Source organism: Psychrobacillus sp. NPDC096389 (assembly GCF_044762855.1).
In the GTDB taxonomy this organism is placed as follows: domain Bacteria; phylum Bacillota; class Bacilli; order Bacillales_A; family Planococcaceae; genus Psychrobacillus.
Window position 1 is genome coordinate 1 of sequence record NZ_JBIWFB010000006.1, and the last position, 57,671, is coordinate 57,671.

General features: G+C 37.5%; 59 protein-coding genes and 2 riboswitches (1 of these 61 running past the window's edge). Of the genes, 40 read left to right on the top strand and 19 right to left on the bottom strand.

Features of this window, described 5'->3' with window-relative positions; genetic code table 11:
* Positions 1-677 precede the first annotated feature (677 nt).
* The 5 genes from ACIQ38_RS14865 (at position 678) to ACIQ38_RS14885 (ending at position 6,557) form a co-directional block, all read left to right on the top strand.
* Positions 678-1,355: a response regulator transcription factor gene (locus tag ACIQ38_RS14865; protein ID WP_402824477.1), complete on the top strand. Its 678-nt coding sequence runs from the start codon at positions 678-680 to the stop codon at positions 1,353-1,355.
* On the top strand, positions 1,352-2,719 hold the full coding sequence (locus ACIQ38_RS14870; protein WP_402824480.1) for a sensor histidine kinase: 1,368 nt from the start codon (positions 1,352-1,354) through the stop codon (positions 2,717-2,719). The genes ACIQ38_RS14865 and ACIQ38_RS14870 overlap by 4 nt, the downstream gene beginning before the upstream one ends.
* A gap of 74 nt (positions 2,720-2,793) precedes the next feature.
* Positions 2,794-4,758: an MMPL family transporter gene (locus tag ACIQ38_RS14875; RefSeq protein ID WP_402824483.1), complete on the top strand. Its 1,965-nt coding sequence runs from the start codon at positions 2,794-2,796 to the stop codon at positions 4,756-4,758.
* Positions 4,759-4,760: 2 nt separating this feature from the next.
* Positions 4,761-5,162, top strand: coding sequence for a hypothetical protein (locus ACIQ38_RS14880; protein ID WP_400791071.1), 402 nt, complete (start codon positions 4,761-4,763; stop codon positions 5,160-5,162).
* Between the two features lie 102 nt (positions 5,163-5,264).
* Positions 5,265-6,557, top strand: coding sequence for an alpha/beta hydrolase (locus tag ACIQ38_RS14885; protein WP_402824488.1), 1,293 nt, complete (start codon positions 5,265-5,267; stop codon positions 6,555-6,557).
* Between the two features lie 60 nt (positions 6,558-6,617).
* Here the strand turns inward: ACIQ38_RS14885 and ACIQ38_RS14890 are convergent, their stop codons facing one another.
* Positions 6,618-7,520 (bottom strand): EamA family transporter, encoded by a 903-nt coding sequence (locus ACIQ38_RS14890; protein ID WP_402824491.1) that lies wholly within the window; start codon positions 7,518-7,520, stop codon positions 6,618-6,620.
* Positions 7,521-7,532: 12 nt separating this feature from the next.
* Positions 7,533-8,105 (bottom strand): GNAT family N-acetyltransferase, encoded by a 573-nt coding sequence (locus ACIQ38_RS14895; RefSeq protein ID WP_402824494.1) that lies wholly within the window; start codon positions 8,103-8,105, stop codon positions 7,533-7,535.
* 175 nt (positions 8,106-8,280) lie between these two features.
* On the opposite strand from ACIQ38_RS14895, the gene ACIQ38_RS14900 reads away from it, so the two are divergent.
* The 7 genes from ACIQ38_RS14900 to ACIQ38_RS14930 all read left to right on the top strand — a co-directional run bounded on the left by ACIQ38_RS14900 (position 8,281) and on the right by ACIQ38_RS14930 (position 12,776).
* Complete coding sequence (locus tag ACIQ38_RS14900; RefSeq protein ID WP_402824497.1) at positions 8,281-8,478, top strand: PLDc N-terminal domain-containing protein; 198 nt, start codon at positions 8,281-8,283, stop codon at positions 8,476-8,478.
* Entirely contained in the window at positions 8,475-9,380 is a 906-nt protein-coding gene (locus ACIQ38_RS14905) for an ABC transporter ATP-binding protein (protein ID WP_402824500.1), read from the top strand. Before ACIQ38_RS14900 ends, ACIQ38_RS14905 begins: the two co-directional genes overlap by 4 nt.
* Positions 9,373-10,155: an ABC transporter permease gene (locus ACIQ38_RS14910; protein WP_402824503.1), complete on the top strand. Its 783-nt coding sequence runs from the start codon at positions 9,373-9,375 to the stop codon at positions 10,153-10,155. Before ACIQ38_RS14905 ends, ACIQ38_RS14910 begins: the two co-directional genes overlap by 8 nt.
* Before the next feature lie 24 nt (positions 10,156-10,179).
* On the top strand, positions 10,180-10,884 hold the full coding sequence (locus ACIQ38_RS14915; RefSeq protein WP_402824506.1) for a CBS domain-containing protein: 705 nt from the start codon (positions 10,180-10,182) through the stop codon (positions 10,882-10,884).
* Between the two features lie 91 nt (positions 10,885-10,975).
* Positions 10,976-11,227 (top strand): hypothetical protein, encoded by a 252-nt coding sequence (locus ACIQ38_RS14920; RefSeq protein ID WP_402824509.1) that lies wholly within the window; start codon positions 10,976-10,978, stop codon positions 11,225-11,227.
* A 112-nt stretch (positions 11,228-11,339) separates the two neighbouring features.
* Positions 11,340-11,963, top strand: coding sequence for an NAD(P)-dependent oxidoreductase (locus ACIQ38_RS14925; RefSeq protein ID WP_402824512.1), 624 nt, complete (start codon positions 11,340-11,342; stop codon positions 11,961-11,963).
* A 15-nt stretch (positions 11,964-11,978) separates the two neighbouring features.
* On the top strand, positions 11,979-12,776 hold the full coding sequence (locus ACIQ38_RS14930) for a metallophosphoesterase (RefSeq protein ID WP_402824514.1): 798 nt from the start codon (positions 11,979-11,981) through the stop codon (positions 12,774-12,776).
* Positions 12,777-12,810: 34 nt separating this feature from the next.
* Here ACIQ38_RS14930 and ACIQ38_RS14935 read toward each other — a convergent pair whose 3' ends face one another.
* The 7 genes from ACIQ38_RS14935 to putP form a co-directional block, all read right to left on the bottom strand.
* Positions 12,811-12,999 (bottom strand): CsbD family protein, encoded by a 189-nt coding sequence (locus tag ACIQ38_RS14935; RefSeq protein ID WP_402824517.1) that lies wholly within the window; start codon positions 12,997-12,999, stop codon positions 12,811-12,813.
* A gap of 70 nt (positions 13,000-13,069) precedes the next feature.
* Positions 13,070-13,816, bottom strand: coding sequence for a hypothetical protein (locus tag ACIQ38_RS14940; protein WP_402824520.1), 747 nt, complete (start codon positions 13,814-13,816; stop codon positions 13,070-13,072).
* Between the two features lie 2 nt (positions 13,817-13,818).
* Complete coding sequence (locus ACIQ38_RS14945) at positions 13,819-14,346, bottom strand: RNA polymerase sigma factor (protein WP_402824523.1); 528 nt, start codon at positions 14,344-14,346, stop codon at positions 13,819-13,821.
* A gap of 106 nt (positions 14,347-14,452) precedes the next feature.
* Positions 14,453-15,052, bottom strand: a complete 600-nt coding sequence (locus ACIQ38_RS14950) for a response regulator (protein WP_402824526.1) — start codon at positions 15,050-15,052, stop codon at positions 14,453-14,455.
* Entirely contained in the window at positions 15,049-16,185 is a 1,137-nt protein-coding gene (locus ACIQ38_RS14955) for a sensor histidine kinase (protein ID WP_402824529.1), read from the bottom strand. Before ACIQ38_RS14955 ends, ACIQ38_RS14950 begins: the two co-directional genes overlap by 4 nt.
* Positions 16,186-16,259: 74 nt before the next feature.
* Positions 16,260-17,312, bottom strand: a complete 1,053-nt coding sequence (desA, locus tag ACIQ38_RS14960) for a Delta(5) desaturase DesA (RefSeq protein ID WP_402824532.1) — start codon at positions 17,310-17,312, stop codon at positions 16,260-16,262.
* A gap of 844 nt (positions 17,313-18,156) precedes the next feature.
* The gene (putP, locus tag ACIQ38_RS14965; RefSeq protein WP_402824535.1) at positions 18,157-19,644 is read right to left on the bottom strand and encodes a sodium/proline symporter PutP; all 1,488 of its coding nucleotides are present in this window, start codon (positions 19,642-19,644) and stop codon (positions 18,157-18,159) included.
* Between the two features lie 132 nt (positions 19,645-19,776).
* Between putP and ACIQ38_RS14970 the strand changes: the two genes are divergently transcribed.
* Both ACIQ38_RS14970 and ACIQ38_RS14975 read left to right on the top strand, forming a co-directional pair.
* Positions 19,777-20,943 (top strand): exonuclease SbcCD subunit D, encoded by a 1,167-nt coding sequence (locus ACIQ38_RS14970; RefSeq protein ID WP_402824538.1) that lies wholly within the window; start codon positions 19,777-19,779, stop codon positions 20,941-20,943.
* Positions 20,940-24,020 (top strand): AAA family ATPase, encoded by a 3,081-nt coding sequence (locus ACIQ38_RS14975; RefSeq protein ID WP_402824541.1) that lies wholly within the window; start codon positions 20,940-20,942, stop codon positions 24,018-24,020. Before ACIQ38_RS14970 ends, ACIQ38_RS14975 begins: the two co-directional genes overlap by 4 nt.
* 36 nt (positions 24,021-24,056) lie before the next feature.
* On the opposite strand, the gene ACIQ38_RS14980 is transcribed toward ACIQ38_RS14975, so the two are convergent.
* Positions 24,057-25,364, bottom strand: coding sequence for a M48 family metallopeptidase (locus ACIQ38_RS14980; protein WP_402824544.1), 1,308 nt, complete (start codon positions 25,362-25,364; stop codon positions 24,057-24,059).
* Positions 25,365-26,512: 1,148 nt separating this feature from the next.
* Between ACIQ38_RS14980 and ACIQ38_RS14985 the strand changes: the two genes are divergently transcribed.
* The 10 genes from ACIQ38_RS14985 (at position 26,513) to ACIQ38_RS15030 (ending at position 36,371) form a co-directional block, all read left to right on the top strand.
* Positions 26,513-27,334 (top strand): ABC transporter permease, encoded by an 822-nt coding sequence (locus ACIQ38_RS14985; RefSeq protein ID WP_402824547.1) that lies wholly within the window; start codon positions 26,513-26,515, stop codon positions 27,332-27,334.
* Positions 27,335-27,338: 4 nt separating this feature from the next.
* Complete coding sequence (locus ACIQ38_RS14990) at positions 27,339-28,118, top strand: ABC transporter ATP-binding protein (RefSeq protein WP_402824550.1); 780 nt, start codon at positions 27,339-27,341, stop codon at positions 28,116-28,118.
* Positions 28,119-28,130: 12 nt separating this feature from the next.
* Positions 28,131-29,216, top strand: a complete 1,086-nt coding sequence (locus tag ACIQ38_RS14995) for an ABC transporter substrate-binding protein (RefSeq protein WP_402824552.1) — start codon at positions 28,131-28,133, stop codon at positions 29,214-29,216.
* A 98-nt stretch (positions 29,217-29,314) separates the two neighbouring features.
* Positions 29,315-29,761, top strand: a complete 447-nt coding sequence (locus ACIQ38_RS15000; protein WP_402824555.1) for a YaiI/YqxD family protein — start codon at positions 29,315-29,317, stop codon at positions 29,759-29,761.
* Between the two features lie 88 nt (positions 29,762-29,849).
* On the top strand, positions 29,850-30,806 hold the full coding sequence (gene trhO / locus ACIQ38_RS15005) for an oxygen-dependent tRNA uridine(34) hydroxylase TrhO (protein WP_402824558.1): 957 nt from the start codon (positions 29,850-29,852) through the stop codon (positions 30,804-30,806).
* Between the two features lie 652 nt (positions 30,807-31,458).
* Positions 31,459-31,977: a CbrC family protein gene (locus tag ACIQ38_RS15010; protein ID WP_402824561.1), complete on the top strand. Its 519-nt coding sequence runs from the start codon at positions 31,459-31,461 to the stop codon at positions 31,975-31,977.
* Positions 31,978-32,016: 39 nt separating this feature from the next.
* Positions 32,017-32,874, top strand: a complete 858-nt coding sequence (locus tag ACIQ38_RS15015) for a YwqG family protein (protein WP_402824564.1) — start codon at positions 32,017-32,019, stop codon at positions 32,872-32,874.
* A 76-nt stretch (positions 32,875-32,950) separates the two neighbouring features.
* Positions 32,951-34,312 carry an SMI1/KNR4 family protein gene (locus tag ACIQ38_RS15020; RefSeq protein WP_402824567.1) on the top strand — a complete coding sequence of 454 codons (1,362 nt, stop codon included), beginning with the start codon at positions 32,951-32,953 and terminating at the stop codon, positions 34,310-34,312.
* Between the two features lie 297 nt (positions 34,313-34,609).
* Entirely contained in the window at positions 34,610-35,047 is a 438-nt protein-coding gene (locus ACIQ38_RS15025; protein WP_402824569.1) for a GNAT family N-acetyltransferase, read from the top strand.
* A 19-nt stretch (positions 35,048-35,066) separates the two neighbouring features.
* Positions 35,067-36,371 (top strand): D-serine ammonia-lyase, encoded by a 1,305-nt coding sequence (locus ACIQ38_RS15030; RefSeq protein ID WP_402824572.1) that lies wholly within the window; start codon positions 35,067-35,069, stop codon positions 36,369-36,371.
* A 97-nt stretch (positions 36,372-36,468) separates the two neighbouring features.
* Here ACIQ38_RS15030 and ACIQ38_RS15035 read toward each other — a convergent pair whose 3' ends face one another.
* Both ACIQ38_RS15035 and ACIQ38_RS15040 read right to left on the bottom strand, forming a co-directional pair.
* Positions 36,469-36,921 carry an ImmA/IrrE family metallo-endopeptidase gene (locus tag ACIQ38_RS15035; RefSeq protein ID WP_402824575.1) on the bottom strand — a complete coding sequence of 151 codons (453 nt, stop codon included), beginning with the start codon at positions 36,919-36,921 and terminating at the stop codon, positions 36,469-36,471.
* Positions 36,922-36,934: 13 nt separating this feature from the next.
* Complete coding sequence (locus tag ACIQ38_RS15040) at positions 36,935-37,276, bottom strand: helix-turn-helix domain-containing protein (protein ID WP_402824578.1); 342 nt, start codon at positions 37,274-37,276, stop codon at positions 36,935-36,937.
* A gap of 187 nt (positions 37,277-37,463) precedes the next feature.
* Here ACIQ38_RS15040 and ACIQ38_RS15045 point away from each other — a divergent pair, with 187 nt between their 5' ends.
* The 9 genes from ACIQ38_RS15045 (at position 37,464) to ACIQ38_RS15085 (ending at position 42,053) form a co-directional block, all read left to right on the top strand.
* Positions 37,464-37,661 carry an XtrA/YqaO family protein gene (locus tag ACIQ38_RS15045; protein ID WP_402824581.1) on the top strand — a complete coding sequence of 66 codons (198 nt, stop codon included), beginning with the start codon at positions 37,464-37,466 and terminating at the stop codon, positions 37,659-37,661.
* A 126-nt stretch (positions 37,662-37,787) separates the two neighbouring features.
* On the top strand, positions 37,788-38,267 hold the full coding sequence (locus tag ACIQ38_RS15050; RefSeq protein WP_402824583.1) for a sigma factor-like helix-turn-helix DNA-binding protein: 480 nt from the start codon (positions 37,788-37,790) through the stop codon (positions 38,265-38,267).
* A gap of 73 nt (positions 38,268-38,340) precedes the next feature.
* Positions 38,341-38,628 carry a hypothetical protein gene (locus ACIQ38_RS15055; RefSeq protein WP_402824585.1) on the top strand — a complete coding sequence of 96 codons (288 nt, stop codon included), beginning with the start codon at positions 38,341-38,343 and terminating at the stop codon, positions 38,626-38,628.
* 2 nt (positions 38,629-38,630) lie between these two features.
* Entirely contained in the window at positions 38,631-38,900 is a 270-nt protein-coding gene (locus ACIQ38_RS15060; RefSeq protein ID WP_402824588.1) for a phage holin, read from the top strand.
* Between the two features lie 110 nt (positions 38,901-39,010).
* Positions 39,011-39,700, top strand: a complete 690-nt coding sequence (locus tag ACIQ38_RS15065) for an N-acetylmuramoyl-L-alanine amidase (RefSeq protein WP_402824591.1) — start codon at positions 39,011-39,013, stop codon at positions 39,698-39,700.
* Between the two features lie 281 nt (positions 39,701-39,981).
* Positions 39,982-40,371: a GntR family transcriptional regulator gene (locus tag ACIQ38_RS15070; RefSeq protein WP_402824594.1), complete on the top strand. Its 390-nt coding sequence runs from the start codon at positions 39,982-39,984 to the stop codon at positions 40,369-40,371.
* Entirely contained in the window at positions 40,368-41,474 is a 1,107-nt protein-coding gene (locus ACIQ38_RS15075) for a DUF1648 domain-containing protein (RefSeq protein WP_402824597.1), read from the top strand. Before ACIQ38_RS15070 ends, ACIQ38_RS15075 begins: the two co-directional genes overlap by 4 nt.
* 28 nt (positions 41,475-41,502) lie before the next feature.
* The gene (locus ACIQ38_RS15080; protein WP_402824600.1) at positions 41,503-41,823 is read left to right on the top strand and encodes a YbjQ family protein; all 321 of its coding nucleotides are present in this window, start codon (positions 41,503-41,505) and stop codon (positions 41,821-41,823) included.
* Complete coding sequence (locus ACIQ38_RS15085; RefSeq protein WP_402824603.1) at positions 41,820-42,053, top strand: hypothetical protein; 234 nt, start codon at positions 41,820-41,822, stop codon at positions 42,051-42,053. The genes ACIQ38_RS15080 and ACIQ38_RS15085 overlap by 4 nt, the downstream gene beginning before the upstream one ends.
* 35 nt (positions 42,054-42,088) lie before the next feature.
* Here ACIQ38_RS15085 and ACIQ38_RS15090 read toward each other — a convergent pair whose 3' ends face one another.
* From ACIQ38_RS15090 to ACIQ38_RS15110, 5 genes are all read right to left on the bottom strand, one after another.
* Positions 42,089-42,304: a hypothetical protein gene (locus ACIQ38_RS15090; protein ID WP_402824606.1), complete on the bottom strand. Its 216-nt coding sequence runs from the start codon at positions 42,302-42,304 to the stop codon at positions 42,089-42,091.
* Between the two features lie 197 nt (positions 42,305-42,501).
* Positions 42,502-42,942, bottom strand: coding sequence for a peptidylprolyl isomerase (locus tag ACIQ38_RS15095; protein ID WP_093270855.1), 441 nt, complete (start codon positions 42,940-42,942; stop codon positions 42,502-42,504).
* Positions 42,943-43,129: 187 nt separating this feature from the next.
* Positions 43,130-44,371 carry a nucleoside permease gene (locus ACIQ38_RS15100; protein ID WP_402824610.1) on the bottom strand — a complete coding sequence of 414 codons (1,242 nt, stop codon included), beginning with the start codon at positions 44,369-44,371 and terminating at the stop codon, positions 43,130-43,132.
* 59 nt (positions 44,372-44,430) lie between these two features.
* On the bottom strand, positions 44,431-45,369 hold the full coding sequence (locus ACIQ38_RS15105) for a nucleoside hydrolase (protein ID WP_402824613.1): 939 nt from the start codon (positions 45,367-45,369) through the stop codon (positions 44,431-44,433).
* 165 nt (positions 45,370-45,534) lie between these two features.
* A riboswitch (purine riboswitch) is annotated at positions 45,535-45,636 on the bottom strand.
* Between the two features lie 308 nt (positions 45,637-45,944).
* The gene (locus tag ACIQ38_RS15110) at positions 45,945-46,769 is read right to left on the bottom strand and encodes a MetQ/NlpA family ABC transporter substrate-binding protein (protein WP_402824616.1); all 825 of its coding nucleotides are present in this window, start codon (positions 46,767-46,769) and stop codon (positions 45,945-45,947) included.
* A gap of 101 nt (positions 46,770-46,870) precedes the next feature.
* A riboswitch (SAM riboswitch) is annotated at positions 46,871-46,984 on the bottom strand.
* Positions 46,985-47,169: 185 nt separating this feature from the next.
* Between ACIQ38_RS15110 and ACIQ38_RS15115 the strand changes: the two genes are divergently transcribed.
* From ACIQ38_RS15115 to nhaC, 3 genes are all read left to right on the top strand, one after another.
* Positions 47,170-47,367: a YwbE family protein gene (locus ACIQ38_RS15115; protein ID WP_402824619.1), complete on the top strand. Its 198-nt coding sequence runs from the start codon at positions 47,170-47,172 to the stop codon at positions 47,365-47,367.
* 12 nt (positions 47,368-47,379) lie between these two features.
* The gene (locus tag ACIQ38_RS15120) at positions 47,380-48,483 is read left to right on the top strand and encodes an amidohydrolase (protein ID WP_402824622.1); all 1,104 of its coding nucleotides are present in this window, start codon (positions 47,380-47,382) and stop codon (positions 48,481-48,483) included.
* Positions 48,484-48,574: 91 nt separating this feature from the next.
* Positions 48,575-50,014, top strand: a complete 1,440-nt coding sequence (gene nhaC, locus ACIQ38_RS15125) for a Na+/H+ antiporter NhaC (protein ID WP_402824625.1) — start codon at positions 48,575-48,577, stop codon at positions 50,012-50,014.
* Between the two features lie 40 nt (positions 50,015-50,054).
* Here nhaC and ACIQ38_RS15130 read toward each other — a convergent pair whose 3' ends face one another.
* The gene (locus ACIQ38_RS15130; RefSeq protein ID WP_402824628.1) at positions 50,055-51,290 is read right to left on the bottom strand and encodes a hypothetical protein; all 1,236 of its coding nucleotides are present in this window, start codon (positions 51,288-51,290) and stop codon (positions 50,055-50,057) included.
* A 91-nt stretch (positions 51,291-51,381) separates the two neighbouring features.
* On the opposite strand from ACIQ38_RS15130, the gene ACIQ38_RS15135 reads away from it, so the two are divergent.
* The 3 genes from ACIQ38_RS15135 (at position 51,382) to ACIQ38_RS15145 (ending at position 55,668) form a co-directional block, all read left to right on the top strand.
* A complete protein-coding gene (locus ACIQ38_RS15135; protein ID WP_402824631.1) occupies positions 51,382-52,497 on the top strand; it encodes a mandelate racemase/muconate lactonizing enzyme family protein in 1,116 nt (371 codons plus the stop codon).
* Positions 52,497-53,186 (top strand): GNAT family N-acetyltransferase, encoded by a 690-nt coding sequence (locus tag ACIQ38_RS15140; protein ID WP_402824634.1) that lies wholly within the window; start codon positions 52,497-52,499, stop codon positions 53,184-53,186. The genes ACIQ38_RS15135 and ACIQ38_RS15140 overlap by 1 nt, the downstream gene beginning before the upstream one ends.
* Positions 53,187-53,571: 385 nt before the next feature.
* The gene (locus ACIQ38_RS15145) at positions 53,572-55,668 is read left to right on the top strand and encodes a HelD family protein (protein WP_402824636.1); all 2,097 of its coding nucleotides are present in this window, start codon (positions 53,572-53,574) and stop codon (positions 55,666-55,668) included.
* Between the two features lie 41 nt (positions 55,669-55,709).
* Here the strand turns inward: ACIQ38_RS15145 and ACIQ38_RS15150 are convergent, their stop codons facing one another.
* Entirely contained in the window at positions 55,710-56,582 is an 873-nt protein-coding gene (locus tag ACIQ38_RS15150; protein ID WP_402825201.1) for a putative RNA methyltransferase, read from the bottom strand.
* A gap of 378 nt (positions 56,583-56,960) precedes the next feature.
* Here ACIQ38_RS15150 and ACIQ38_RS15155 point away from each other — a divergent pair, with 378 nt between their 5' ends.
* A protein-coding gene (locus tag ACIQ38_RS15155) for an MFS transporter (protein ID WP_402824639.1) crosses the window boundary here: on the top strand, positions 56,961-57,671 show its 5' portion. It continues 549 nt past the right edge of the window; the window shows 711 of its 1,260 coding nt (coding positions 1-711); the start codon lies at positions 56,961-56,963; the stop codon falls past the right edge of the window.

The following is a 57,671-nucleotide window of genomic DNA, read 5'->3' on the forward strand; positions in this document are numbered from 1 at the left end:
GAGTAGATTTAGTTGCTTTCCACAATCAATTGGTTGCCCTAAGCCATTTACTGGATACACTCCATGAAAAAATTAGCATCACATTTTGTTTTTAGTGAGCAGATACTCAATAAGTAAACAATTTCTATTGATTTTCACTGTAGACGGCGAAGACCAACAGAATGTTGGTCTCGATAGGAGTTACCACACGATGTGGCGCTCTTAGCCTTTGTTCTTCTGGGAGCAAAATGAGCCTTCACAAGGGTGAAGGCTCATCGCTCACCCGGCGGAAAGCGTCCGTCCAGCAGCGAAAATCACAGCGGTCACTAAGACGCACTTTCCCTATTATGTGCAATCATGTAAGTCATTCAATTTATCATTCCCATTTGCTATATCGGACCAAAGGCAGACGCTTTAGCGCTTTTTTTATTTGTAGAATAATTTGACCCTGGCTAAGAAATAATCACTATTAAATATAATGAAATGGGCTATCTATACTTGCTTGCTTATACAATCACCTTGATTGTTCTATTCCATTTATCTCCAAAGTTGTCATTTCATCCAGTAGAAAATATTCATTTGTGTTGCTTTCACTCTCCCTTTTGTTACTTGCTATTAGACAAATTAAGTATTAAGATGTGCATGTTGTCGTGCATTTTTGGGATAGACATTATGTAGATATAAGAGGGGGCTCCAGTATGGTTGTAATATTGGCAGTAGATGATGATATACATACATTAGAGTTAATATCCATTTTTTTATCAAACACTGGATATAGCGTTGTGAAAGCTAGAAATGGAAAAGAAGGGTTAGCTTTAATTGAAAAAGAAATGCCTGACCTTGCAATAGTGGACGTTATGATGCCAGAGATGGATGGTTTGACTTTAACTAAAATTATTCGAGAGCAGTATGACTTTCCTGTTTTATTACTAACAGCAAAAGGCGGCTTAGAAGATAAAGAAAAAGGATATTTAGCAGGATCAGATGATTATTTAGTAAAGCCATTTGAACCGAAAGAATTATTATTCCGCATCCGTGCAATATTAAGAAGATACGATAAAACAAGTGATGCAAATATACAAGTAGGAAATATGTTGATTAATAGAAAGAGCTTTGAGGTACAAATAGGTGAAGAATTACTTGTTTTACCTTTAAAGGAATTTGAATTGCTGACAAAGCTTGCCTCAAAACCAAACCAAGTATTCACTCGTGATCAATTAATCGAAGCTGTTTGGGGAATCGACTTTGAAGGGGAAGAACAAACATTAAGTGTACATATCAAACGAATACGGGAACGTTTAGCTAAAACACCAACTGATGTGCAGATTAAGACGGTTCGGGGAATTGGATATAAATTAGAAGGAACGCATGCATGAAAACTTTATATAGTAAATTTGTTTGGATGACACTTCTTATTATGTTTGCCAGTGGGACCATTGGTTTTATGATTGTAAATACGTTTTACCATCAAAATTTAAAAGAGAAAAATGATGAAAAAAACGTTGAAGTAGCTAGTTCCATAGTAGAGCTTATCGAATCGTCTGATCTAGAGGGCATAAAGCCGCTTCTACAGACAATGGGAGATGCGGGGTACCAAATATACATCGTAAATGAAGATGGCTTAGGGGAGTTCTATGGCGGTGATTTCAGGGTTGGTGAAATGCCTAGTGCTATTGTGAATCGTGTTTTAGATGGTGAGATATATCACGGGATGCGCGAGTTTCCGAAAGAGACGTTTATAACTGGATACTTTTCAAACGAATTAACCAATACGGTCGGGGTTCCATTCACATATGATCAGAAAAAGTATGCACTTTTTCAAAGGCCAAATATAAAATTTCTATTCAATGAAATCCATCTACTATTAGGGGGCCTTGCTGGTGCAATGATTATCATTAGTATTATTGCGATGTTAATCGTTGCTAAGCGGATGATTGATCCTCTCACAAAACTTACGGTTGCAACGAATAAGATTGCAAACGAAGATTTCCAAGTGCCGATTCTAGTAAATCAACGAGACGAAATTGGTCAATTGGCAGATAGCTTCCGAAATATGGTAAGACAATTGGAAGCCAGTGACCGCTATAAAAAAGAGTTCATTGCTAGAGTATCGCATGATTTTCAAACACCACTATTAAATATACAAGGATATGCAGCTTTACTTGAAAATGGAGAGCTAAATGGAAATTACGCAGAAATCATTCGAAAAGAGGCTATGCGTTTATCCGGTTTGATGAAGCAGTTATTATTGTTAACTTCATTTGATCAGGCAAAAACTCGAACGAAAAAGGAACCATTTCAACTGGATGAACAGCTAAAGCAAGTTGTCTTGAAATTTAGATGGCTATTAGACGAAAAAAACATTTCCATCCAATTGCAATTGAAAAAAATAGAGGTACTGGGGGATAAAGAAATGTTGGAATATGTCTGGGAAAATCTCATTTCTAATGCCATTAAATACAATTATTCTCCAGGAGAAATACAAATTGTGATGACCGAAACGTCGGAGTATGTGCAAGTCATCATACAGGACACTGGTATTGGAAACAAAGATACAGACTATGGGCAATGGACAGAACGATTTTACCGAGAGGATGAAGCAAGATCTACTCAAATTGAGGGAAGTGGATTAGGTCTAGCTATTGTAAAAGAAGTCATTCAATCCCATAATGGCATGCTTGCATTTGAAAATGTGGAACCTCATGGAACAAAGGTCAGTATCCAACTGAAGAAGATGTAATAATCTGTTCATCTTCCGTTCACTTTAGACTTGTATAGTTACCCCTGTAAGGAAATTTAAAAGGGGGTAGCGAAATGAAAAACAAGCGTACTTGGCTTATTACTTTAACGAGTTGGTTAGTTATCGTAGGATTACTTTCTTTTCTTGCGCCATCCAGTAAAGAAGTCGCAAGTACATCCAAGAATGCTGGACTTCCGGATACAGCTTTATCCATTCAAGCAGATAAAATAATAAAAGAAAATTTCTCTAATAGTGAGGGGATACCTCTCTTAATAGTTTTTGAAAAAGATAACAGTGCTACAGATGAGGAAATCCAAAGCATTCTCACGTTAATGGAGGATAATTATCCGGGTATACCGGAGTTTTCAAAAATACCTAAAGAACATCGTGATTCATTTGTCTCTGAGGACAAAAAAACATTCTTTATTCCTTTAATTTTAGAAGGGCAATTAGAAAGTAAAGAGATTCATGCACAAGTGAAAGAGATTAAAAAGAACGTCTCTAACATTATCCCTGCAGTTTTTACTATCTATTATACGGGGCCAGCTGGTATAGCAAGCGATACAATTGAGCTGTTTTCACAGGCGGATGTCGTTTTACTTTTAGCAACAGTAGGGATTATTTTTATTCTTTTAATTGTTATTTATCGTTCATTTATCCTTGCAATTATTCCACTGATTGGTGCTGGAATTGTGTACGGGGTAGTGGATAGAGTGATTGGGCTTACTGGTAAGTTCACATCCATTACAATTGAAAACCAGGCCCTATCCATTATGATGATTTTATTGTTTGCGGTCATTACCGATTATTCGCTGCTTCTGTACGCTCGTTATAAAGAAGAGCAGGATATGAAAGTAGCACTAGCTAAAACCCGAGAAACCATTCTATTTAGTGGTGGTACTATTTTAGCAGGAGTAGCAACACTTGCCTTTGCCATATATGAGCCGTATCGTAATTTTGCTCCAGTATTTGCTATTGCAGTAATCATCATGCTAATCGCGGGGCTTACTTTATTGCCAGCTTTGTTTGCAGTTGTGAAAAAACCGAAAAAGAAAGAAAAAACAACGAAACTTTGGGCAAATGCAGGCAATGTAAGTACGAAGAAGCCATGGAAAGTAGCAATCCCGATTGTCCTTCTGCTTGGGATTGGCACATGGCATGCAACGACAATCGTTTATTCATATGATTTACTAGCATCTTTTCCAGCAGAGCTATCTTCTAGAGAAGGCTTTACAAAACTAGGAGAAGCATTTTCAGAAGGGGAAATAGCACCAACGACTATTTTAGTAAAATCAAAAGATAAGAAAGTAATAGCGGGTCTTCAAGAGAAGTTAGAAGAGAGACCACTTGTAAGTCAAGTGCGGCCATCTACTTCAGAAAGCGATAAGTATACGCAGTTTTCCATCATATTAAATGCAAATCCTTATAGCAAGGAAGCTTTGAATGAAGTGGAAACAATTAGAAATGAACTAAAAGATCAACATGTTTTAGTAAGTGGAGAAACAGTGAAACAAGTGGATATCCGGGATATTAATAATAGAGATACATTACTCGTAATGGGGTTAATGACGGTATTGATCGGATTAATGCTTGCTTTCCAAACGAGATCGATTCGGGCATCGTTATTGATGATGTTTTCCATTTTGTTGTCATTCGGAGCGGCTTTAGGATTCTCTACATGGATTTTCGATGTGTTCTTCGGGTATACGTCTTTTAGTTATCGAATACCCCTATACACATTTGTATTTTTAGTAGCACTAGGTGTGGACTACTCGATTATGTTAATGAGTAGGTTGAAAGAAGAACGAAAACAGTATAACGAACTAGCAGCAATTGCGAAAGCGGTTGAAAAAACAGGCAGTGTTATTTCATCGGCAGGTTTAATATTAGCAGCTACATTTGCTGTATTAATATCGCAGCCAGTCATGGAGCTTAAATTATTTGGTTTTGCTGTTGCAGTAGGTGTGTTATTAGATACGTTTATCGTTCGACCATTATTATTACCAGCGTTATTAACGATTACAAAGAGGGGGAAATGAAGATGCAAGAAAGATGGAGTTTACGATTAATACGTGCAGGAGCACTATTTGGGTTACTAGGAGCTTATCTTGGTTCTCATATGGCAGGGGCTGGATCTTATGCACTGCGTCCCATTCATGCCCATATTTTATTGGTTGGATGGTTATCGTTATTTGTATATGGCTTGTTTTATAAATTGTATAAAATTAAATCTCCTAAGCTAGTAGCTGTTCATAGTTGGGCTGCGATTATTGGAGCAGTTGGATTAACATTAGGGATGTATTTACAGTTCATACAGCCATTTAATGTGAATGAGGCAGTTGCGTTAATCGCGTATATAGTAGGTGGAACTATCTTATTAATTAGCTTTGCCATATTTGTATTGGTGACTTTTAAAGTAGAAAAAGGTAGAAGTGCGGTTTAATCTGCGCTTCTTTTTTAATTTAGCCTTAATGGAATTCCCCAATCTTTACTCTCTATCTTACTTTTGTTATATTATATGTATAACAATAGCGGAGGGGTTTGTATGAGAAAATTTGCCTTTGTTTTTTCTTTAGTAGCAATGTTCTTTTTATTACTTACTGCATGTAGCAAGGAAAAAGAGGAGGCACCAGAAATGGGTTCATTGGAAAACATAAAAGGTGTATGGGAAGGTTCGATTAATATTCCTGATCAACCATTACCAATCATCGTTGAATTTGAAGCGGACCAAGGGATGATTAGTATTCCGATACAAGGCCTAAACGATTATCCGCTAACAAATGCGAAGTTAAATGGAGCAGACGTGTTTTTTGATATGAATATTCAAGGTCAAAAGTTAACCTTTGATGGTAAAGTTGAACAAGAAAAGATTATCGGAACCTTTACACAGCAAGGGCAGACTTTTCCTTTTGAATTGGCGAAGGGAAGTAAAGAAGAGGAAGTAGAAGAAAATCGTTTAGTGGAAGTGAAGGTAGAGGGTGGAATGATGTCTGGCCAACTAGAAATTCCTGACGGCCAAGGACCTTTCCCTCTTATGGTCATTATTGCTGGTTCCGGTCCTACTGATCGAAACGGAAACTCAATTGCATTGCCAGGAAAAAACAATAGCTTGAAAATGCTTGCGGAAGATTTAGCGAAAGAAGGCGTAGCAACTATTCGCTACGATAAGCGCGGGGTTGGAAAAAACATGAGTTTAGCGAGCAAAGAAGAAGATTTGCGATTCGATCATTACATTGACGATGCTGCTGCATGGGTTCAACTTGCAAAGGAAGATGCTCGTTTTTCCAACGTAGGAATAATTGGTCATAGTGAAGGTTCTTTAATTGGAATGGTAGCTAGCCAAAAAGCAGATGCGGACGTGTTCATTTCCATTGCTGGTGCTGGAAGACCTATCGATGAGGTACTTCTAGAACAACTCCAAGTACAGCTTCCAGCAAACTTATTGAAAGAATCCACTGAAATTCTTGAGAAGTTAAAACAAGGCGAGCAAGTGAAAACAGTGAGCCCGGAATTGCAAAGTGTATTCCGCCCATCGGTTCAACCATACATGATATCGTGGCTTCAATATGACCCGGCTGAACAATTGCAAAAGCTCAACAATCCAATACTGCTAGTGAATGGGAACACAGATATCCAAGTCCCAGTAAAAGACGCAGAACTTTTGCATGAAGCAAAGAAAGATTCTGAATTACTCATTGTAGATAATATGAATCATATATTGAAAGAAGCACCTGCAGATCGAGAAGGAAATATTGCTACCTATTCCAATCCAGACCTTCCATTAGCGAAAGGTTTAATAGATGGTATAGTCGAATTCTTGGAAGTACATGTGAAGTGATATTTGAATAAAAAAAGAGTCTAAATTCAAATATGATTTAGACTCTTTTTTCCTATTTACTTATGAAGCAGTTTGTCGTTTTTTGTTTCTACGAATTCCAGCGAGCGTCGGAATACACATACCAACTAAGATAACGATAATCCCTAAAACTTGTAACCACGATAATGCTTCACTTAAAACAAGTACCGAAACAATGACGGCTACTGGTAACTCCATCGCACTTAATATAGAAGAAACCGCGCCACCCACTTTTGGTACAGCAATGACGAATAAGTAAATTGGAATAATAATGCCCAGTAACCCAAGAGCTAGTCCGTAAAATAGTAGGGATTCAGTAAATAATTTTCCGTTCCAAATAATTTCAGGGGTTTGGAAAATTGCAATCATTACTGCTGCGATAAATGAAACAAATAGTAGACGAGTCGTTGTGTTCATCCCCTCTACTTGTTTCGTATTGACGTTCATATTCAAAGAGAACGAAACCGCAGCGGCAAATCCGTAAACCCAGCCTCTCCAGTCAATACCACTTAAATCGACATCGAGAACACCAGCAGCTAAAATCGTTCCAACAAATAAAATAATAAGCGAAATTACTTCTGGTCTCGTCGGCAATCTTCTTCTAATAATACAATCGATTAGTGTACCAATCCATGTGAATTGAAACAGCATAACGACTGCTAAAGAAGCGGGCAAGTAAATAAGTGCTTGTCCGTAAACGATTCCTGTTAAACCTGTGAAGATTCCTGCTAATAATATAATTTTACCTCCACCGTATAAACGTGGTAGCTTTCGTTGTGTTACGAGATAGATAATTAAAGCTAAAAGAAAACCTGTAATATATTGACTCGCAACTGCTTCAGAGGCTGTATACCCATCTCCAATTGCAAGTTTCACCATTGTTGATAAAGTCCCATATGAGCTGGCCGCAAAAACGACCATTAGTGGGTAAATCCATGATTTCATAAAATTTCTCCTTTAATCGGGTGTTACTGTTTTTACCATATGATAAAAAGGTTCACCGATAATTGTCCAAGGACATACATTATCAAAACTTAGTCGATTGTACAAGCTAATCGCGGCATATTTTTCCGTTTCTACGTTTAAAGATAGTTTGCCGCCACCGAAGCTCTTTACTAATTGCTCGGCGTAATTTAAAAGCATTGTACCAATACCTTGACCTCGATAAGTAGGGTTCACTACAACCGTATCTACATACCATTCTCCAGGTAATGTTTCGGGGTCTATTTTAACTGCAGTTCCCTTTTTATTAGAAAGATATTCTTCCAAGTTTGCATCGAGAGTAGTAGCCTGCTCAGACGAATAGAACACGAGCACGCCAGCAACTGATCCTTCCATTTCTGCAACATACGTATATAAATAAGAGTGTCGATTATCTGTACGAGTAAACAAATGTTCAAATTCTTGGGTAACTTTTGCTTCTTCTGTTTCTCCTGTTATTTGCATAGCAATATCCCCAATGGCTTCCATGATTAACGGAACAGCTTCCCGTGCATCTTCTTTACGTGCGTTTCGAATAGAAATGTTCATTGTTCATCCACCTTCCCAATGAAATATTATAACAGAAGAAAAGCCGATGCGCCTATGATAGAGGAGTTGTTTTCAATTCTATAATTAATTCAATTTTATAAGGAATAAAAAAATTTGAAACCTTTTTGTTCTATATGTAGTAGAATAGAGGAAGACAAATATAGGAGGGATGACAATGGACTTCGAATCAATACCTTGGATGCTCATATTGCCACTAGTGGTAATCCAACTCATTTTAATACTTGTTGCACTCATTGACTTAATCAGGGTAAGTAATACGAATGGTCCTAAATGGTTGTGGGCGCTGATCATTGTGTTAGGAAATTTAATTGGACCAATTATCTATTTCATCGTAGGGAGACGAAACGAATGAAAACATTATTGCATATACAAGATTTAACAAAACAGTATGGAAAAGAAAAAGCGGTAGACAGTTTAACGTTTTCACTGCTCAAAAATACGTCAACTGCCTTAATCGGACCAAATGGAGCAGGGAAAACAACAACTTTATCTATGCTTGCAGGATTGTTAAAACAAACGACTGGAACCATTGTATTTGATGGAGAAATAACAGAAGATATTCGAAAAGTGATCGGATTCTTACCTCAATATCCTAAGTTCTATTCTTGGATGACTGCGCTTGAATTTACTGAAATGGCAGCAAAGTTAAGTGGTGTTGACCCAAAAATAGCAAAACAGGAAGCTGAAAAAACACTTGAATTTGTAGGACTTGCAGATGTAAAAAACAAAAAAACAGGGACATTTTCTGGGGGCATGAAACAGCGACTAGGTCTTGCACAAGCAATCGTGCATAAACCAGCCTTATTACTTTTAGATGAACCAGTGTCTGCATTAGATCCAATAGGTAGACGAGAAATAATGAATTTACTAAAAAAATTACAAGCGACGACGACCATTTTATATTCGACTCATATTTTAAATGATGCGGAAGAAATGACTGATCAATTAGTTTTTTTACGAAAAGGAAAATTAGTAGAACAAGGTTCCATGCAACAAGTTCGAGAAAAATATGCGAATCCTATGTATAAGATCTATTTCATTTCTACTGAGGAAGCAGCAAAATTTGTGGAAATTTCTCCTTGGCCAGCTAGACAGGAAGATTCCATTGCTTTTATCCATATTGAAGAGGAAAAACCAGTTATGAATGAAGTATTGCGTGTGCTTGCGGATAGTCATTTAAGTTTGTTAAAAGTAGAGCGTGCTACGGCTAGTTTAGAAGAAATCTTTTTACAGGTGGTGAATAAGGATGAATAATTTTTCGGTATTATTTCAAAAAGAGTGGAGAGAAAATGTACGTAATTTTAAAATTCTGTGGATACCGCTCGTATTTTTGCTGTTTGGTATTACGGAACCTTTAACCAATTATTATTTACCACAAATTTTAAATGCAGTAGGGAATATGCCAGAAGGAACTGTTTTTCCATTTCCTGAATTAACGCCAGAACAAATCATCATGGCAACGGTCAGTCAGTACCAGTTTATCGGAATGTTAGTCATCACACTTGGATTTGCAGGCATTATATCTAGGGAACGCAAAAATGGGACGGCAACGTTTTTATATGTGCGACCGATTTCGTACGCGAGCTATGTGTATAGTAAGTTTAGCATAATGTGCATACTAGTGATTGGTAGTGTCATACTTGGATTACTAGCAAATTTATATTATACAAATGTGCTTTTTGGTTCGGTGGAAGTAGGAGCATTTATAGGCTTTCTTGCGACATACATTGTATGGTTATTGTTTGTTGTTAGTATTGTGCTTTTCGCAAGTGCGGCATTTTCGACTGCAATTGCTTCAGTTATTTCGCTTGTACTTGTTTTATTTGTTCAGATTATCGATGCTCTACTTGGAGCTTACTGGACAATTTCTCCGTGGAAAATACCTATGTACGCGGGGTATGTATTAAGTGGGAGCGTAGATAAAACTCCATTTATATGGAGCTTAATCATAACTTTATTAGTGGTTGTTTTATTGCTACTCGGAGCAGTTTATTTGGCTAAAAAAAATATTTCCAAGACAAAAATTTAAAAAAACTAGTATGAGGTGAAAAAAGTGCCAACTCACAATTCTGATCGATTTGTTACAGCATATAATCGAATAGACCAACTCATGAAAGATGTTATCGGTACACAGGAGCATATGGCATTTTTTCGACTGATCGATTATGCGAAAAAAAAGAATGCAGTAATAAGAAAATATGAAGCAGATTTGCGAGAATACGGTGATCTTCGGAATGCAATCATTCATAATCGTACGACCATGGAGTATGCGATTGCCGAACCACATGAAGATGTTGTTCAGAAAATGGAAGAAATAGAAACGGCTTTGAGGACTCCAGTAACAGTCGGCAGCATGTTCCGAACGAATGTTACGATGTTCCAACAAACGGATTCTTTGATTTATGCATTAAAAGTGATAAAAGACAAGAAATATAACCAATTTCCGGTATATGATGGTACGCAGTTTAAAGGGCTAATCACGCCAGTAGGCATTACAATGTGGATGGCTAGCATGGCAGAGTCTAAAGATTTTTCAAGATCGCGGACGACATTAGGGGAAATTCTTGCACATGAAAATGATAGAGAAAACCATCAATTTGTCGCTAAGCAGGAATCCGTTTATGAAGCATTGGAAATTTTCAAGCAAGCGGTTACGAGGGGGCGTCGTTTAGAAGCCCTGCTTATAACTGAAGACGGGAAGCCAAATAACAAACTTATTGGCATTGTTACACCGATGAGTTTGATGAAAATTAAATAATGGAGAAAAACTTTTCCAAAAGTCGTCTTTTCTCTTCCGTTTTCAAGTAAAATGGAAGTGTTACACATTAAAGTAAAAAGGAGGACTAATTTTGGAGCAGTATGAAGAGATTCAACAAAAACAGGCCAGCGATATGTCAGTTGGTGAATGGCTCATTACGATGCTGATTATGATTATCCCAATCGTGAACATCGTTATGCTTTTTATTTGGGCATTCGGAAGTCCAGACAAACGTCGTAATTATGCCCGTGCATCACTTATTTGGATGGCTATTAGTATTGTACTTGTTATTATTTTTTATGGGGCTATTTTTGCATTCTTTTTATCTATGAACTCATACTAAAATGTATTTCCCGGGAAATAACATATTTCGACATGAAAAAGTATCCTTGTAGTTAAATGCAGGGATACTTTTTTACATTTTGTTATAATAATGTGTAAGGAGTGAGGTCAAAATGAAAATTGCTTTGTTTGGAGCTACTGGACGCGTTGGGAGAGAAGTTCTTTTATTACTTTTGAAAAACAATATAGAAGTAACTGTTTTAGTTAGGGATTCGACAAAAGTGCAACCTCATGATAATTTGACCGTCCTACAAGGGGATGCAAGAAATAAGCCAGATATAGAACATACATTAGAAAATGCAGATGCAGTAATAAGTGCCCTTGGAACGGATCAGACAACTGTATTAACAGATTCAATTTCACATATTATTAAAACCATGAAAGAGCGTAATATCCAGCGTATTATAACGATTGGAACAGCGGGAATTTTGAAAAGTAGAGTGGAACCGGAGCTCCTTAGGTATGAATCATCTGAATCTAAACAGAGATCTAAAGTTGCCGCAAAAGAACATCATCGGGTGTTTCATATGTTAAGTGCATCTATGCTCGATTGGACTATTGTTTGTCCAACGTATTTGCCTACAGGTGCTACGACCAATGCCTATATAATCGAAAGAGACAGGCTGCCAATTGGAGCAGTTCGAACGACAACTGGAGATACAGCTTTATTTGCATATAATGAGTTACTCGAGAATAAACATATTGGTTATAGAGTAGGTATTATGAGTCCAGAGTAGTTTAGGAGAAAATAAATGAAAAAATGGTTAGTAGTATTAATTGTCATAGCAATTGCATTATACATAGGGAATTATGGGATTAAAACAACAGAGATTACAGTAGAATCAGATAAAATTCCAACAGCATTTAGTGGTTTGAAAATTGTCCAAATTTCAGATTTACATGATGCAACATTCGGAGAGAGACAAGAAAAGCTTGCGAAAAAAATACGAAACGCTGACCCAGATCTCATTTTTCTGACAGGAGATTTGATAGATAGTAATCGATATGACTTGGAAAATAGTTTAGACATTGTTAGGCAAATTATTTCGCTTGCACCTGTTTACTATGTGACGGGTAATCATGAAATTGCTACAAATGATGTTGAGCATATTAAGAGCTCATTGAAAAATATAGGGGTCGTTGTCTTGTCTAACGAAGAAACGACTATTGAAAAAGATGGAGAGCAGTTACGCATCATAGGTATTGAGGATCCATTGAGTGGAGTGTCAGTTGCAGATGCTCTTAGTACATTTAAAAAAGTAGATAATTATACGTTAATGCTTTCGCATCGTCCGGAAACGTTTCAGGATTATGTAAATAGTGGAGTAAATCTTGTTTTTGCTGGGCATGCGCATGGTGGCCAGTTTCGAATTCCCGGATTAGGAGGACTAGTTGCTCCAGGTCAAGGTTTATTGCCAAAATATACAGCAGGGGTGTATACGGAAAACGAGACCAATATGATTGTTAGTAGGGGTTTAGGAAATAGTGTTATTCCTATACGGGTGTTTAATACACCGGAAATTATTGTTGTTTCATTAAAAGCTACATAACAAAACCCCCTACATTTTTGTAGGGGGTTAGTAACTATCTATCGTCTTTTCTATCCAATCGTTCTTTAAACTTTCCAAACTCTTGTTGAGCTTCGCCTTTTAGTTTATCAAGCTTACCTTCAGCTTGTAACTTTACGTCATCGGTTGCATTACCAAATTGATCTTTTGCTTCACCTTTGACTTTGTTTACAGTACCTTTTAATTTGTCTGATAATCCACTCATGTGTATTCCTCCTCAAATTATGGTTCTGTAATGTATATACCCAATTGAACTAAATATGAAACTGTCTACCTTATTCCACGATCTTAAATTCCTTCAGCATTGCGTAAAATCTTGCTCCATGACCTTCTGCGGCTTCTAAGAAGTACTTTTCTGTAATAACAAAGCTTCCACCGTTTTTATTGTCTATTACATATACGTTTGTAACAGGGCTATCCCATTTTGTACCGTCGTCAATGGCATGCAGTTTATAGCCTTCTACCGGATCGGTTACAGATTCTGTTGGTGTCACTTTAGAATATTCCGAAGTTAGTTCGGCTTCTTTCATAGCGACTATTTCTTCTAGTGCAAGGTCTTTAAATTGTTCAATTCTCATGGAAACTTCCGGATATCTCTCTTCTAAAGGTTCTTTTGTCGTAATAATATCAGCATTTTCTTCTTCTATAAGTTTGTAGCGTTCTTCATCAATGTAAATTACGTATTCTGCATCTTTACCTTCTTGGAGAACAACATCTGCTGGCTCTTCTGTACCTTCAATACTTTGGATAATCTCTTTTTCAGGTACGAACATATCTTTAATTTGTTTAATGAACGCCATTCCCGTGTCAGTTTGTGTGCTAAACAATATAACTACCCCAGCGGCTGCAGCAATAATGATTGGAATAACTTTGGATTTCTTTTTCATTTTTTTCTCCCTCCTGCTTTTTTCTTGAAAAAGCTCTTGATCTAATTGACCCCAAATATCGTCTTTTAACTGATCTATCGAATCCTCTGTATGTTTGAGTATTTCTTTTTTAATTCGTTTATCCATATGATCCATTCTTATTTTCCCTCCATTTCCATCAGGCTAAGTTGTTCTCTTAATAAGTTCCTCCCGTTAAAAAGCCTGGACTTTACGGTATTTTGATTCAGATTGAGAATATCTGCAATTTCTTTTTCTGAAAATCCTTTTATATATTTTAGCAATAGAGGTATACGGTATAAATCCGCCATATGCTGGATAATTCCATATAAATCGCTAACGCCTTCTTTTGAGTGTTCTGTTAGATGTGGGTTGCCCTCCATTAACGAAGTATCGACAGGTATTGTTTTCTTCTCTTTATTTAACAAGCGATTGCATTCATTGACTAAAATACGGTAAAACCAAGCGCCAAAAGAAAGTGTAGGATCGTAAGAAGATATATTGCGATATACACGAATAAAAGCCTCCTGCACGGCATCTTTCGCGAGCTCGTCGTCCCGAGTAATTGCTCTTGCTGTTCGAATGGCATATCCAGCATACTCATCGTAAAGCTTGTGAAATGCCTCTCTATTTCCTTTTATAATTTCTTTCATCAGATCTTCATGCATTGTAACTTGTTCACTCCTTTCACTTATATATACCCTTCTAAGGGGTGAAAAGTTTAGTGGAAATAAAAAAACTGCTTAAAGTAATTACTTTAAGCAGTGAAAACAACTATTTAAACCAACCTTTTTCCTTAAATCGGGCAATTGCTTCAATTCGATTACTAACATCTAATTTATCCAAAATAACCGAAATATAATTGCGAACAGTACCGGTTGTAATATAAAGTTCGCTTGCAATCTCCTTTGTATTTTTTCCGTCTGCGATAAGTTCCAATACTTGGCTTTCTCGCTCTGTTAAAGGATTTTCCCCTTCATAGGCAATATCAACTAGCTCAGGTGCATAAATGCGGCGACCATCCATAATTATACGAATGGAATTGGCCAGTTCTTCACTTGGACTATCTTTCAATAAATAGCCGTTCACTCCAGCTTTACGAGCACGTTCAAAATAACCAGAACGTGCAAAAGTAGTTAAAATAATGACCTTGCAAGGACTATTTTTTAAGTGTTCTGCAGCATCTAAACCACTTTTGATTGGCATTTCAATATCCAGAATGCATATATCGGGTTGCAGCTGTTCGATTAACTCAAGTGCTTCTTCTCCATTGCTTGCTTTACCGACAACTTCCATATCCTCTTCTAAATCTAAGAGAGAACCTAAAGCACCAAGTACCATTCGTTGATCTTCCGCAATGACAATTCGTATCATGTATTTTCCTCCTGATCTATTTGTTGAATGACGATAGGAATGCGTATATGAAGCGTCGTACCATTTTTAGAGTGGATCTCTAAACTACCATTCAAAAAGTCTAACCTTTCTTTTATTCCACGAAGGCCATGCCCTTTTGTCCAATCATTTTTTGTATCAATCCCAGCCCCGTTATCATGCACTTTCAGCAATGTTTCTTTCGCGGACTGTTTAATTAAAATCGAACAAGCAGTAGCACCACTATGTTTGACTATGTTTGTTACTGCTTCTTTTAAGCACATACTCAGTACATTTTCAATAAGTAATGTTGTATTTTTTAGTTCTAATGAGCCACTGATCTTGCATGAAATATTAGCTGCAAGCAGTATTTGCTTAACACGAAAGAGCTCATCCTCTAACTTATTGCCACGCATTCCAGCCACAAGTTCGCGTACTTCTTTCAAAACGGAGCGTGCCGTTTGGTTAATGTCGTTAATCTCGTTTTTAGCAGCTTGCGGATTTTTTTCGATAAGTCTACCTGCTAGATCACTCTTTAACCCGATTAACGCCAGCTTTTGTCCAAGTGTATCATGTAAATCTCGTGCAATTCGTTCTCTTTCCTCGATAATGGTAAATTGAGAGATTCTTTTCTGGGCATCTTCCAGCTGTCCTTCCAACAATTCTCGCTTATTTCGGTTATACGTGTTGAAAGGAAGTAATATTACTCCGATTAAACAAGCGATTAAAAAAGGAAGATGGGATAGAAACAGTTCTGTTTGCTGAAAAAAGCCGATAATGACAGCAACGATAATGGCAACTATATGGATACTATAAATGATAAAAAAACTAATTTTATTTTGTATATGACCAATGAAGAAAGATAAAAAAATTGAAAAGTAAATATAGCCAAACAGGAGTGTCATCGTTACACTAATCGCCATCTCAACAGCCACGCATACATATAAAAGCCAGCCTGTGGAAGTAAATGATAGACGATACGCGATAAAAAATAAGATCGTTAAAGTTAATCCAACGATAATTTCTAGCGGTGTGCTAGATTTAAAAATAAAAAAGAAAGGGAAAATACAAAAAACAACCCATGCATAAATACTTAACCATGGATATTTAGGGAAAATTTGATACCATTTTGGCAACGAATACACCTCACTTTCCTACATTATAAATGAAAAACCATTCCTCGTTACAATGGAATGGTTTTTACAAAAGATTATTTTCCTTCTAGTGTTGCATTTTTAGCGTTTAACTTTACTTTTTGTTTCGATTGTTTGAGTAAATGTTTTATTTCTCTGAAGCTTACAAAGTTTTTATTCGCTTCATCAAATAATCGAAATCGGATAGATTGTAAGCTAGTACGAAGATTGATCGTCGTAGCTTTTTGTAAAGGTGGAGTCGATTCATGTGCTTTTTCTAAGTTATAGTTAGGAACCCTTGGGCTTAAATGGTGCACATGATGAAAGCCGATATTACCAGTTACCCATTGTAAAACCTTTGGTAATTTATAATAAGAACTTCCTTCAACTGCAGCTTTTACATAGTCCCAATCAGCCTCGTCTTCAAAATACGAATCTTCAAACTGATGCTGTACATAAAATAACCAAATACCTAGTGAACCAGCAACGAAGAGAATCGTTCCTTGAATAATGGCAAATGCTTGCCAGCCAATTAACCAAATCATAAGCGCATACAGAACAATGACAGAAATATTGATCAAGTAAGTGTTATTACGTTCTTTCGGACGAGCATCTTTTCGATTAAATCGATTACTTACTAAAAATAATAATGCTGGTCCTAAGCCGAACATTACAATTGGATTTCGATAGAGTCTATAAGAAAGTCGTTTCATCGGCGAAGCTTCAACATATTCATCCACAGTCATCATCCATATATCACCGACACCGCGCTTGTCTAAGTTTCCACTTGTTGCATGGTGGATATTATGCTCACGCTTCCATTTTTCGTAGGCAAATAATGTAATAATTCCTATAATTGTACCAGTAATATTATTTGCTTTTTTATTTCTAAAGAAAGACCCATGCGTACAATCATGGAAAATAATAAAGACACGAACGACAAACCCTCCAGCAATTACTGACAAAGCAACTGTTAGCCAAACAGAAATATCTAAACTTAAGTAGGCTAAAAACCAAACGATAAAAAATGGTGGAATCGTATTAATAAGTTGAACAATACTCTTTTTCAACTCCGAATTTTCAAAGGGCTTTACATTTTTGCGTAATTCAAGTGTTTTTTCTCTGCTCACTAGTATTCCTCCTATAAGAGAATTATTACCCTAACTATAAAGGCGTTCTGTTATTAGGAGTAGGCATAAACGTCAAGTCTTAAGTATGACAAGTGTCATATAGGCACAAAGCAAGTAGACACTATAGGTATAATGCGTCGTAGTGAATTGTCTGAAGTGTCCGCAGGGATTTTCGCAGCAGGACGGACGCTTTCCGTGGGGTGAGTGATGAGCCTTCATCCTTGTGAAGGCTCATTTTACTCCCAGAAGAACAAAGGCTAAGAGCGCCACATCGTGTGGTAACACCTTCAAGACCAACATTCTGTTGGTCTTGATAGGAGTCGCCGTCTACAGTGAAAATCAATAGAAATTGTTTACTTATTGAGTATCAGCTCGCTAAAAATAAAATGTGATGCTAATTTTTTCATGGAGTGTATCCAGTAAATGGCTTAGGGCAACCAATTGATTATGGAAAGCAACTAAATCTACTCCGAAAGCAACCAAAATAGGCGTGAGATCAACTAAATTGTATATGAAAGCAACCAACTCTTATAACAACAAGTTTACTTTTAGTGAGACGACGATGGCTGTGACTCATTTTTGTCAATGTTGCGCATTTTTTATTGGGTAAACTTCTCCAGATAATTAGCTCGGATATATTTGCCGCAGTGTGTCGGGCCGCATGAGTCATAAGACACTCGTGTGAAACACGAGTTGGCGCATGCAAGATGCGGCAAGCGCGAAGGCTAGCGGATACCTTGCGACGCATGATCTCTGTTAAGTGCAGCATATCCGATATCATCCCTCGGTTTCCGCAATATATAAAAAAGCTGACCGAATTAATCGGCCAGCTTGCTACTTATTGTTATTTTCGTTCTTCTTTCAACAAACGTAAAGTTTCATCAAATTCTTTTTCAATTTCAGGATTTGGTTTGTATGTCATTAAGCTGACAACAACCGTTACGATTAACGATAACACGAAACCAGGAACGATTTCGTATAATGTACCTGAAAGAGCATCTACTGAGCCCCAAACTACAACAACTATCGCTCCTACAACCATACCCCATAGCGCGCCTGTTGAAGTAATTTTTCTCCAGTAAAGAGAAAGTAAAATAACTGGACCAAATGATGCACCGAAACCTGCCCAAGCAAAGGATACAAGTTTCAAGATTGTTTCATTTTCGCCCCATGCAAGAATCGCCGCAACAATAGAGACGAAAAGAACGGCAAGACGTCCGTAATTGACGTATGTTCGATCAGACGCATCCGTTTTAATAATCGCTTTGTATAAATCTTCTATCAGTGCAGAAGATGTAACGATTAATTGAGAAGAAATCGTACTCATAACAGCTGCTAAAACGGCTGCTAGTATAAGACCGGCGATAAATGGGTGGAAAATAATTTGTCCAAGTGCGATGAATACCGCCTCTGGACTCGTTAAAGTCATATCCGGGTTTTGTTGATAGTAGGCAACTCCAACTAATGCTGTAGCAATTGCACCGACTAAACTTAAAATCATCCACCCAATCCCGATACGACGTGCTTGTTTCGTTTCTTTGACAGACTTTATCGCCATGAAACGAACGATAATATGAGGTTGACCAAAGTAACCAAGACCCCATGCTACTGTAGAAATAATTCCTAATACTGTAGTTCCTGCAAAAAGGCTTAAATGTGTTGGGTTTACTGTTTTAATAGATTCTACTGTTTCCCCAAGACCACCTGTCAAAAATAATCCGAAGATAGGTACGCAAATGAGTGCTAAGAACATAAGTAAACCTTGTAGGAAATCCGTATAACTTACTGCTAAAAACCCTCCAAAAAGTGTGTAAGCAACAACAACAGCTGAAACAATTAGCAGACCAGCATGATAGTCAAGTCCAAATGAGCTTTCAAAGAAAACCCCTCCTGCTACCATTCCAGAAGATACATAAAACGTAAAGAATAATAAAATAATGAGACCTGATGCAACGCGTAGTAAACGAGATGATTGCTTTAAACGACTTTCTAAATAGCTCGGAATCGTAATAGAATCATTTGATACTTGTGTGTATACACGAAGTCTTGGTGCAACATATAACCAGTTTAAATAGGCACCGATTGTAAGACCGATAGCAATCCAAGCTTCTCCCATACCTGTTAGATAAATTGCTCCTGGTAGTCCCATTAATAACCAACCAGACATATCTGCAGCACCTGCACTTAAAGCAGTTACAGCAGGACCCAGTGAACGACCACCAAGCATATAATCTGTTAAATTGGCTGTTTTTTTATACGAATACCAGCCGATAACTAGCATTGCAACCATATAAATAATTATGGCCGTAAGTTGATAAGCTTCTGATGACATAAACATCCTCCTCCCACAAACATAATACCATGTCAAGCAATAAGGTGCACTGAATTTTTTGATGATTCCATATTTTACAAGAGATTTCATCTGTTAAAATAAATATAGTGAATATCGAAAGGAGACTTTTCAATGAAATTTTTTCATACAGCGGACTGGCACTTAGGGAAACTAGTGCAAGGTGTATATATGACGGAAGAACAACGATTTGTATTAAATCAGTTTTTAGAAGAGATAGATAAAGAAAAACCGGATGCGGTTGTTATCGCAGGAGATTTATATGATCGTGCCGTACCACCTACCGAGGCAGTAAACTTACTAGATGATATACTTGCTGAAATCATTTTAAAACGACATACTCCTGTGCTCAGTATTGCAGGAAACCATGATAGCCCCGGCCGCTTGAACTTTGGAAGTAAACTGTTGAAAGAAGCAGGTTTACATATAGTTGGTCAATTAACGAAGGAGCCAAAAGCGGTCATATTAAATGATGAGTATGGAGAAGTACATTTTCATTTGATCCCCTACGCAGACCCATCTTTAGTGCGCCATGTATTGGAGAATGAATCTGTGACAAGCCATCAAACTGCGATGAAGGCAATTATAGAAACAATCGAAAAACAATTTGATCCTACGAAAAGACATGTTTTCGTAGGACATGCATTTGTAACACCTCATGGGCAGGAAGAAGAAAATACAAGTGAATCAGAGCGGCCACTTGCAATAGGTGGAGCAGAGTATGTAGGTGCAGCTCTTTTTAAAAACTTTCAATATACAGCACTTGGTCATCTTCACCAGGCACATTATGTATTAAATGAGACGATTCAATATGCGGGTTCTCCTTTAAAATACTCGATTTCTGAAGAGCATCATAAAAAAGGTTTCTTTATTGTGGAATTGGATGAAGAAGGCAATGCCACGGTCGAAAAAAGGTTATTAACTCCGAAACGTGATATGCGAACGATAGAAGGGTATATGCAAGACATTTTACAACAGCCGATAAGTGAGGACTTCGTATTTGTAAAACTGCTCGATGAAACACCGATTTTATCCCCAATGGAACAAATTCGTACGGTTTATCCGAATGCAATGCATGTCGAAAGAAAAATACTTCGCCAACATAATAATTCCGCAGAAAGTGACACGACGCCTCGAAGAAAAATGGATGATTTTACGCTATTTCAATCATTTTATGAGGAAGTGAGTGGGAAAATACCTACGGAAGAAACAGAAGCGTTATTTAAAGAAGTATTAGGACAAACGATCATAGAAGAACGGGAAGGAGGAAGTGAGGCATGAAGCCACTTCAACTGAAAATGACCGCTTTTGGTCCATATAAATTTACCGAGACAATCGACTTTACAGAGTTAAAGGATAATCGACTTTTTGTTATTTCTGGCGCCACGGGAGCTGGAAAAACGACTATATTTGATGGGATTTGTTTTGCATTATACGGCTCTGGAAGTGGCGAAGATAGACGTGACACGAAAATGATGCGAAGCGATTTTGCTACAGATGATACGCATACAGCTGTAGAGTTAGTTTTTGAAATACATCACCGAAAGTACCGCATTTTACGACAGCTTCCACATGTGAAAAAAGGAAATAAAGGTGCGACAGGTGAACGATACGAATTTTTTGAAGTAATGGAAACAGGAGAGTCTCCAGCAGTCGAAAGACAAATCGTTTCCGAGATCAATAAAAAAGTAGAAGAAATAATTGGACTAACACTAGACCAATTCAGTCAAATCGTCATGCTTCCGCAAGGGGAATTTAGAAAACTACTTACTTCTACAACAGAAAACAAAGAAGCAATTTTGCGTAAAATATTCAAAACAGAACCGTATAAAAGGATAAGCGAGAAACTAAAAGATAAAAAGCTAGTTGCAGAAGCAGAACTTAAAAAAGAAGAACAAACGAGAAATGGATACACAGAGCAAATCTTAGCCTCCTTTCCAGTGCGGGAATCTAGTGTTTTTGAATTGATTGAATCGAGCAGTTTTAACACTTATCAATTAGTTGAAGCGTTGAAAGAAGAAACAAACTATTATAAAGAAAAGATTCAATTGGACGAGTCGACATATAAAGAGGCGTATACTCAACACGCAACAAAACAAACTGCTTACTATGAAGCAAAAGCCGTAAACGAGCGATTCCAAGAGTTAGAAGCAAAGGAGCAGCAACTAGATAGCTTAAAAGGACAATCTAAAGAATACGATGCTAAACAACATCAACTAGAAGCAGCTGAACGTGCAACCACGATAGAAGCAATTGAAACTTACTATACCGATTTACAACTAGAAGTGAATGAAAAACAGAAGTTGTTGGAAGTGGCACATAAAGAAAAGACTGTCGCTGAAGAAACGTTAAAAAAAGTAGAAGTAGCGTACACAAACGAGGCAAATAAAAAAGAAAGTCGTGAAAAAAGTGTAGAAACACTTCTTCAACTTAACGGTTTACTACCTTTATTTGAAGAACTTGAAACGAAAAGAAAAGAAATGCTTCAGCTTGAAAAAAGTACAGCAATGTTAAAAAATCAATTGGACGAGAAATCCGAACAATTCTTTAAAGAAAAAGAATTAAGTGCAGAACAAAAAGAAGAAATAGACAAGCTAGAAGAGTTAGTGGAGCCACTCGACACAAAAGTACAGGAGCTATCCACCATACAAGCACAACACACAGTGCTTCAAGAATACGTTTTGAACGAAGAAGAACGAAATGCCTTTACAGTGGAAGAAACGCAACAGCAAAATATTTTCGATCAGATGAAAGAAGCATATGTTGCAGAAGAACAAAAATGGATGAGTAACCAAGCAGCTATTCTAGCATCTAAACTAGTATCTGGTGAACCTTGCCCAGTTTGCGGAAGTAAAGAACACGATATGTTAAAGGTGGATGCACACGAACAATCTATGAATGAAGAAGCATTACAACTATTAAAAGAACGATTGGCTAAACAGGAAAGGAAACTGTTAACAACTCGTGCCAAAAAAGAAGCTTCAGATAAACAATTGCAAAGACTTACTGAACGTTTAGAGGAAATGCAAGTAGATATTCTCCAAGTAGACCAATTGCAGGAGGATGTAGAGAAGTTACAATTAGAAGTAAACGGACTCCGGTCAGAAAAAAAGAAGCTTTCTTTGTTGAAACAACCTTATAAAGACTTGCTAGCAAAAGTAGAAAAATTGGAGCAAGAAAAAGTACAATTAGAGACAAACTATCAACAACAAAACAATCTATTAGAACAAGCAAGAGCTGTATATGCATCAAACAAATCATCCATACCAGCTTCTATTCCTAGTTTACAGGAGCTCCAAGTTCAATTGACGGCTGCTAAAAAACAAAAAGAAGCATTAGAACAAGCATGGGAAGAAGCACAAAAAATGCTACAAGCTGCACTAGATACGCGCACAAAAGCAGTTTTAACGCTGGAACATGCGGAAACAACTGAAAAAGAAACAAAAGAAAAACGAAATAAAGCGGATAAAAATTTCCAAGAAGCATTAATAAAAGCATCTTTTGAATCGATAGAAGCATATAGAGCAGCAAAGTTATCAGAAAGAGATCGCACTACGCTAAAAGAGCAATGCACCGAATACAAACAAACACTTCATACATTAATAGAACAGGTAAAAGAAGGCAGGCAACAATTGGCTTCGAAAGAAAAAGTAGAGTTAGTACCACTAGAAGAAGAACTCCTTCAGTTAAAAGATACGTATGAGCAAGCTTTAACTGCATTAAATAGTACAAAAGAATTTGAAAAAGCAGGTCGAATATTGGAGGATAAAATTGCAGCTACAAGCGAAAGGATTGCAACTTTGGAGCAAGAGGTTCACCGCATTATCGATTTGTATGACATGCTCCGCGGACAAAATCATTTAAAGATTTCGTTCGAGCGCTATGTGCAAATTGAGTATTTAGAGCAAATTGTTGCTGCTGCAAACGAGCGGTTAAAGCATATGTCGAATGGCCAATTCCAATTACTTCGAAGTGAACGACAAGAAACACATGGTAAACAAAGCGGGCTTGGATTGGATGTATACGATGCATACACAGGTCAAACAAGAGATGTTAAAACACTTTCAGGTGGCGAAAAATTCAATGCATCTCTATGCCTAGCACTTGGAATGGCTGATGTCATTCAAAGTTTCCAAGGAAGTATTCGAATCGATACGATGTTTATCGATGAAGGCTTTGGCTCGCTTGATGAAGAGTCATTGAACAAAGCGATCGATACTTTAATTGATTTACAAAAATCAGGTCGCATGATTGGCGTTATTTCACATGTTACCGAGCTAAAAGCATCTATGCCGGCTATTTTAGAAGTGGAGAAAGTCAAAGAAGGTTATAGTAGAACGAAATTTGTTCTTAAATAGGAAAAGGTGAGTCTACTTACAAGACTCACCTTTTTGTTATTTTCTTTCCACTATTTCTAAGAAATCTACTATGCTAGTCACACCTAGCATATCGTAAGCAGAGTAGCCTTGTGGACCCTTGTTTGTTGGTTTGGCACCAAACGAATATAGAAGGTAAGCCATTTCCAAGTTTTCAATTTCCAATGAAGCCGTTATCGCATTTGTGTAATCATCCATTGTATTTGGATTAGCACCTGCAATCAATAATATTTCTGCTATTTCTATATTGTCGCCGTAAACGGCATAATGAAGGGCGGTAGTCCCCTCCGAATCCTTCTCTTCTAAATCAACATTGCTAGCCACCAGTTCACTAACTGTTTGCTCATCCCCATTCGAAACAGCTTCCATTAGAGGGGTTAATGTCAATGAATAATCAGTACTTAAATAATCCTCTTCGGTAGAAGATTCATCAAATATGCTTCCAGAAAATAAGCTGGCATACGTAAACGTTCCTGCTGCAAAAAGTCCAATAACCCCTAAATAACCAACAAAGAAAATTCCGAAGAAAGCACCGATACCAAGAGCAATCTTCGTTGAGTTGGAGTAATAAGTAGGTGTTCCTGCCACTTGCATAAATGTCCCAACAGCTTGAATTCGTTTAGGCAACAGAGGGTGACTGGATAATACTTCGCTCAACCATACGGCAACATTTGATTCTGTATGAATTTGTTCTAGATATGCATCCTCGTTTACTTCCGAATATAATTTTTTTCCAACTCCAAGAATAGTAAGTGCTCGTTTAGCAGCTTCTCCATTTTGTATATAGTAAGCGGCTTCCCGGTCACAAGTGTATTCACATGATCGACTATATGCCTGAGAAAGAAAAGGGATAAACTGTGCTGGCATAATCAAAATGTTCTTCCATACATGTCTTCTTTTAACATGAGCAAGTTCGTGAGCAATGATAAAGTCTAGCTCTGCCTCTCCTTGTTCTCTAGCAAGCTCAAATACTTCCGAATAAATGACAACCATATTTCTCCCTAGAAATCTTGTAGCAAATGCATTAAACGCACCTTCCGAATGAATAACGAACACATCAGGTACTTTTTTTAGATTCATCTCAGTGGCTAAAGAAACTACCCGTTCATAAACGTCTGGAAACTGCTTTTCACTAATGCGTATTCCATTTCCACGAATAGAGCCTAGCATAATGGCATTGGCGTAGAGTAACAAACCAAATAGTACTAATAAAATTGCGATTCCAAACAAAGAGACGATTGCAAGTATGTATAATAGCAAACTGAAGATGATACTTAAAACAAAATATGGAATTTCCCTACTCGACATTAACTCCTTTGATGACAAATGTATTCCCTCCCTTTAAATATTAATAAATTTACCAAATTTTTCTTAACTAGTCAATTTCAATTATTATGAAAATGATAAAATTACAAATTCTTTACATAAAAGAGGGACTGCACTTTTCTCACTGCTTAGGAAACGACAGAATTTAGAAATGTTGATAATTGTTCTTTAAATATTATAAGGAAAGACATTTTTTATTGTTCGAGATATAGGGATAGTGCGTCGTAAAGCCCTATTAGGTGGCCGCTAAGATTTTCGCTGCAATCGTACGCTTTCCGCCGGGTAAGCGATGAGCCATCCCCGCCGCTTAGGCGTACGTTGGGATGGCTCATTTTGCTCAGTCAGAGGAACAAAGGCTAAGAACGCCACATCGTGTGGCAACGCCTTCGTAACCAACATCCTGTTGGCCTCGGCTGGAGTCAACGCTTGCAGCGAAAATCAATGGAAATCACTTGCTTATCCAATATTTGCTTGCTAATAACAAAGCTACCTACATTTTATGGCCCTATTTTATCCAGTAAATGGATTAGAGCAACCAACCATTCATGGAAAGCAACCACTTCCATTCTGAAAGCAATCAAATCCTCACGAGAGCAATCAAATAGCCGATGAAAGCAACTAAATCCTTAAATCAGCTCTTTACTTAGGGTGAGACGACTATAATTTCTATATATTATTGGAACAATACGTTATAAAGCCATCTGAGCACGCAAGCTAGTATCGGATAGACTGGGGTTGTCGTGTTCAGTTGCCATGTTTTCTTTTTCGGGGTGAGCATTGTAATGTTCGGAGTTGTGATTGTCACGCACACTGTTGAAATTGGCTCATTCAACCACTTATTGTTAATTTCGGACACTGATAAGTCAGTGTTTTATCATTGGATTTTCGCAGCAGGGCGGCGACTCCGAAGGGATTAAGTGAGTAAGATGAGACTTCACAACGTACGCGCTTAGGCGCGGCGGTGAAGGCTCATCACTCACCCCACGGAAAGCGTCCGTCCTGCTGCGAAAATCCCTGCGGACACTTCATACAATTCGCTACGACGCTTTCTCCTTAGTATGTGTACGATGTCTCTTCTGCACTTTTGTTCTGTGTTTTTCACACATTCCCGACATTCTACATATTATTTGGAGAAGAGGTGGTGAAAAATGCGCGATGAAAAAGGGAACGGTCTATTCGATCCCTATGAAACCGAGCAACAGGAATGGAAAAAGCAACAAGTAAAAGAGCGGAGCAAGCAACTATTAACGATTATTTCACCAATTCTACTTCTTTTACTTTGGGAAATATGTTCTCGAACGGGAATATTGGATATCCGATTTTTCCCACCGCCGTCTGCCATTGTAACGACATTTTTCGAAATGGCAACGAACGGACTGCTATGGACACATGTTTCCGTATCTTTATATAGAATTGCAGCAGGATTTTTACTCGGTGTCATACCGGGGATAGTCATTGGTTTACTGATGGGATTGTATGCACCAATTCGACATTTTATATCTCCGATTGTAATGGCACTTATGCCAATCCCTACGCTAGCACTACTACCTATCATTATTATCTTTTTTGGAATTGGAGACTTCTCCAAAGTAGTAACGATTGCAGGAAGCGTATTTTTCCCAGTCGTCATCAATACGGTCGCAGGTGTTCTCAATATAGAAAAAGTACATTTAGACGTTGCGAAAAACTACGGGGCAAGTCCAAAAGATTTTTTCTTTAAAATAGCATTTCCAGGTGCACTGCCTGTCATGCTAGAAGGAATTCAAATGGGGCAGGCGATTGCACTGCTTACAATCGTTGCCGCGGAAATGATGGGTGCCACATCAGGGATCGGGTATTTAATATGGACCTCATACAAAGCATTTATGTTAAAAGAAATGTTCGTCGGTTTAATACTCATTTCCTTTTTCGGATTTCTATTTTCCCTTTTCCTACGTGGGCTGCAAAAGAAAATTGTCCCATGGAGGTGAATAGATGAGTAATGATGTGAAGATTTCTATTGAAGATTTAACAAAAGTATTTTACAAGAAAAATAATAGTGTAACCGCGTTTAAAAATGTATCACTCGATGTAAAAGAAGGCGAATTTGTTTGTTTAGTAGGACCGAGTGGTTGCGGAAAGACGACTCTATTGCGCATATTAGCAGGTTTAGAACACCCAAGTTCTGGTCAGTTCACCATAGCAGCTGATTCGGATTTTCGGCCATTGCAGTCGATGGTCTTCCAGGAAAAAGGGGTTATTCCTTGGTTGACGGTCGAAGAAAATGTAGCATTCGGGCTTAATATGCGAAATTTGCCAAAAGAATTTATCCGAAAACAAACGAATAATTATTTAAAAAAAGTTGGCCTAAGTAATTTTTCAAAACTATATCCAAATGAGCTATCAGGGGGCATGAAGCAACGAATTAGCATTGCAAGGGCTTTTGCAAATGACCCTGAAATCTTACTGATGGATGAACCATTTGCAGCACTTGATGAGCAAAATAAATTCATTTTACAGGAAGAATTACTTTCTATTTGGTCCGAAACAAAGAAAACGGTGTTATTTATTACGCATAGCATTGATGAAGCATTATTGCTAAGCGATCGTGTCGTATTAATGAGCGCACATCCTGGAGAAATAGTTAAAGAAATTAAAGTGCCAATCCCAAGGCCGCGAACGATGGAGCAAGTGCGGGCAAACGCGGAAATGGCGGAGCAATTCATTATAATTTGGAATCATTTACAACAAGAAGTACAGCGATCGAGAGGATAAGGGAGGAAGCTTGTGAAAAAGCGTTGGTTCATACTAGTTGCATCAGTAGTGCTTTTATTAGGTGCATGTAGTTCTAAAGAAAAGGAGAGCACAGGTGCAATTGATGACGAGGTAAATACAAACAACCCATCAGGCGATTTGGCTCCACTTGAAAAGAAAGTGAAAGTAAGAATTGCAGAAGATGGTGCAGCCTCTGGAGCTGGATTTTATATTGCAAAAGAAAAAGGATATTTCGAAGACTATAATATTGAAGTAGAATTTGCTCAGTTTGCCAATAGTGATGAAATGCTTCCAGCGCTCGCATCTGGTGAAGTCGATATAGCAGGGGGCGTATCGACCGCGTCATTCTTCAACGCTATTGCACAAGGAATTGACGTGAAAATTATTGCCGATAAAGGACATAATGTGCCAGGGAAATCGTACTTTACTTTCGTGATAGGTAATCAGATGAAAGATGTTATTAAAGAATACGGAGACTTTAAAGGGAAACGTATTGCTATCTCTTCTAAAAACTCAATTGATGAATATATTTACTTAGAAATGTTAAAACACGCTGGATTAACGCAAGATGATGTAGAGTTTGTATTACTTGGAGACTTCGGTAGTATGTTAGGTGCAATTGAAAATGGATCGATCGATGCAGCCCTTCAAATTGAGCCGCTTATCACGCAAGGAATTGAAAATGACTTCCACGTACGTTTTGGTGATGCGACCGATTATGCACCTGAATCCCAAATAGCACTAGTTCTTGGATCTCCTCAGTTTATGAATGAAGAAAAGAATGTTTCCTTACGCTTTATGGCTGCGTATTTAAAGGGGGTACGTGACTATAATGATGCCTTCATAAAAGGGGAAGAAAAAGATGAAATAATTGATATAATGACCAAACATACCGCATTGAAAGACCCGGCTTTATGGGAGAAAGTATTTGTAACTGGTCTAGATCCCGATGGCAAAATGTTTTTAGATGATATTGTAAAGCAATATGATGCATATAAAGCAAATGGCGCAATAAGTGGAGACGTTGATTTTGATAAAGCAGTTGACACATCCATTACAGAAAAAGCAGTAGAAATTTTAGGAGCATATGAACGATAAAGCGTCCGGTTATATGGGCGCTTTTTTCTTACATTGTACTTTCTTAGAAAGTGTGTAATACAATGAGGTAAAAAGGACATTTAGATGAGGTGCGTAAAATGGTGAGTATTTTAGTAGATGCGGATGGGTGTCCAGTAGTGGATTTAACAATTGCGGTAGCGAAAAAATTTGATTTAAAAGTGATACTGCTATGTGATACTGCGCATTATATGCAAAGAGACGGTGCAGAGACAGTAATGGTTTCTAAAGGCGCTGACGCAGTGGACTTTGTGCTAGTGAACCGAGTGAAAAAAGGAGACATCGTTGTAACACAGGATTACGGACTTGCTGCGATGGTGTTAGCTAAACAAGGATTTGCAATCGATCAAAATGGACGGTGGTATACTCATGAAAACATTGACCAGCTATTAGATAGTCGCCATATGTCGAAAAAAATTAGGCAGGCTGGAGGAAGACTAAAAGGACCAAGAAAACGTCAGAAAGAAGATAATGAAAAATTTGAAAGAAGCTTTATAGAGCTTTGCAAGATGGCCACGAAAGACTGACTGTTTCGAATTTGAATCAAATAGTTAACATCCATCTTTAATTTTGTTATACTGTACGGTGGACAAAATTGAAAAGGTGGAGTAAAAAATGGAAACAAATGCATACAGAGTATTACTTTACTATAAATATGTCCCAATTGAAGATCCAGTAACATTTGCACAAGAACATCTTGCTGCTTGTAAAGAAATTGGATTAAAAGGGCGTATTTTAGTATCTGACGAGGGAATTAATGGCACATGCTCGGGAACAATTGAACAAACCGATGCATACATGGACATGATGAAAGCGGACGACCGTTTTGCTGACATGGTGTATAAAATAGATGAGGCAGAGGGACACGCATTCAAAAAAATGCATGTTCGTCCAAAAAGAGAAATCGTTCATTTAGGATTAGCAGATGATATCAATCCAAATGAATTAACAGGTAAATACCTTTCTCCAAAAGAATTTTTTGAACAAATGCAAGCAGAAGATACTATCGTAATCGATGCTCGTAATGACTATGAATTTGACCTAGGACATTTCCGCGGGGCAATTCGTCCAGATATTCGCAACTTCCGTGATCTTCCAGACTGGATGTTGGAAAATAGAGAAATGTTCGAAGGTAAAAAAGTTTTAACATATTGCACAGGTGGTATTCGTTGTGAAAAATTCTCGGGTTGGTTAGTACGAGAAGGCTTCGAAGACGTTGCTCAACTTCATGGTGGTATTGCAACATACGCAAAAGACCCAGAAGTTCGCGGTCAATTATGGGATGGCCAAATGTACGTCTTTGACGAGCGTATCGCTGTGCCGATCAACCAAGTAGAACATGTCATTGTAGGGAAAGATCATTTTACTGGCGAACCATGTGAGCGCTATGTAAACTGCGCCAACCCAGACTGCAATGACAAAATCCTATGCTCAGAAGAAAACGAACACAAACACCTTCGTAGCTGTTCACACGAATGTCGCGTACATCCGCGCAATCGTTACATCGTAGAACATAATCTTTCTGAAGAAGAAGTAGCTGCTCGATTAGAAGCTATTAAAGAAACAGTATAAAAGTGAAATCCCGCATTGTTTATAAGCAATGCGGGATTTTTTTTATATTTACTACTCGGAATAAGCTTTTTCACTTCGAATAATTTCCATTCAATAAAATAATGGGAGTGAATTTCCCGAATACCATAAAAGATATTTTTATCTTAGTGAAAATGCGCGTTATATTTTTGTTAATAAACAACTCGCGATTTATTTTTCTTCCAGTTGACAAAAGTATTTTCTGAAAACAAAATTCTCATAAATAGATGTTTTTTCAAAAATATTCTGTATAATATAATGTATAAGTGGGAATGTATGTTCTTTTCTAGGGAGCAACGATATGATGAACAAACAAAGTGGGTTGAACGATTATTAAACAATTCCCTGATACAAATGTGGTAGATAATAAAGACATAGATATAGCTGAAGATAACAAGTAAGAGAGTAGATTGATTGAATACAGCATTAGTTAGGACATTATTTACACAGCTTTTGCCTGGCCTGTTGCAGTTGAAAATTTGCGTATGTATGACGAGACATACATAATTTTTACATCTATCATGGATGCACGCAATAAAAAAGATTAGAAAAAATATGTTCTGTTAAATATTGGATTTACGATTCGAAAAATGTTAAGTCATTATTTACACAGTTCATTCGGGAGGAAACAGAGATGAAAACACAATTACCAACATTCAAATATATGCCGGATCCAATACAAGCGAATATTTTCGAAACGGGCGAACTAGTTGTTTGCGATTGCTGTGAGCAAGAAGTAGACATATATTACACAGGCGGGATTTATGCGGTAGAGGAGGTGGAATATCTTTGTCCAAGCTGTATTCATAGTGGATTGGCTGCTGAAAAGTTTGATGGAGAGTTTCAACAAGATTTACTCAATCCAGAGCTTGTCAGCAATGAGGACTATACAGATGAAGTGCTGCATCGAACACCTGGCTATGTTAGTTGGCAGGGTAATAATTGGATAGCCCATTGCAAAGATTATTGTGCATTTATTGGTTATGTTGGCTGGGACGAGCTCGTTGAGATGGGGATCACAGAGGAAGTAGAACATGAGCATTATACAAATGAAGAATTAGCTGTTAGCCTACGTAACAATGGCTCACATCAAGGCTACCTATTTCAATGCTTAGAATGTAAGCAACATATTCTTTATTCCGATTTTGATTAAATATAGGCTACATTGGTGAAGAAAAAAGGGGATGTAAATATGGAAAAACTACGTGCAGCATTGTATGATTTTGGGCTTAAGGAAGTAGCGGAGCAAATTTTACAATTCGCTAAAAATTCAATTCGCGCTATAGCGACACCTACCGTAGATAAGGAAATTCAAATCGGACATTCTAAAATAGGTGGAGCACCTGATATACCGACAGATTTTGTATGGCCGCAAACAAAGAATGGACAATTCCTACACTTTCTTTGCCAATTGAATTTAGCGGAGATAAAGCCCTTTGATTCTAATAATTTATTGCCTACCGACGGGCTACTATCCTTTTTCTATGACGTTGTGGAACAGCCTTGGGGCTTTGATCCAAATGATGAAGATGGTTTTCATGTTTTCCACTTCACACAAGCGAAACTTCAACGAACAGAACAACCCAACACTTTAATGGAGTCTATTAATAGCGCAGCCTTATCCTTTAAAAACGAATGGACATTACCATCATGGGAATCTCCTGATGGTCAAAAACTAACAGACCTTTTAACAGAAGAACAGGAAGATGCCTATAATGACTTCTTATTTGATTGGATTGATGAAGGGGAAACAGAACATACGATACATCGCATTGACGGTCATCCAAATATGATTCAAGGGGATATGTACTTAGAATGCCAGTTAGTGACGAATGGTTTATATTGCGGGGATTCAACAGGCTATGATCATCCTTTGCGCAAGGAGTTAGAACCTCACGCAAAAGATTGGAGACTACTATTGCAGCTTGATTCGGAAGATGATCTCGGCTATATGTGGGGCGACAGCGGTAAAATATATTTCTGGATTCGTGAGCAAGACTGCAAAAACAAAGCCTTTGATAAAGTATGGGCTATTTTGCAATGTTATTGAGATTACTAGAATTGGAGAAAAGAAAGCAAAAGAGTTGATTGATTTAGAGACATGGAAATTAGGAGGGAGTGGGATTATGACTAAAAAATTATTGAATATGTTAGAAGAATGGTATGAGAATCATCAACATGACAAAATTGTAGAAGCAATTGAACTATTGCCTAAGTCAGAGCGAGATTACGAAATAGTAGGTCATTATGGACGTGCGCTTAATAATCTAGGGCGTTACGTTGAAGCGCTACAACAGTTGGAAGAAGTAAAACAACAGGGGCAACAAGATGCAGATTGGCATTGGCGTGTTGGCTATGCTTATTTCTATATGCAAGAATGGCAAGAGGCAATGGCTACAATTGAAAGAGCCAAAGAATTAGGGTTTGATAACGAAGTAGCGAATGAGTTCATTAATTATTGTCGTAATATTGAGAAATCTATAACGGGTGCGTTAGAGGATATTAAACATCTACCTCTTCATGAACGTGATTTCAGTCAATTTTGGGAGCAAAGCGACTATGCAAATAAAAGTTACGTAGAAGCACCACCTACTACAGAAATGATTGCTTCAATAGAAGAGGAACTTGGTTATAAACTACCAGCAGATTACATTTGGTTAATGCAGCAACAGAATGGTGGTGTACCAGTAAACACTTGTTTTCCAACGGCTATGCCGACTTCATGGGCAGAAGATCATGTGGCAATTACGGGAATTATGGGCATTGGTCGCGAGAAAACTTATAGCTTATGTGGTAGTTTGGGTAGCAGTTTTATGTTGGAAGAATGGGGTTACCCAAATATTGGTGTTGTCATAGCCGATTGCCCATCAGCAGGTCACGATGTCATTATGCTCGATTATCGTGCATGTGGAGCAGATGGGGAACCCGCTGTTGTACATGTAGATCAAGAGGCTGATTACCATATTACTTTTCTTGCGCCAAGTTTTGCAACTTTTATTGTGGGATTGGTTAATGAGGACATATTCGATACATCAGAACAAGATAAATTTACCGACTTAGAAATGGTGAAACATGCGCCATTCTCTCCTTTGCTACAGTCGTTATGTGAGACAGTTGGAGAGGAAAATCAGATGGAAGCGGTTATTCGAGGAATTTGTACGCAAATTGTAGAGGACAAGGGCTATTTTGCTTTCCATGCAGATGAGCGATCCATGCTAATGTATGATATCCAGTTTTGGTTGTACACTGGCGCCAATTCGAAGGTGACGCAGGCACAATATTTAGCGGATTACGAGAATATCATTGCACTTGCCCAAGACTTTAGTACAGGGGGATATGCACCGGACTTTGTTAAAAGTTGGCTAGACGAACGTATGGAACAAGGAGAAATTGCAAGTCAAGAAGGTATATTAAGTTTTACAGCAGAGAAGCAAGCCAGTCTACATGCTCAAATAGGGAAAGAAATCAATTATTTAGAGAGCATGTAGCAAGGTAGGTAATATCCTAAATTATTAGTTGATAAAATTAAAGGTTTATTGGAGGAAATTATCCAATATTTAGAGCAAAGTCTTCATTCATTAGAAGATATTCAAGTAATATTTACTCGTTTGAAGTTTATTATTTGCTGCCTATTGTTACAGGATTGTTACTGGTGCCAGGCACCAGTAACAATCCTGTAACATTTTTTTATGAAGTTTGTTTTGGTTTAATATAGAGGGAAATCGCTTACATATACCGAATATTGTTATAGAGTTGGTTTTTAAAAAAGGAATGGGGGAGCGTATATGGCAATTGAAGTGAGAAAGATTTCTGATTTAAATGATGTAGACGTATCCAAACTAATTCAAGAAAGCGAAAAAGAAGGGTACCGTTTCGTCTCTAGGCTAGCGACTGAATATGAAGATGGTACGAATCGATTTAGTGAACAAGGAGAAGCACTTTTCGGTGCATGGGACGGGGAAGAGCTTGTGGCCATTGGTGGGATAAATCGAAATTCAAAGAGCAAGGACGCTGCAAGGTTACAAAGGGCTTATACACTGCCAAACTATCGTAGAAAAGGAATCGGAAGTGAACTTTTTAACGCCATTTTCGTCCATGCTAGAGAACAGTTCAACGAAATTACGACGAAAACGGAATCGGCAAAAGCAGATGCCTTTTATCGGGCTAATGGATTCCAATTTGATGAGCGTTCACCAGATGTAACACATGTGTACAGCTTATAAAAGAAAGGATCAGCCAGCTATGACTAAAGAAAAAATAATGGAGCAATATCCATTGATAGGAAAGATGAAAAATAAAGAAGAAGTAATTTGGTTTAATCCAAATTTGAAAAATACAGAAGAAGCACTAAAAAACTTAACTGTCACAAGTGAGATGGTTCAAGACGCAAGTGATCGACTAGATCGATTTGCGTCTTACCTACAAATCGCTTTTCCTGAAACTGGGAAAACGGGTGGGATCATCGAATCTCCACTTGTAGCAATTCCACAAATGGCTACTGCGATGAAAGATTTATTTCAAAAGGACTTCGACGGAGAGCTTTTATTAAAATGCGATAATAACCTACCTATTTCTGGTTCTATTAAGGCGCGCGGTGGCATTTATGAAGTGCTGAAAATTGCGGAGACGCTTGCCATTCGAGAAGGTTTATTAACGGAAACTGACGACTATGCAATTCTTGCAAATAAAGAAATGCAAGAATTTTTCGCGGGGTATTCCATTGCAGTTGGTTCAACAGGCAACTTAGGTTTAAGCATTGGAATAATGAGTGCGAAACTCGGATTCCGCGTGACCGTTCATATGTCGAGTGATGCAAAGCAGTGGAAAAAAGATATGCTTCGTGACAAAGGGGTAGAAGTGATCGAATACGCTTCCGACTACAGTGTTGCAGTGGAAGAGGGTAGAAAACAAGCGGAAAAAGATCCGACATGCTTTTTTATCGATGACGAAAACTCTACGGACTTATTTATGGGCTACGCAGTTGCAGCTAGTAGATTAAAAAATCAGCTGGAGCAGTTAGGGAAAAAAGTAGATGAAAACAATCCATTGTTTGTCTATTTACCTTGCGGGGTTGGCGGTGGACCTGGAGGTGTGGCATTCGGCTTAAAACTTCTGTTTGGAGATAATGTTCATTGTTACTTTGCCGAACCGACTCCTTCTCCTTGTATGTTGCTTGGAATGATGACAGGATTACATGAAAATATTGCGGTTGATGAGATTGGCCTAGACAATAAAACCGATGCGGACGGACTTGCAGTTGGTAGACCTTCTGGATTTGTTGGTAAAACGGTAGAGCAACTGTTAAGTGGATGCTATACAATCAGTGATGAAAAAATGTACACATTGCTTGCCCTTCTTGCAGACACGGAAAAAATTTACCTTGAACCTTCTGCATTAGCCGGCATGGCTGGTCCGATTCATCTAGCAGAAAACGAAGTTAATTTGAAAAATGCCACACATATCGCATGGGCAACTGGCGGAGGAATGGTGCCGGGGCAAGTGAAAGAAGTGTATTATGAAACAGGAAAGTCACTATTAAATAAATAAAATTTCTCTTTTTCTATTCTCAAAAAGAAAGGAAGGATGGCTTAAAGGTCGCATAGCTTTTAAGTCATCCTTTATTATTTAGAAGTTCAACTTAATCTTATTTTCTTCTCTTATTAACATTGAGTGGGTCGAAGTTAATTTTATATTCTTTGTATAATTTATAAATCCCATATTTTTCGATATAATAATCAATGACGTTTTTCAAATACTCCGGAGTTACTTCCAAATTTAGACATACTTCTTCTAGTGTTGTTTGTCCTCTTTCATAACAATCAATCAGTCGATCCAAAGAAACGATTTTTTCATAACCCCATCTCCGGGCAATTTGCTCTAATTTTACGCTTCTCATATCCTTTAAGTCTGTAATGTCTCCATAGGTAGTCTCGTAATGACCAAGCTCTTCTGCTAAAATACAATGCTTTTCATATTTGTTTTTGAATTTATCAATTTCAATCACGTTATCGTAATATAAACCAGGGAGACCTTTAGGTAATGCCTTTTCAATAATTTTAACCTGCGGATACTCCATTATCAGTCGTTCATACTCCATGTATACACCTCATTTATCCACGTTGCGATTTAATAAATTCAATATATTTCTTAATATCTTCCATTTCTTCTTCTGTGACATCATCATCAATATGCGCCGCAATAGTTACAACTTTCGGGCTGTCCAATCTTTTTTCAGCGTCTTCTCCTAAGAAGTATTGGCCAGGCACTTGAAAAAAATCAGCAAGTAATCGAACGAATTCTAACTTAGGATCTGCTTCTCCATTCTCCCAACGACTTATAGAACTTTTACTAATCTTACTGCCAAATTTGGTATTTAAAGAATTGGCTAATTGTTCAATGGTAAGTTGTCTATTTAGTCTTAGCTCTTTTAATAGTGTCCCAAAGTTCTTCACAGCTATAATCTCCTTGCATATTATCTATAGTTAGAATTCTAAATGTTTAGTTCCTGAAATGCAACTATTCAAAATAATTTGTTCCGTTTTAGGAACTTTTTTATTGACAGATATTTCTGTTAGTAATATGATAGATTTACTCTAAAAAGGGAACTTATGTTCTTATTTTGAGAAGGAGAGGATATTTATGAGAATGAAAGACGTAGAAGTAGATGCAAAAGGTAATATAAATCTCAATACAAAAGAAATTCCGAATCCATGTATCGTCGTAATTAGTAAAGATACAGCAAAAATGACCGAGTTACCCGCATTCGCGGATACGACCATTAAAACACATCAAGGAAAAGTCGTGCGTGTTAAATGGAATGAAGGAGAGGATTTTTAAAATCAAGTAAAAAAGATAATAGTCCCACCGGTCATCTGGAGGACAACAAATGATTTCAGCATCTTGCTGGACTTTTGTTGTCCTCTTTTTTTATACGTTCTTAAAAAAGAAAAGGAGGAACTTTCGATGTTAAATTGGGCAGACAAATTGATACAAGAATATTCATATCACCAAAAAGAGTTGGAGTATTTAAAGGAACGATTAGATCCCATAAATCCTAAAGATAATGCAGATCTCAAAATTATTAATAGCATGATTGATGATATGTCTTACGCACTTGAATGGATGAAAAAAGGAAGAAGACCGGGCAATCTTCATGGGGCTGATAAAAGGTCTGTTTATCAACGCCGTGCACTGTTGGATATGGATCTATTTCCAACGATTGAATTGGATACTAAACAAACTAGTTTAAGTGAAGAACAAAAACAGAAGATAATAACCATTTTAGTAGAGCTTTCTCATAGAGAAAGACAATGCTATTTAATGCATATGGCATACGGAATGAGTCTTACGGAGATTGCAGAGGAGCTGAAGTTAAAGAAGAGAACGGTTCAACAATACATTGATCGGGCAAAAGCCAAAGTCAAATTTCTCGTTTCAAGATGACGTACGAGTGACGTATAAACCCACCTAGTAGTGAAGAGAGTTATTTGATAAAGAGATTGAATGGAGGTGCAAAATGGAGGCGTTTATCGGTATTGGCTGCACGATGCTAGGTTTGTTAATAGGACTACTTACATTTCGTCGTAACCGGGACAAAGATGTGAAAGCAGATGCCGCGAAAACGGCAGTAATTGAAACAAAGCTGGACACGATTAGTAATGGAGTAGAATCCATTCGAATCGATTTGAAAGCCAATGAGAAGCAAATGGACGTAATAGCAGAGCGTGTAGCACGAGTGGAAGAAAGCTCAAAGCATGCTCATAAAAGAATCGATAATTTTAAAATTGTTCAGGAGGCACAATAACGATGCAGATTAACTGGAAAGTCCGTTTTAAAAATAAAATCTGGGTGCTAGGTTTTATTGCCCAAATTCTATTATTAACGGAACTACTTTTGATAGGTGGTCATGCAGCTGGTTTAACACATTTTCATTTAACGGAAGAAATGAAGGAATGGATATTTGCTTTTGTAAATGTAGTGTTTGGATTATTAGCGACAATGGGGATTATTCAAGATCCTACGACAAATAATTTTGCCGATAGCAAAAGAGCCATGAAATATATCAAACCAAAATAAGCTTCCCTAGGGTCGCTTCTTCATTTAAGGAGGTGATTTTTATGTGATGTAGAAACTGTAGTATAAGCATTCTGTTCTAGCAATTCAAAACTAAAATGGGGGGATTAATGATGGTAAAAGTATTTATTGATGCAGGACATGGTGGAACGGATCCAGGAGCAACAGGAAATGGTTTACAGGAGAAAAATCTAACTTTGCAAATTGCCACTAGAGTGAGAGATATTCTAGTCGCTGAGTATAACAATGTAAGTATATTAATGAGTCGAACTGGTGATCAGAGTTTAACATTGGCACAACGTACAAATGCAGCTAATGCTTGGGGAGCAGATTTCCTTCTTTCGGTTCATATAAATGCAGGTGGGGGAACTGGGTATGAGGATTATGTATATCCGGGAGTAGGAGCACCCACTACTACTTATCAAAATAACATTCACTCAGAAATATTAAAGCTTGTGAATTATACCGATCGAGGTAAAAAACAAGAAAACTTTCATATGTTACGTGAATCCAATATGCCAGCTCTTTTGACAGAGAATGGATTTATTGATAATGCAAATGATGCAGCCAAGTTGAAGACGTCCTCCTTTATTGAATCACTTGCCCGAGGTCATGTGAATGGCATTGCAAAATCCTTCAATCTTCCGAAGAAAAGCACTGCAGTGTATCATACTGTAAAGAGTGGAGATACAGTCTACTCATTAAGTGTGGCTTATGGAAGTACCGTGCAACAAATTAAGGATTGGAATGGTCTGGATGCCAACTACACTATTTACATTGGACAAGTGTTGAGAGTAAAATAAGCGTCCCTGTGCAGCAAACAATTCTGAATTCTTTGCTGCACAGAGGCAAAGAAGCCTGTTTTCTTCGGAAAATAGGCTTTTTTTGTGTGGAAACACTGTAATCACAAAATAGATCCCCAAAATAGCAAGATACAAGAGTCGAATCGCAAAATCCCATTGAAAAATCACAAAATACAAGCCCCAAATCGCAAGATCCTTCTTAACTGCCACTCTTTGCTCTACCTTCAATAGAACAAACATGTTATAATATATGTAGAACACATGTGAATAGGAGGGACATCATGTTTATCGAAATACAAACAAATTCATCTGTGCCAATCTATTTACAACTAGCGCAGCAACTCATCGAAGGGATTGCAAGAGGCGAGTTAAAACCAGGAGATTCATTGCCATCTGTTCGAGCATTCGCAGCAGATTTAGGCATGAATATGCATACAGTGAATAAAGCATATCATTACTTAGAAGAAAAAGAGTTTATCCAAATCGTCGCAAAATCGGGCGTTATTATACAACCAAATGGAATACCAAAAGCTACAGCCGAAGAACAACAACAGTTAGCAGCACAAATACGACCATTAATAGCAGAAGGATTAGTGTTAAAGCTTTCCGAGGAAGAAATGGTCGTTATGGTAAGGCAACTCGTGCAAAACATTAAGGAGGGGACATCATGATAATTTTTTTATTTGGTTTCATCTTGTTATTTATTACCGTATTACAAGCATTAACACCGAAACTACTAAAGCAAACAGAAGCATTTGGCGTTTATGTGCCTGAGCAATACGCTAAAGAACAAACAATCGTAGCATATAAAAAAAGATATACAACAGTTGTTTTAACGCTAGGGATTATTTTGTTAGCAGCCTATCTGATTTGGGCATTAACGCAATCTCCGACAGAAGAAGTGTTATCGTTAATTAGTGTAGGTGTGCAATTTTCCATTCTTTTCATAGGCTTGGGCTATTATTTCATGATGCATGTACGTGTGAAAAGGCTGAAAGAGGCACAAGGATGGACAACGGGGAAAAAGGAAGTACGTGTGGTAGATTTGCAATTTCAAGAGAAGCTTCAGTTAATACCGAGAATCGTATTTATCATCCCTATGATTATTACTGTGGGCTTAATCATCTACACATTTATGAAATACGCCCAAATGCCAGACATGATTCCTACTCATTGGGGACCTTCTGGGCAACCGGATGCATTTAGCGAGAAGACGTATTTTAGCGTCGTATCATTGCCATTAATTTTGCTTGTCATGCAAGGGATGTTCTTGATGATGAGCGAGGGGATGAAGTTTTCAGGTGCTAAGATCAATCCTGCTAATAAAAAAACATCGGTTGCACAGCAACTAGCTTTCCGTAAATATAGTAGTTGGTTCGCATTGTTTATCACAATAACGATGACATTAATGATGGGATATTTCCACTTACAAACAATTCATCCGGAAATCGGTTCTGCTTGGGTGATGTTTGCATTACCACTAGTTTTTTTAGTGCTAACTTTCCTGGCAGTAGGAATATATATAGTGAAGGTTGGGCAAAGTGGTTCCCGTTTAAAGATAGAAGAGGAGAGTCCAAATTTAGAAGATAAAATTGCTGTAGATGACGATAAGTATTGGAAGGGCGGAATCATCTATATCAATAGAGACGATCCAAGCATTCTAGTAGAAAAACGATTTGGCGTAGGTTGGACGCTCAACTTTGGTCGACCACTAAGTTGGCTAGTCTTATTTGTGCCGCTTATCTTAATCTTAATTATTGTTTTTAGTTTGTAAGAAATTATAAAAAGTGGAGGCGATTCATATGTTAGTAGTGACAACAGAAAAAATTGAAGGATATAAAATTGTGGAAGTAAAAGGTCCTGCATATGGTCTAATTGTAAGAAGCAGGGGACTTGGTGGAGATATTATGGCGGGTTTAAAAGGCTTAGTAGGTGGGGAAATCAAGCAATACACGGCAATGCTAGAGGATTCTAGAAAAGAAGCGATGGATCGTATGATTAAGAATGCCCATTCTATGGATGCGAACGCTATTGTAATGATGCGATATGATTCGGGTGAAATTGGTAATAATATGAGTGAGATTGTGGCATATGGAACAGCAGTTGTTGTAGAAAAAATATGACGGCAATTATTGTTATAGTAGGTATATATGTATTGCAAATTATAGCGGTAATAGCTTTAATTTTGCTCGGATATTTTGTTTATGATAAACGGTTTAGACGTAATCATGGAACGAAAGTAGCGGCAGACTTTGAGCGAACAGAAGAGGTCAATATTGACCCTGTTACAGGTGAGAAAACAAGGGTGTATTACAATCCGAAAACAGGCGACCGTTTTTATAAAAAAGAATAGTGAACACACAAAAAAGCGTCCCTAACAGAAACGCTTCAACTATTCATCTGTACAAACAAATAGAAATTAAAAACAACGGGCAACAATAAAGCCGATGATAAAAAAATGATTGCAGCTATCTTAGATTGCTTTGTAACCCGTTCATCATCTTTACGCAAATTTTCAAAGAAGGTTAAGGTAAAATAAAAGCATAAAATCCAGCACACAGTAGAAATAATACCTATCCAGTTACCTGTAAATAATGGTGTCATTATCTTTTCCTCACTTTCTAACTATAGTAAAAAGCAGCTTCCAAATAAATCGGAAGCTGCTTATTTTATTTATTGTCCAGCTTCAGCGCCTTGCCCCTCGAGGTCAAATGGGAAAAAGCTGTGGTGGCTGGGAAGCTGCCTCCTCGCTTTTTTCCATTTGCCTGTCGGGGCAGACATAGGCGCTTACGCTTTTCTATTTATTCAGCGTCGAAAACTTCTACTTTTTCCATTTTAGCGCCGTTTTTCATAGCTGTTGCTACTTCTAGACCGCTAGTCACTTTACCGAAAACAGTGTGAACACCGTTTAAGTGTGGTTGTGGTTCGTGTACGATGAAGAATTGGCTTGAGCCTGTATCTTTCCCAGCATGCGCCATAGATAAGCTACCAGCTTCGTGTTTGTGTGGATTTCCAGCAGTTTCACATTTAATCGTTTTGCCGCTACCACCCATACCTGTACCAGTTGGGTCTCCACCTTGACTTACAAAACCAGGAATAACACGGTGGAAAATAACCCCGTTATAAAATCCGCTGTTTGCTAATTCTTCAAAGTTTGCAACTGTGTTTGGTGCTTCATTTGGGAACAAATCAAATTCGATTTTTTCGCCAGTATCCATTAAAAAGTAACCTTTTTTCGCCATTCAAAACACTCCTTTTCCAATATAAATCCTTCATCAGTATATCACGTACATATAACATTTTCCAAAAACAGCTTATGTAAAAAAGTTTAAAATGCGTTGATGACAATAATAGAAAGTCCGACACCAATAAATTTGGTATCGGACATCAAGAGATGAATCTTAATCTTCAACTATCAAGCAATATTATCTATATTTTCATTGCATCCCGATCATGTTTGTATTTAAAAATTACAGCAAAAATAATTGCAAGAACGATTGTATAGGACCCGAATATTAACCAAATGTTTTGCCAATCTTTTATGCCGTCAACAGTGAAGTAATCTACAATTTTCCCGCTAATGATAGCGCCTAAATAGGTTCCCAGTCCGTTTACCATTGTCATGAATAAGCCTTGTGCGCTACCGCGAATGCGACTATCCACTTCTTTCTCTACAAAAATGGATCCCGAAATATTAAAGAAGTCAAAAGCAGCTCCATACACAATCATAGATAATAGTAATAAGCTGAATCCTAATCCCGATGGTTCTCCAAAAGCGAAGAGAACAAAGCGTAAAGTCCATGCTACCATACTTAATAGTATGACCGTCTTAATACCGAATCTACGTAAGAAAAATGGAATGGCTAGGATAAATACTACTTCTGAAATTTGTCCAATTGATAATAATATAGCTGGATACTTAACAGCAAGACTATCCTTAAAGCTAGGGTTTAACGCAAAGTCATGTATAAATGGGTCAGCAAAAGTAGTGTTAATTTGCAGTGCTGCACCTAATAACATAGCAAAAATGAAAAATATTGCCATTTTCTTTTGTTTAAACAATACGAGCGCATCGAGTCCTAAACGACTAACTAGCGATGCGTCCTTCTTAGCGGTTGATGTTGGACAGTCAGGTAGTGCAAGTGAAAACAGCGCAAGCAAAAGAGCAGCTCCTGATCCAATGTATAGTTGCATATTACTTAACTCAAATCCGAAAAGACTAATTGTCCATAAGGCAAGGATAAAGCTAACAGTTCCATAAACGCGAACGGAAGGGAATGTTTTCGTTGTATCATGGCCTTCCTTTTCTAGACCAAAATACGAAATGGTATATGCTAAAGAAATTGTCGGCATGTAGACCATTGCGTTAAAAAGCATTACCCAAAACAAAAGAGTGGGGTCTGAAACCTTTGCAGCAATAAATAAACAAATAGCTCCCATAAAGTGAAGAATTCCATATAATTTATTTGCCTTTACAAAGCGGTCGGCAATAATTCCTATAAGACTCGGCATAATGAGGGAAGCAAGCCCGATGGAGCTATAAACAAGTCCAACCTCTGATCCCGTAAAATGCAAAGTATTGAACATGTAAGACCCAAGTGTTACGAGCCAAGAACCCCAAACGAAAAACTGTAGAAAAATCATTATTTTAAGGCGCGATTTAATTGTCATTTCTTCCTCCTACTTTAGCTGCGGCGCCTATCTTTTTATAAGTTCACCGGATATATAATTTAGTTTACTTTTTTTGCTAACTGAGTAATATAATCGAAAAATGCATCGCGATTCACATCATAAACTACATTTACAGGACGCCCATTAGCTGTTTCTTCTGTCCGACCTTGACTCGGTCCATTTGTATGAACGATGCTATTAAGCTTCTTCACTTTTACCAGGTCAGGATTACCAACAAATGCTGTAGTTAAAACATCCCATAAGAAGTACGTTGAGTTCGTTGTAAAATGTACCAGTGGTGGGCACATCGCATAACATTGCCCAAGAAAATCAACGCCCAAATATTTACGTTCAGATGCCCAGCGTTTACGTATGTCTTCCGTAAGTGGTACCTGGCTTGTACTTTCAAGAGCTACTAGATCGATTTCTATACTGCTATCCCATACACGACCAGCCGCCTCTGGATCCCAGAATACATTCCATTCAGCTGTACCATCGTGTTCGGGCTCTTCTACATTTCCTGTTTCACGAAATGTACCGCCCATCCAAACAAGTCGTTCAATTTTCTCTTCGATTGAAGGGTCTTCGTCTAATGCGCGAGCAAGATCTGTAAGTGGACCAGTGAATAGAAGGGTTGTCTTTTCAGCGGATGCATGAATGGCATCAATCATATGAAGATGTGCTGGATTTTCAGCTACAGGTGTGTCAATCTTACCGGATTCATTTAAAATCGGTAGAGCATCAACGAAGAAAGCATGTAAACGCCAATCTTTTGGGAATGGATTTTTACCTCGAGAATTTGATTCAGCTACATCCAGATTGCCATTTCCGAAGCGATCCATAATTTTCCTACTGGCAAACATTGCAGGTTCCAAATAACAATCAGCTGGAATGACGGATACACCTGTTAGTTCAACGTTATCCATTTGCATTAATAAAAACAAAGAGACAAGATCATCAACGCCTCCATCATGATTAAAGTAAATATTCTTTTTCATTACTTATCAATCCTCTCTTACCTGAAATAAATGCCTTGCATACCGTTTCTTATCTTATTATTACTATCTAGGAAAGAATTATTTCCTAAACAAAAAAAACGCTCCGATTTCTACCGGAGCGTTGACTAGGTATCTGTAAATATGAAGAAAGAGTTGAATCCTTCCTCCATATAACAATTAACTCGTAGTCAAGCCCTTTACGGTGGCTTGGTAGAAACTTTTGGGCCATATCCCCAACATTATACGACATAATTCGACATTGTTTTCTTATAATAACTACTACATATGGTTTCGTCAATAAAAAAATCCTTCCAATTTTGTACATTATAAAATTATTAATACGATAATAATTGAAAGAAGGGGGCGGGGACACAGGAAATTCAGTAAATAAAAAAGCGAACTATCAATCGAAACTCTAATTTAATGTTTCGTGATAGTTCGTTTTTTTGTTTATATTACATGAATAAAGTAAATATTATTCGTCTTTTATAATGGACAAATAATTTGTGTCCCAGCCTCTTTCTTAACAAGTACTATTTCAAACTTAGAGTATTCAATAGATACATTTCCTTTTATCACCAAGATGGGATTAGGGATCCATCGAATCTTTCTTCGATAAATTGTTTCACTTCTTCCGAACGGTACAAATCGATAAATTGTTGAATCACTTCTTCATCTTTCGATTCGGATCTGACAGCGATAATGTTCACGAATGGAGAATCTTTCGGCTCAATAAAAATAGAATCTTCCGCTGGCGATAAACCAGCATCTATTACGAAGTTAGTATTGATAGCTGCCGCGTCAAGTTCATTCAATTGACGCGGAATTTGTGCTGCATCAAGTTCAATGAATTGGAAATCCTTCTTGTTTTCAATAATGTCATGGATTGTAGCATTAGTGTCTAGACCTTCTTTGATCTTAATCATACCGGCACTTTCAAATAGCATCAGTGCACGTCCACCTTGTGTAGGATCATTTGGCAAGCCAATTTTCGCACCATCTAGCAGTTCGTTCACATCTTTTACTTGATTAGAGTAAATGCCCATTGGGAAAGTGACCGTTTTACCTACAGCAACAAGATCCAGATTACGATCTTTTTTCATTTGTTCAAAGAAAGGAATCGTTTGGAAAATATTCATGTCAATATCTTTTTCGGCTAAAGAAACATTCGGCATTACGTAGTCAGAAAATACTTGTAGATCAATTTTTAGACCATTTTTTTCTGCCAATTCTTTCACTTTTTCAACGATTTCTTCGTGTGGACCTGCAGTTACGCCAACTGTTAGAACACCGTCGCTTAATAAGCCTTCATTTGCTTCCTCTGATTTTTCTTTACCACCGCAAGCAGCAAGTACTGTTAAAACTAAAATGAGTAATCCTGTAAATAACCACTTTTTCATTGTTATTCTCCTATCTGTTGTTTTTCTTGGTTGATATAGAAATAAAAAAACCTCTCAGAAATGAGAGGTTCATTAGCAATTTGAAGATATGCAGACGTCCTCTCTCATTTTTCAAAACGATATCGTTTTGCAGGATTTAGCACCTTTCCATATATAAACATATGGTTGGTTGCCGAGCTTCAACGGGCCAGTCCCTCTGCTACTCTTCATGAGAGATAAAATTATTTCATTTTTTATTAATGTAAATTACTATACTTGACCAAGGTGACTTCGTCAATGTAAAATTCAAAAAATTATAATTTTACTTGATATTGTTTGTTGTATTTATTGAACTTATTGGCTTGCATAACAGTGTATATATAGCATGAAAATGATAAGATACAAAAAGAGGTGAGTTATTATGAACGGACAAAATAGAAAAGACGTTAAACCAGGATTAGAAGTATATATTATTTTGAAAAAAGACCAACGAACAGGTGAAAAAACGAGAGGTATCGTGAAAGACTTGCTAACAAATTCTTCCTTCCATCCACACGGCATAAAAGTTCGATTAACCGACGGACAAGTAGGACGTGTATGTGAGATTATCGAAAAATAAGGAGTGTAAAAAATGAATGTAGAATCGCAAATATTACAATGGTTTGATCATTTTCACAAATATCCAGAAATAAGCTGGAAGGAATACGAAACGACAAACAAGCTTGCAGAAATACTCGATGAATTACAAGTATCTTATCGCCGTTTCGATGACGTGACCGGGTTACTGGCTGAAATTGGAGAAGGCGATGAAGTAATCGCTGTTCGTGCAGATATCGATGCACTATGGCAAGAAGTAGATGGAGAGTTTCGTGCCAATCATTCATGTGGACACGATGCCAATATTTCCATGGTTTTAGGAGCTTTATTATTACTAAAAGACGAAAAACTAGGTAAGCGTATCCGCTTTATCTTCCAGCCAGCGGAGGAAAAAGGAAATGGTGCCAATGCGATGATTGACAGAGGTGCATTAGAGGATGTAACGCATTTATTTGGTGTGCACTTACGACCAATTGAAGAACTTCCTTTTGGAAAAGTATCACCTGCAATTCATCATGGGGCTGCAATGTTTTTAGAAGGAAAAATTAGTGGAATTGATGCACATGGTGCACGCCCACATCAAGGGAAAAATGCCATTGATGTCACAGTAGCGATTCATCAAGCATTAAAAAATCTTTACTTTTCACCGTTCGAAGCATATTCTGCGAAACTGACCAAAATTCAAGCAGGTGGAGAAAATGCCAATATTATTCCCGGTACTGCAACGTTTTCGGTTGATGCCCGTGCACAAAAAAATGCCATTTTATTTCAAATGAAAGATCGTATTGAAAAAGATTTACAAGCTATAAAGCAATTATTTGATATAGAAATAGAGTGGGAATGGGAAGACATCACACCAGGTGCGGAAGTTTCCAAAGAAGCAGCTGCTATGACGAGAGAAGGAATTATCGAAGTTGTTGGAATGGAGAACCTTGCAGAAGAAGTAATTACTTCTGGAAGCGATGACTTTCATTTTTATACGATTAGACATCCTGAGGTGAAGGCTGCAATGATTGGTATTGGAGCAGATCTAGCACCAGGTTTACATCATCCGAATATGACGTTTAACTACGGGGCACTAGCAATTGGTGCAAAAGTTATAGCGAAAACGCTTACAAATAGTTCTAAAAAGCATTGACGACTCATCGATTTGTCTATAATATTTCATATTAGCGACTATTAAACGTCAATTAGGAATTGTCGCAATAGTTCACAAAGGGGTAAATAATATGGGAGAAAAAGATAAAGTGTCTACTAAAAAGGAAATGTCTTTGGTATGGGCTATCATACCATTACTAGTGATGATTCTCTGCATGGTTGTTGCAGTCGTTGTTTTAGAGCAAGGTCCACACATACCGTTAATCATCGGGACAGCTGTTGCTGCATTAGTAGCTTGGAAGCATGGTTTTAAGTGGAATGATATTGAAGAAATGATGTATAAGGGGATTAAACTAGCATTACCGGCAGTCGTTATTATTATGTTAGTTGGACTCACGATTGGGGCTTGGATTGGTGGCGGAGTAGTCGCAACGATGATCTATTATGGGCTAAAAATAATAACACCAGCATTGTTTTTAGTGACAATTTGCGTCATTTGTATGATTGTTTCATTAGCTATCGGCAGTTCTTGGTCCACTATGGGAACTATTGGTGTCGCAGGGATGGGTATTGGACTTAGCATGGGGATTCCGGCACCTATTATAGCGGGAGCAGTTATTTCAGGTGCTTATTTTGGGGATAAGATGTCGCCACTTTCGGATACAACAAATCTAGCAGCAGGATTGACCAATACAGATCTATTTGTACATATTCGACATATGTTATTTACGACAGTACCAGGGATTATTATCTCGTTGGGTGTATACGGATTTTTAGGTATGAAGTATAAGAACAGCAATATTGATCAAGAGAGCATTCAGCAGACAATCTCTATGTTAGAAAAAAGTTTTGTCATTTCTCCTTGGTTATTGCTTATACCAGTAGCTGTAATTGTTCTGGTTGCATTAAAGGTACCAGCAATACCAGCTTTAGTTATAGGGATAATATTAGGATCTTTGTCACAAGTGTTTATACAAGGTGGAAGCCTTACAGAAGCGATTGGGGCCCTCCAAAGTGGCTTTGTTATTGAAACAGGAAATGTAATGGTTGATGAGTTGTTTAATCGTGGTGGGCTGGATTCCATGATGTATACGGTTTCAATGACACTTGTTGCAATGACATTTGGAGGGGTACTGGAATATTCCGGTATGCTCCAATCAATTATGAATCAGATTCTGAAGTTAGCAAAATCAGCTGGAACACTAATAGCATCTACAATTCTAGCTTGTTTTACAACGAATGCGACATGTTCTGAACAATATATTTCTATCGTTGTACCTTCTCGAATGTTTGCAAATGCTTATACAAAAATGGGATTACATTCGAAAAACCTTTCACGAGCATTAGAAGATGGCGGTACATTAACGTCCGTATTTATCCCATGGAATACATGTGGTGTTTTCATATTAGGAACGTTAGGAGTTGGGGCATTTGAGTACGCTCCATATGCAGTGCTGAATTACGTAGTTCCATTATTGTCTATTGGTTATGCAGTAACTGGATTTACCATTCAGAAGTTATCGAAAGCAGAAATAGTCGCTTTACAGCAAAAAGAAGCGGTAGAAGCATAAAAGAAAAAGGAAAGTTCAGTTGGATTGAACTTTCCTTTTCTTAATACGTAGGGAAATTGAATTCATAAATGGAACGGGGGCGTCCTTGCTGATAGGTCATTTCCTCCCCTGTAACCCGAGCATACCCGTGATCCACTAGCTTTTTCAATAGACGTTCCGTCGTACGTCTACTTACTTGTAAGTAGACTTCCAAATCATGTGCCGTAAATTCAACGGAGCTATGTGAACGACTAAATTGCATGATTTTGGACAAATTTGCGGGGCTCAACGTCGTTTCTTTTGCTATTTGGACTAGTTTAGGGTCATTTGTTTTCAGGCGTATTTGCTGTTTGTTATCTGGGTATGGGCCAAGTAATTCTTTCTGGTCGGTTAATAGATAAGCAGTATTTTCTGTTGCATAAGGCAAAGCATCTTTTGCATTCTGTGTAGCTTCAATTACTGTCTTCCCATAGCCAAATGCTATTTTTATAGGGGCCGAAGCAAGGTTAATCCAATGTTGGACCGTATTATTTTCAAGTGCAAGTTGTACATTGCCTTGTGTAGAGAAGAATGTATATAAATGATTGGCTGATTGGACGAGATTAGCTTGAATCGTGCTAGCTATTTTCTTTAATGTGTCTTCTGGAATTGCTTCTTTTGATTGGATGAATCCAATGGCAATTTTCGCGGACTCACTTTTTGCTAAAAGCGCTATAGATTTCGCATCCTCTAGTCCTTTTAAGATAAAATTTTTAGAATCTAGCATCCGAATCACAGGAATATGTTGGTCTTGCAAAGCATTAAATACGGCATGAATACTCGTGATTGCAAGGGTAGTTTTCCCGCTTTGGTGTAATTCAGCATGAAATTTTACGACCTCTTCTAATTGGAAAGTAGGTTCAATTTTTAGCATATGCGGATACTGTTCGTGTTGCCCGATGTCTTCCAATACATTTTGTATTAACTGTGGTTCGATTAAATCAATCGAAAGCTGTTCAATCGGTATATTATTAGAAAAATACACGGATAATAAAGTGGTTGTAATTACCGTTTCATCCTGTTTTAAATAATGAGTTGGTACCGGTAACTTTTCACTCGCCTCTTTTGCATATATGTATGGAAGGGAACCAGAGAAAAATACGACATCGCAAGGTTTAATATTTTTTACTATTTCGGTTGCATCCACTGGCGATTGATAGATATAATAATCCAAACGAGTAGAAACTAATTCATGTTCTAAGTTCATTAATCGGTCGATAAAGTTAGCAGAGCCTAACACAGCGATTCGAATATCCATATATAATCCCCTTTTTTTTGAAACATTAACGTCTATTTAACGACAACTATAACGAAAAAATAAAAACTTGTAAAGAAAGCAGGAACATAAAATGAAAATCAAAGAAATAGAAATATTTGCTATAAGATTACCACTAGTAGATCCATTTATCATTAGCTACCATACATACGACGATATGCCTTCGATAATCGTAAAACTAACAACTGAAGAGGGATTAATAGGATATGGCGAAGCGGTTGCGGATGAACATGTAACAGGTGAAACATGGGAAGCGACATATGCACTACTACAAAACACATTGGCACCATTGCTAATTGGCGAGAATCCAATGGAATTTGAACGCTTACATGAAAAAATGGACAAAGCGGTCTATCAAGTACCTGCTGCAAAAGCGGCTCTTGATATTGCTTGCTATGACGTAGTAGGAAAAAAATTAGGGGTACCGGTCTATCAATTACTTGGTGGGCGTTACCACGAGAAGTTTCCAATTACGCATGTTTTAAGCATCGGCACACCTGAATCGATGGCTGCAGAAGCTGAAAGTCGTATGAAAGAAGGCTATGCATCGTTTAAGATGAAAGTCGGTACAGAAGTACAAGCAGATGTGGAACGTATTCAGGCTGTTCGAGAAAAAGTAGGAAAAGATATCGCAATTCGTGTCGATGTGAACCAAGGTTGGAAAAACAGTGCAAATACAATTACAGCAATGCGCCAACTAGAGCATTTGGGGCTTGATTGGCTAGAGCAACCGGTAATAGCGGATGATTTCAATGGAATGGTTGAAGTAAAGGCAAAAACAAGCACACCTCTTATGATGGACGAAGGTTTAAGAGGATTCCGAGATATGCGTGAACTAATCGAGAAGCAAGCCGCACATAAAGTAAATATTAAGCTTATGAAATGCGGGGGCATTTATCCAGCGATGAAGCTTGCCCATATGGCAGAAATGGCAGGAATCGAGTGTCAAATTGGCTCGATGGTTGAGTCCTCCATTGGATCTGCAGCTGGATTCCACGTGGCATTTTCTAAAAAAGTATTTACGAGCGTTGAGTTAACAGGTCCTTTAAAATTCTCGAAGGATATTGGAAATCTACATTATGATGTGCCTTTCATTCAGCTAAATGAACGCCCAGGACTTGGAGTAGATGTAGATGAGGCAATATTACAAGAGTTAACTATATTTCAAACGAAAGTAAGTGGTGTTTAATGAAAGAATGGACAGGTAAGCTTGGTGAAAAAGAATATGTAGTTCGTGTGTTGGAAAAGGATAGTGTGGAAGATGTTCTACGCCTACAGGATCTTGTTTTGGAAACGCTAATAAACAATGACTTTTTATCTCCAGTAACGAAGGAAGAATACGAAGATTTTGTAGCGAAAAGTCTAATGGTAGGTGTATTCGTAGAGAATAAGTTAGTCGCTTTTCGCGCATTAGCCATCCCGGAAATAGACGAACATCACCTTGGATACGATATTGGGCTTCAAACAGAGCAATTAGACCAAGTTGTCTATCAAGAAATTACAAATGTACACCCAGACTATCGTGGATTTGGTTTACAAAAAAAACTTGGAGCTATCGTAATGGAGCTATTAGACGCATCTCCGTATACACATGTATGTGCAACAGTCGCACCATTTAATATTGCGAGCCTAAAAGACAAGTTGAGCCAAGGAATGGTCATCGGTGCATTGAAAAATAAATACGCAGATATGTTGCGCTATGTTTTTTATAAAAAACTCCATGAAGAACGGAAAGCCGGTGGCGAAGTGTTGGAAGTCAACATGGCTGACACAGAAAAACAGCAACAGCTACTAGCAGATGGTTGGATTGGAACAGATATCGTGCAACAAGACGGAGAATGGTATGTGACTTATGAGGAAAAAGGATTGTATATGTAAAAAGATGGCTAAGGGCAACTGAATTCGAGTGAAAGCAATCAAAAGGGCAGTGAAGGCAACTAAATTCAGCCTGAGAGCAACTAATCGCAGAATGAAAGCAACCAGACTGTCCTTAAGAGCAACTAATTCAAAAACACAACTTTTAAAAAGAAGATATATTAAAGTTATTAGTTGATTGTGATATCGATTAGTTTTATATAGGTTATTCCATATCGAAGTGAGCTAGGAAAATGTATTTTCCTAGCTCACTTTATTTTCTACTCGTTATAGCAGTGATGCTGCCTCATTGATGATAAAGTGGCTAAAGATTATTGACTTTGTATATGTATTTTATATATATTAGAAATTGTCTGTATTTTATAATGAATAGGAGGGAGTCATTAGCATGAAGGATATATTTGAAGAAGAACTACAACGGTTGAAAGAAACTACTTCTATATTGAATAAGCAATTGGTCGAACTAGAAAATATTCCAGTTTATTACGGAGAGGATTTTACTGAACAAATTCTAGAAAGTATGAGGGAGTCCAGAAGGCAAAATCTACGTATTGCTGTTCAACAACCATACTTCGGACGGTTAGATTTTCAAGAGGATGGTCAGTTAGAGCCCGAACCTGTTTATATTGGAAAAGTCGGGGCATCTATTGAGGAAACGGCAAAACCAATTGTAATGGACTGGCGTGCACCTATTGCCAGTATGTTTTATTCGTTTACGGGCGGTGAAGAAGCAGCTTTTTATCATTCACCAGATGGTTTAGTAGAAGGTTATGTTCATTTAAAAAGGAATATTGCTATTCATAAAAGAGCGTTAGAACGTGTTGTGGATACCTATGTAAGGGGTAATGAAGATATATCAGCTACGGATGATTTTCTCCTATATAAATTAGCTGAAAATAAGGATAATAAATTAAAAGACATCGTTTCTACCATACAATCTGAGCAAAATAATATTATTCGTGCAGAGAAGAACATGCCACTATTAATACAAGGGGTCGCAGGAAGCGGAAAAACTACCATCGCTTTACATCGCCTTGCTTTTTTAATTTACGAATATCGAGAGCAACTACAAGCAGATAGAATGGTAGTATTTGCACCAAACAGTTTGTTTTTAGACTATATTTCTGGCGTGCTTCCTGAACTGGGTGTAGGTAATATTAAGCAAACCACATTTCAAGATTGGGCGCTACGTACATTAGACGATGCAGTGAAATTACAAAAAACGGACGAAAAGCTAAAGGAAGCTTTTGAAATCAATCGTAATGATAGCAAAGTTATGCTTGGGAAATATAAAGGAACAATGGAGTTTAAATCGTTCATTGAAGAAAGTATCAATCAATTGGAAAAGAATCTATTACCAGAAAAAGATCTCGTCGTATGGGACGATGCCGTTATTAAAGTAGAAGAGATAAAAAAGTGGGTGCAAGTTGAATACAAGCATTATCCATTAATGAAGCGTAGAGAACGTTTAGTTGCTCGGATAAAACGATGGATTGAAATAGAATTGAAGAAGATCGAAGGAACAGATGAGAAAAAAGCATCGAAAAAAGAAGCAACTAAAAGATTAAATGCCTATATGAAATTTTGGCCCAAAATAACCCCACTATCATTTTACAGTTCGTTGATGAAACAAAAAGAAATAGTAGAAGTCTTGCCTGTAGAACTTGTTCAAGAAACAGTAAAAAATTGCCGCGATAAACAACTATATGTAGAAGATCTAACACCCCTTATTTATATTCACCATCAATTAACAGGAATAGAGAGTAGTCAAAAATTTCATCATGTAGTGATAGATGAAGCACAAGACTTTTCACCATTCCAAATTTATATATTAAAAGAGGTCACATTGGGTAATTCTTTTACGATTTTAGGTGACTTATCCCAAGCTATCTACAATTTCCAAGGAATTGAGGACTGGAACAACTTTAAAGAAGTATTTCAAGAAACGGGTTATTTTGAACTGACGAGAAGTTATCGCTCTACGAAAGAAATTATTGAGTTTGCAAATGATATTATTAAAACTGCTGAAATTCCAGTAGGCCTTGCAATACCTGTTTTTCGTAGTGGTAATGAAGTAAAGATTATTTCTACTAATAACCAATTTGCCGAAATCATGAAGACCTTACAAAATATGCTGAGTGAAAATGTGAAAACGATCGCTATAATAGGACGAACAGATGATGAATGCCGTGATATGTATGAAAAGTTAACGGCAGCAGGAATTTCTGTCAATGCAATTGAAGCCAACCAAATGAAATATGAGGGTGGTATTTCTGTAGTACCAATATATTTAGCGAAAGGGCTGGAATTTGATACAGTATTACTTATAGACGTGGATGAAAAACATTATAAGAATACAAAGCAGGATGCAAAATTATTATATGTTGGATGTACAAGAGCTCTCCATGACTTGAGAATTTTCTATTCTGGAGAAGCATCTCCTTTACTTCCGGCAAGTCCAAATGAGAATAAAAACAGTATATAAAAAGAAAACACCTAGTGCGCAAATTACTAGGTGTTTTCCATTCAACTAAGTTTTTTCCCAATCAAAATCTCCATATCCACCGTAATTTCCGCAAATTCTCTTTCTAAAAAGCCCTTTAATTTTTCTTCCGAAGCTGACCAAGTTAAAGGAGTCATCCGAACCAATGCATGGATGAGTGGATTGTCCAACCTTACCGTATATTGTATCCGTGAAGTACTCACCATTTGAAAATTGTCTTTAAATAAATCCACTGTATCTGCATTAGAGTATGCTTGTTTTTCAGGTTCAGCATAGACAATCTCTCTTAATTCTTTTAAATAATTTGTTTGAGGGACTACTTTGATCACTAAGCCATCGTCTTTCAGTAGGCGATTAAACTCCACATAATTAGAAGGGGATAGGATGTTCAAAATAATATCAAATTGTTCCTCTTGAAACGGCATTTTCGCTAGATCTGCTACTAACCAAACTTTATTGGAATAGTTTTTAGCAGCCGCTAAGATACCTTCTTTGGAAATATCAATACCTACCCCAGTAACAGGTTTCTCTAAATCAGCACTAACCGCATCGCATATGGAAGACAGATGAGAGCCTTCGCCGCAACCCGTGTCTAGGATAAATGCAGGATTTTTTTGTTCTTTAATAATTTGAGCAATTGCGCTGCTTAATGGTTCGAAAAAGTGACCTTCCGCAATCAGTTTTCTGCGAGCCTCGAATAGATCATTTCCGTATTTCGTTTTTATAGGGTGGCTAAGCATATTAATATATCCTTGCTTACTAAAATCATATGTATGCTTGTTTGCGCAAACTAAACTTTGTAATTCATAAACGCTCATGGATGAATCGCAAATGGGGCACTTGAAAATGGATTCTAGCCCACTTACATATTGTGCGCTTTTCATTCTGTTGGTCATTTTAGACAAATTAACACCTCTTGTTTTCTATAGAAGATGAACGAATGACCCTGCGGGGTGATTGTTTATAAATAGTGTAGCAAGGCTATTTTTTAATTGCAAATAACACTCCAGAGAATTACATATGGTTGTCTCCATAAAAATTGGAGACAACCATTTCTCGTTTTGGAATGCAAATGAACAGTTTAATAAGCTTAGTCGTAAAACACCTTTGTGAGATGAAAATCCATCTTGCTGCTTCTTTCAGTAAAAAGTATGAGGTTCACCCAAGACCTATGACTGAATGCAAAATAAGGAATTTGAATTATAGTGAGAATAATAAGAATTTCGGCGAAGAGAGCTTAGGATCCGGGTGAACCTCGCAGGTGGAAGGAATGCATGAAATTGAAAAAACTATATAACGATTCACGATTTCGTTTAATTATTTTTGCTAATATTGCTTCTTCTATTGGCTCTGGCATCACGATGATTGCGATACCGTGGATGCTCGTATCAAGTGAAAATGGCAATGCAGTATTCGGCTACGTTACTATATGTATGACCATTATTAGTTTCTTAATCACTCCGCTAGTCGGTAATCTAATCGATAAGATGTCACGAAAGAAATTGCTTCTAACGAGCAATATAGCAAGTTTTGTGATGTTACTATTTTTTTCTGTGATTGGATTTGCAGGTCTGTCTTATGAGATATGGCATTATATAATCATTTATATTATTGGCAGCTTGTACTACACGATTTTTTTCCCAACAATGTTTGCTTTAAATCAGGAAATTTTTCATAAAGACCAATATAAAACACTAAATGGGACTATGGAGGTGCAAGGACAGCTATCAAGTGTCATAGCAGGTGCATTGGCTAGTGTTTTACTGTCTAAGTGGGATTTGCACTATATTTTGCTCCTTAATGTATTTGCCTATGTGGCCGCAATTTATTTATACGTAAAAATTCCATACGTACACCTTAAAAATAGCGAGACGAAGGGCACTTCCAAATCTAAAGGTGCAGAAGGCTTAATATATATGTGGAAACGTCCTGCTATGTTCTTGTTTTTATTCTTTTCGATAATGCCATTTATCGGCGTTATGATT

Excerpts from the sequence above, each read along its gene's own strand:
- ACIQ38_RS14950 (WP_402824526.1), bottom strand. The coding sequence starts at position 15,052 with ATGATACGAATTGTCATTGCGGAAGATCAACGAATGGTACTTGGTGCT.
- ACIQ38_RS15060 (WP_402824588.1), top strand. The coding sequence starts at position 38,631 with ATGCAGATTAACTGGAAAGTCCGTTTTAAAAATAAAATCTGGGTGCTA.
- ACIQ38_RS14895 (WP_402824494.1), bottom strand. The coding sequence starts at position 8,105 with ATGAACATTTCTATTCGAAACGCACGTAAAGAAGATGCACGGGAAGCT.
- ACIQ38_RS15025 (WP_402824569.1), top strand. The coding sequence starts at position 34,610 with ATGGCAATTGAAGTGAGAAAGATTTCTGATTTAAATGATGTAGACGTA.
- ACIQ38_RS14870 (WP_402824480.1), top strand. The coding sequence starts at position 1,352 with ATGAAAACTTTATATAGTAAATTTGTTTGGATGACACTTCTTATTATG.
- ACIQ38_RS15015 (WP_402824564.1), top strand. The coding sequence starts at position 32,017 with ATGGAAAAACTACGTGCAGCATTGTATGATTTTGGGCTTAAGGAAGTA.
- ACIQ38_RS15145 (WP_402824636.1), top strand. The coding sequence starts at position 53,572 with ATGAAGGATATATTTGAAGAAGAACTACAACGGTTGAAAGAAACTACT.
- ACIQ38_RS15150 (WP_402825201.1), bottom strand. The coding sequence starts at position 56,582 with ATGACCAACAGAATGAAAAGCGCACAATATGTAAGTGGGCTAGAATCC.
- ACIQ38_RS14925 (WP_402824512.1), top strand. The coding sequence starts at position 11,340 with ATGAAAATTGCTTTGTTTGGAGCTACTGGACGCGTTGGGAGAGAAGTT.
- ACIQ38_RS15000 (WP_402824555.1), top strand. The coding sequence starts at position 29,315 with ATGGTGAGTATTTTAGTAGATGCGGATGGGTGTCCAGTAGTGGATTTA.
- ACIQ38_RS15010 (WP_402824561.1), top strand. The coding sequence starts at position 31,459 with ATGAAAACACAATTACCAACATTCAAATATATGCCGGATCCAATACAA.
- ACIQ38_RS14865 (WP_402824477.1), top strand. The coding sequence starts at position 678 with ATGGTTGTAATATTGGCAGTAGATGATGATATACATACATTAGAGTTA.
- ACIQ38_RS14875 (WP_402824483.1), top strand. The coding sequence starts at position 2,794 with ATGAAAAACAAGCGTACTTGGCTTATTACTTTAACGAGTTGGTTAGTT.
- ACIQ38_RS15135 (WP_402824631.1), top strand. The coding sequence starts at position 51,382 with ATGAAAATCAAAGAAATAGAAATATTTGCTATAAGATTACCACTAGTA.
- ACIQ38_RS14935 (WP_402824517.1), bottom strand. The coding sequence starts at position 12,999 with ATGAGTGGATTATCAGACAAATTAAAAGGTACTGTAAACAAAGTCAAA.
- ACIQ38_RS14970 (WP_402824538.1), top strand. The coding sequence starts at position 19,777 with ATGAAATTTTTTCATACAGCGGACTGGCACTTAGGGAAACTAGTGCAA.
- ACIQ38_RS15020 (WP_402824567.1), top strand. The coding sequence starts at position 32,951 with ATGACTAAAAAATTATTGAATATGTTAGAAGAATGGTATGAGAATCAT.
- ACIQ38_RS15035 (WP_402824575.1), bottom strand. The coding sequence starts at position 36,921 with ATGGAGTATGAACGACTGATAATGGAGTATCCGCAGGTTAAAATTATT.
- ACIQ38_RS15065 (WP_402824591.1), top strand. The coding sequence starts at position 39,011 with ATGGTAAAAGTATTTATTGATGCAGGACATGGTGGAACGGATCCAGGA.
- ACIQ38_RS14990 (WP_402824550.1), top strand. The coding sequence starts at position 27,339 with ATGAGTAATGATGTGAAGATTTCTATTGAAGATTTAACAAAAGTATTT.
- ACIQ38_RS15110 (WP_402824616.1), bottom strand. The coding sequence starts at position 46,769 with ATGAAAAAGTGGTTATTTACAGGATTACTCATTTTAGTTTTAACAGTA.
- ACIQ38_RS15095 (WP_093270855.1), bottom strand. The coding sequence starts at position 42,942 with ATGGCGAAAAAAGGTTACTTTTTAATGGATACTGGCGAAAAAATCGAA.
- nhaC (WP_402824625.1), top strand. The coding sequence starts at position 48,575 with ATGGGAGAAAAAGATAAAGTGTCTACTAAAAAGGAAATGTCTTTGGTA.
- ACIQ38_RS15080 (WP_402824600.1), top strand. The coding sequence starts at position 41,503 with ATGTTAGTAGTGACAACAGAAAAAATTGAAGGATATAAAATTGTGGAA.
- trhO (WP_402824558.1), top strand. The coding sequence starts at position 29,850 with ATGGAAACAAATGCATACAGAGTATTACTTTACTATAAATATGTCCCA.
- ACIQ38_RS15085 (WP_402824603.1), top strand. The coding sequence starts at position 41,820 with ATGACGGCAATTATTGTTATAGTAGGTATATATGTATTGCAAATTATA.
- ACIQ38_RS15045 (WP_402824581.1), top strand. The coding sequence starts at position 37,464 with ATGAGAATGAAAGACGTAGAAGTAGATGCAAAAGGTAATATAAATCTC.
- ACIQ38_RS15115 (WP_402824619.1), top strand. The coding sequence starts at position 47,170 with ATGAACGGACAAAATAGAAAAGACGTTAAACCAGGATTAGAAGTATAT.
- ACIQ38_RS14880 (WP_400791071.1), top strand. The coding sequence starts at position 4,761 with ATGCAAGAAAGATGGAGTTTACGATTAATACGTGCAGGAGCACTATTT.
- ACIQ38_RS15055 (WP_402824585.1), top strand. The coding sequence starts at position 38,341 with ATGGAGGCGTTTATCGGTATTGGCTGCACGATGCTAGGTTTGTTAATA.
- ACIQ38_RS15105 (WP_402824613.1), bottom strand. The coding sequence starts at position 45,369 with ATGAAAAAGAATATTTACTTTAATCATGATGGAGGCGTTGATGATCTT.
- ACIQ38_RS14905 (WP_402824500.1), top strand. The coding sequence starts at position 8,475 with ATGAAAACATTATTGCATATACAAGATTTAACAAAACAGTATGGAAAA.
- ACIQ38_RS15090 (WP_402824606.1), bottom strand. The coding sequence starts at position 42,304 with ATGACACCATTATTTACAGGTAACTGGATAGGTATTATTTCTACTGTG.
- ACIQ38_RS14945 (WP_402824523.1), bottom strand. The coding sequence starts at position 14,346 with ATGCATGAAGATCTGATGAAAGAAATTATAAAAGGAAATAGAGAGGCA.
- ACIQ38_RS14885 (WP_402824488.1), top strand. The coding sequence starts at position 5,265 with ATGAGAAAATTTGCCTTTGTTTTTTCTTTAGTAGCAATGTTCTTTTTA.
- ACIQ38_RS14985 (WP_402824547.1), top strand. The coding sequence starts at position 26,513 with ATGCGCGATGAAAAAGGGAACGGTCTATTCGATCCCTATGAAACCGAG.
- ACIQ38_RS14930 (WP_402824514.1), top strand. The coding sequence starts at position 11,979 with ATGAAAAAATGGTTAGTAGTATTAATTGTCATAGCAATTGCATTATAC.
- putP (WP_402824535.1), bottom strand. The coding sequence starts at position 19,644 with ATGTCATCAGAAGCTTATCAACTTACGGCCATAATTATTTATATGGTT.
- ACIQ38_RS15050 (WP_402824583.1), top strand. The coding sequence starts at position 37,788 with ATGTTAAATTGGGCAGACAAATTGATACAAGAATATTCATATCACCAA.
- ACIQ38_RS14975 (WP_402824541.1), top strand. The coding sequence starts at position 20,940 with ATGAAGCCACTTCAACTGAAAATGACCGCTTTTGGTCCATATAAATTT.
- ACIQ38_RS15070 (WP_402824594.1), top strand. The coding sequence starts at position 39,982 with ATGTTTATCGAAATACAAACAAATTCATCTGTGCCAATCTATTTACAA.
- ACIQ38_RS15120 (WP_402824622.1), top strand. The coding sequence starts at position 47,380 with ATGAATGTAGAATCGCAAATATTACAATGGTTTGATCATTTTCACAAA.
- ACIQ38_RS15130 (WP_402824628.1), bottom strand. The coding sequence starts at position 51,290 with ATGGATATTCGAATCGCTGTGTTAGGCTCTGCTAACTTTATCGACCGA.
- ACIQ38_RS14910 (WP_402824503.1), top strand. The coding sequence starts at position 9,373 with ATGAATAATTTTTCGGTATTATTTCAAAAAGAGTGGAGAGAAAATGTA.
- ACIQ38_RS14900 (WP_402824497.1), top strand. The coding sequence starts at position 8,281 with ATGGACTTCGAATCAATACCTTGGATGCTCATATTGCCACTAGTGGTA.
- ACIQ38_RS15075 (WP_402824597.1), top strand. The coding sequence starts at position 40,368 with ATGATAATTTTTTTATTTGGTTTCATCTTGTTATTTATTACCGTATTA.
- ACIQ38_RS14890 (WP_402824491.1), bottom strand. The coding sequence starts at position 7,520 with ATGAAATCATGGATTTACCCACTAATGGTCGTTTTTGCGGCCAGCTCA.
- ACIQ38_RS15140 (WP_402824634.1), top strand. The coding sequence starts at position 52,497 with ATGAAAGAATGGACAGGTAAGCTTGGTGAAAAAGAATATGTAGTTCGT.
- ACIQ38_RS15100 (WP_402824610.1), bottom strand. The coding sequence starts at position 44,371 with ATGACAATTAAATCGCGCCTTAAAATAATGATTTTTCTACAGTTTTTC.
- ACIQ38_RS15030 (WP_402824572.1), top strand. The coding sequence starts at position 35,067 with ATGACTAAAGAAAAAATAATGGAGCAATATCCATTGATAGGAAAGATG.
- ACIQ38_RS14940 (WP_402824520.1), bottom strand. The coding sequence starts at position 13,816 with ATGGATCATATGGATAAACGAATTAAAAAAGAAATACTCAAACATACA.